54 protein-coding genes, 1 pseudogene and 2 other annotated features (1 of these 57 running past the window's edge) are annotated in these 54,554 nt (G+C 37.4%); of the genes and pseudogenes, 46 read left to right on the top strand and 9 right to left on the bottom strand.

All coding sequences use genetic code 11. The features are described 5' to 3' along the window. Window positions 1-373: pseudogene (locus B5P40_RS13375) on the top strand (spore coat protein); the annotation flags it as partial. A 180-nt stretch (window positions 374-553) separates the two neighbouring features. Continuing rightward, complete coding sequence (locus B5P40_RS13370; RefSeq protein WP_016100589.1) at window positions 554-1,198, top strand: YhcN/YlaJ family sporulation lipoprotein; 645 nt, start codon at window positions 554-556, stop codon at window positions 1,196-1,198. 32 nt (window positions 1,199-1,230) lie between these two features. Here the strand turns inward: B5P40_RS13370 and B5P40_RS13365 are convergent, their stop codons facing one another. Next, the gene (locus B5P40_RS13365; protein WP_016100590.1) at window positions 1,231-1,665 is read right to left on the bottom strand and encodes a hypothetical protein; all 435 of its coding nucleotides are present in this window, start codon (window positions 1,663-1,665) and stop codon (window positions 1,231-1,233) included. A 433-nt stretch (window positions 1,666-2,098) separates the two neighbouring features. Here B5P40_RS13365 and B5P40_RS13360 point away from each other — a divergent pair, with 433 nt between their 5' ends. Continuing rightward, window positions 2,099-2,614, top strand: a complete 516-nt coding sequence (locus tag B5P40_RS13360; protein WP_113709314.1) for a BofC C-terminal domain-containing protein — start codon at window positions 2,099-2,101, stop codon at window positions 2,612-2,614. Window positions 2,615-2,625: 11 nt separating this feature from the next. Here the strand turns inward: B5P40_RS13360 and B5P40_RS13355 are convergent, their stop codons facing one another. Then, a complete protein-coding gene (locus B5P40_RS13355; protein WP_002190759.1) occupies window positions 2,626-3,570 on the bottom strand; it encodes an iron-hydroxamate ABC transporter substrate-binding protein in 945 nt (314 codons plus the stop codon). A 189-nt stretch (window positions 3,571-3,759) separates the two neighbouring features. Between B5P40_RS13355 and ruvA the strand changes: the two genes are divergently transcribed. From ruvA to yajC, 6 genes are read left to right on the top strand one after another with little or no spacing between them, the layout of a single operon-like run. Then, window positions 3,760-4,377 (top strand): Holliday junction DNA helicase RuvA, encoded by a 618-nt coding sequence (gene ruvA, locus B5P40_RS13350; protein ID WP_002088786.1) that lies wholly within the window; start codon window positions 3,760-3,762, stop codon window positions 4,375-4,377. 5 nt (window positions 4,378-4,382) lie between these two features. Next, window positions 4,383-5,384: a Holliday junction branch migration DNA helicase RuvB gene (ruvB, locus tag B5P40_RS13345; RefSeq protein WP_000344470.1), complete on the top strand. Its 1,002-nt coding sequence runs from the start codon at window positions 4,383-4,385 to the stop codon at window positions 5,382-5,384. Further along, complete coding sequence (locus B5P40_RS13340; protein ID WP_000138161.1) at window positions 5,381-5,581, top strand: DUF2905 domain-containing protein; 201 nt, start codon at window positions 5,381-5,383, stop codon at window positions 5,579-5,581. Before ruvB ends, B5P40_RS13340 begins: the two co-directional genes overlap by 4 nt. Window positions 5,582-5,600: 19 nt before the next feature. Continuing rightward, window positions 5,601-6,653 carry a tRNA preQ1(34) S-adenosylmethionine ribosyltransferase-isomerase QueA gene (gene queA / locus B5P40_RS13335; RefSeq protein ID WP_002167633.1) on the top strand — a complete coding sequence of 351 codons (1,053 nt, stop codon included), beginning with the start codon at window positions 5,601-5,603 and terminating at the stop codon, window positions 6,651-6,653. Window positions 6,654-6,665: 12 nt separating this feature from the next. Next, window positions 6,666-7,805 carry a tRNA guanosine(34) transglycosylase Tgt gene (tgt, locus tag B5P40_RS13330; protein WP_002015319.1) on the top strand — a complete coding sequence of 380 codons (1,140 nt, stop codon included), beginning with the start codon at window positions 6,666-6,668 and terminating at the stop codon, window positions 7,803-7,805. A 27-nt stretch (window positions 7,806-7,832) separates the two neighbouring features. Next, the gene (yajC, locus tag B5P40_RS13325; RefSeq protein WP_002015317.1) at window positions 7,833-8,093 is read left to right on the top strand and encodes a preprotein translocase subunit YajC; all 261 of its coding nucleotides are present in this window, start codon (window positions 7,833-7,835) and stop codon (window positions 8,091-8,093) included. Between the two features lie 37 nt (window positions 8,094-8,130). Here the strand turns inward: yajC and B5P40_RS13320 are convergent, their stop codons facing one another. Continuing rightward, the gene (locus tag B5P40_RS13320) at window positions 8,131-8,514 is read right to left on the bottom strand and encodes a TIGR04086 family membrane protein (RefSeq protein WP_002015315.1); all 384 of its coding nucleotides are present in this window, start codon (window positions 8,512-8,514) and stop codon (window positions 8,131-8,133) included. Between the two features lie 103 nt (window positions 8,515-8,617). On the opposite strand from B5P40_RS13320, the gene B5P40_RS13315 reads away from it, so the two are divergent. Further along, complete coding sequence (locus B5P40_RS13315; RefSeq protein ID WP_002015314.1) at window positions 8,618-9,274, top strand: DUF421 domain-containing protein; 657 nt, start codon at window positions 8,618-8,620, stop codon at window positions 9,272-9,274. A 29-nt stretch (window positions 9,275-9,303) separates the two neighbouring features. Here the strand turns inward: B5P40_RS13315 and spoVB are convergent, their stop codons facing one another. After that, window positions 9,304-10,863: a stage V sporulation protein B gene (spoVB, locus tag B5P40_RS13310; RefSeq protein WP_002190753.1), complete on the bottom strand. Its 1,560-nt coding sequence runs from the start codon at window positions 10,861-10,863 to the stop codon at window positions 9,304-9,306. Window positions 10,864-11,049: 186 nt separating this feature from the next. Here spoVB and B5P40_RS13305 point away from each other — a divergent pair, with 186 nt between their 5' ends. The 11 genes from B5P40_RS13305 (at window position 11,050) to B5P40_RS13260 (ending at window position 25,761) form a co-directional block, all read left to right on the top strand. Then, window positions 11,050-11,334 (top strand): post-transcriptional regulator, encoded by a 285-nt coding sequence (locus B5P40_RS13305; protein WP_002112000.1) that lies wholly within the window; start codon window positions 11,050-11,052, stop codon window positions 11,332-11,334. A gap of 282 nt (window positions 11,335-11,616) precedes the next feature. Beyond that, window positions 11,617-13,884: a protein translocase subunit SecDF gene (secDF, locus tag B5P40_RS13300; protein ID WP_016120839.1), complete on the top strand. Its 2,268-nt coding sequence runs from the start codon at window positions 11,617-11,619 to the stop codon at window positions 13,882-13,884. Window positions 13,885-14,191: 307 nt separating this feature from the next. Continuing rightward, window positions 14,192-15,085 carry a cation diffusion facilitator family transporter gene (locus B5P40_RS13295; RefSeq protein WP_002190750.1) on the top strand — a complete coding sequence of 298 codons (894 nt, stop codon included), beginning with the start codon at window positions 14,192-14,194 and terminating at the stop codon, window positions 15,083-15,085. 101 nt (window positions 15,086-15,186) lie between these two features. After that, a complete protein-coding gene (gene recJ / locus B5P40_RS13290) occupies window positions 15,187-17,508 on the top strand; it encodes a single-stranded-DNA-specific exonuclease RecJ (protein ID WP_050000290.1) in 2,322 nt (773 codons plus the stop codon). A gap of 65 nt (window positions 17,509-17,573) precedes the next feature. Continuing rightward, window positions 17,574-18,086, top strand: a complete 513-nt coding sequence (locus tag B5P40_RS13285; protein WP_002015305.1) for an adenine phosphoribosyltransferase — start codon at window positions 17,574-17,576, stop codon at window positions 18,084-18,086. Between the two features lie 211 nt (window positions 18,087-18,297). After that, window positions 18,298-20,481: a GTP diphosphokinase gene (relA, locus tag B5P40_RS13280; RefSeq protein ID WP_002167636.1), complete on the top strand. Its 2,184-nt coding sequence runs from the start codon at window positions 18,298-18,300 to the stop codon at window positions 20,479-20,481. A gap of 17 nt (window positions 20,482-20,498) precedes the next feature. Beyond that, window positions 20,499-20,939 (top strand): D-tyrosyl-tRNA(Tyr) deacylase, encoded by a 441-nt coding sequence (locus tag B5P40_RS13275; protein ID WP_002015302.1) that lies wholly within the window; start codon window positions 20,499-20,501, stop codon window positions 20,937-20,939. Window positions 20,940-21,207: 268 nt separating this feature from the next. Next, the gene (locus tag B5P40_RS32765; protein ID WP_001242605.1) at window positions 21,208-21,384 is read left to right on the top strand and encodes a hypothetical protein; all 177 of its coding nucleotides are present in this window, start codon (window positions 21,208-21,210) and stop codon (window positions 21,382-21,384) included. Between the two features lie 54 nt (window positions 21,385-21,438). Further along, window positions 21,439-21,669 (top strand) — a binding site (T-box leader). Between the two features lie 69 nt (window positions 21,670-21,738). Continuing rightward, complete coding sequence (gene hisS / locus B5P40_RS13270; RefSeq protein ID WP_033728251.1) at window positions 21,739-23,010, top strand: histidine--tRNA ligase; 1,272 nt, start codon at window positions 21,739-21,741, stop codon at window positions 23,008-23,010. A gap of 12 nt (window positions 23,011-23,022) precedes the next feature. Continuing rightward, window positions 23,023-24,798 (top strand): aspartate--tRNA ligase, encoded by a 1,776-nt coding sequence (gene aspS / locus B5P40_RS13265; protein ID WP_002015297.1) that lies wholly within the window; start codon window positions 23,023-23,025, stop codon window positions 24,796-24,798. Between the two features lie 195 nt (window positions 24,799-24,993). Then, the gene (locus B5P40_RS13260; RefSeq protein ID WP_000903181.1) at window positions 24,994-25,761 is read left to right on the top strand and encodes a tRNA threonylcarbamoyladenosine dehydratase; all 768 of its coding nucleotides are present in this window, start codon (window positions 24,994-24,996) and stop codon (window positions 25,759-25,761) included. A 156-nt stretch (window positions 25,762-25,917) separates the two neighbouring features. Here B5P40_RS13260 and B5P40_RS13255 read toward each other — a convergent pair whose 3' ends face one another. Together B5P40_RS13255 and B5P40_RS13250 are read right to left on the bottom strand one after the other, a co-directional pair. After that, window positions 25,918-26,559, bottom strand: coding sequence for an RsfA family transcriptional regulator (locus B5P40_RS13255; protein WP_002034101.1), 642 nt, complete (start codon window positions 26,557-26,559; stop codon window positions 25,918-25,920). 37 nt (window positions 26,560-26,596) lie between these two features. Then, entirely contained in the window at window positions 26,597-27,883 is a 1,287-nt protein-coding gene (locus tag B5P40_RS13250) for a replication-associated recombination protein A (RefSeq protein WP_002167638.1), read from the bottom strand. A gap of 396 nt (window positions 27,884-28,279) precedes the next feature. On the opposite strand from B5P40_RS13250, the gene cymR reads away from it, so the two are divergent. From cymR to B5P40_RS13215, 7 genes are all read left to right on the top strand, one after another. After that, window positions 28,280-28,696 (top strand): cysteine metabolism transcriptional regulator CymR, encoded by a 417-nt coding sequence (gene cymR, locus B5P40_RS13245; RefSeq protein ID WP_000704117.1) that lies wholly within the window; start codon window positions 28,280-28,282, stop codon window positions 28,694-28,696. 35 nt (window positions 28,697-28,731) lie between these two features. After that, window positions 28,732-29,877, top strand: coding sequence for a cysteine desulfurase family protein (locus tag B5P40_RS13240; RefSeq protein WP_113709313.1), 1,146 nt, complete (start codon window positions 28,732-28,734; stop codon window positions 29,875-29,877). A gap of 16 nt (window positions 29,878-29,893) precedes the next feature. Continuing rightward, a complete protein-coding gene (gene mnmA / locus B5P40_RS13235) occupies window positions 29,894-31,009 on the top strand; it encodes a tRNA 2-thiouridine(34) synthase MnmA (RefSeq protein ID WP_002088752.1) in 1,116 nt (371 codons plus the stop codon). A 110-nt stretch (window positions 31,010-31,119) separates the two neighbouring features. Further along, window positions 31,120-31,779 carry a tetratricopeptide repeat protein gene (locus B5P40_RS13230; protein ID WP_113709312.1) on the top strand — a complete coding sequence of 220 codons (660 nt, stop codon included), beginning with the start codon at window positions 31,120-31,122 and terminating at the stop codon, window positions 31,777-31,779. A 107-nt stretch (window positions 31,780-31,886) separates the two neighbouring features. Next, on the top strand, window positions 31,887-34,223 hold the full coding sequence (recD2, locus tag B5P40_RS13225; RefSeq protein ID WP_002129218.1) for an SF1B family DNA helicase RecD2: 2,337 nt from the start codon (window positions 31,887-31,889) through the stop codon (window positions 34,221-34,223). A gap of 127 nt (window positions 34,224-34,350) precedes the next feature. Continuing rightward, the gene (locus B5P40_RS13220) at window positions 34,351-34,539 is read left to right on the top strand and encodes a hypothetical protein (protein WP_002015288.1); all 189 of its coding nucleotides are present in this window, start codon (window positions 34,351-34,353) and stop codon (window positions 34,537-34,539) included. Between the two features lie 18 nt (window positions 34,540-34,557). Next, window positions 34,558-34,686 carry a YrzQ family protein gene (locus tag B5P40_RS13215; protein WP_002015286.1) on the top strand — a complete coding sequence of 43 codons (129 nt, stop codon included), beginning with the start codon at window positions 34,558-34,560 and terminating at the stop codon, window positions 34,684-34,686. 36 nt (window positions 34,687-34,722) lie between these two features. Here the strand turns inward: B5P40_RS13215 and B5P40_RS13210 are convergent, their stop codons facing one another. Continuing rightward, window positions 34,723-34,935, bottom strand: a complete 213-nt coding sequence (locus B5P40_RS13210; RefSeq protein ID WP_002015285.1) for a hypothetical protein — start codon at window positions 34,933-34,935, stop codon at window positions 34,723-34,725. A 176-nt stretch (window positions 34,936-35,111) separates the two neighbouring features. On the opposite strand from B5P40_RS13210, the gene B5P40_RS13205 reads away from it, so the two are divergent. Continuing rightward, window positions 35,112-36,179 (top strand): AI-2E family transporter, encoded by a 1,068-nt coding sequence (locus B5P40_RS13205; RefSeq protein ID WP_002129216.1) that lies wholly within the window; start codon window positions 35,112-35,114, stop codon window positions 36,177-36,179. Window positions 36,180-36,217: 38 nt separating this feature from the next. Here the strand turns inward: B5P40_RS13205 and B5P40_RS13200 are convergent, their stop codons facing one another. Beyond that, entirely contained in the window at window positions 36,218-36,562 is a 345-nt protein-coding gene (locus B5P40_RS13200; RefSeq protein WP_002129215.1) for a PH domain-containing protein, read from the bottom strand. Window positions 36,563-36,799: 237 nt separating this feature from the next. Continuing rightward, window positions 36,800-37,018: a binding site (T-box leader), on the top strand. Between the two features lie 41 nt (window positions 37,019-37,059). Between B5P40_RS13200 and alaS the strand changes: the two genes are divergently transcribed. From alaS to B5P40_RS13140, 12 genes are all read left to right on the top strand, one after another. Beyond that, window positions 37,060-39,702 (top strand): alanine--tRNA ligase, encoded by a 2,643-nt coding sequence (gene alaS / locus B5P40_RS13195; protein ID WP_113709311.1) that lies wholly within the window; start codon window positions 37,060-37,062, stop codon window positions 39,700-39,702. A gap of 78 nt (window positions 39,703-39,780) precedes the next feature. Beyond that, the gene (locus B5P40_RS13190; protein WP_000348591.1) at window positions 39,781-40,047 is read left to right on the top strand and encodes an IreB family regulatory phosphoprotein; all 267 of its coding nucleotides are present in this window, start codon (window positions 39,781-39,783) and stop codon (window positions 40,045-40,047) included. A 3-nt stretch (window positions 40,048-40,050) separates the two neighbouring features. Then, window positions 40,051-40,464, top strand: coding sequence for a Holliday junction resolvase RuvX (ruvX, locus tag B5P40_RS13185; protein WP_001221204.1), 414 nt, complete (start codon window positions 40,051-40,053; stop codon window positions 40,462-40,464). A gap of 12 nt (window positions 40,465-40,476) precedes the next feature. Further along, window positions 40,477-40,755 carry a DUF1292 domain-containing protein gene (locus tag B5P40_RS13180; RefSeq protein WP_002034112.1) on the top strand — a complete coding sequence of 93 codons (279 nt, stop codon included), beginning with the start codon at window positions 40,477-40,479 and terminating at the stop codon, window positions 40,753-40,755. A gap of 241 nt (window positions 40,756-40,996) precedes the next feature. Beyond that, window positions 40,997-42,067 (top strand): endolytic transglycosylase MltG, encoded by a 1,071-nt coding sequence (gene mltG / locus B5P40_RS13175; RefSeq protein ID WP_002129212.1) that lies wholly within the window; start codon window positions 40,997-40,999, stop codon window positions 42,065-42,067. Between the two features lie 215 nt (window positions 42,068-42,282). Beyond that, entirely contained in the window at window positions 42,283-42,924 is a 642-nt protein-coding gene (locus B5P40_RS13170; RefSeq protein WP_002129210.1) for an O-methyltransferase, read from the top strand. A 7-nt stretch (window positions 42,925-42,931) separates the two neighbouring features. Beyond that, window positions 42,932-43,861, top strand: a complete 930-nt coding sequence (locus B5P40_RS13165) for a peptidase U32 family protein (RefSeq protein ID WP_002015276.1) — start codon at window positions 42,932-42,934, stop codon at window positions 43,859-43,861. 18 nt (window positions 43,862-43,879) lie between these two features. Continuing rightward, window positions 43,880-45,160 (top strand): peptidase U32 family protein, encoded by a 1,281-nt coding sequence (locus B5P40_RS13160; RefSeq protein ID WP_002015275.1) that lies wholly within the window; start codon window positions 43,880-43,882, stop codon window positions 45,158-45,160. Window positions 45,161-45,177: 17 nt separating this feature from the next. Continuing rightward, window positions 45,178-45,816 carry a uridine kinase gene (udk, locus tag B5P40_RS13155; RefSeq protein WP_002015274.1) on the top strand — a complete coding sequence of 213 codons (639 nt, stop codon included), beginning with the start codon at window positions 45,178-45,180 and terminating at the stop codon, window positions 45,814-45,816. Window positions 45,817-46,092: 276 nt separating this feature from the next. After that, the gene (gene greA, locus B5P40_RS13150) at window positions 46,093-46,569 is read left to right on the top strand and encodes a transcription elongation factor GreA (protein WP_078213491.1); all 477 of its coding nucleotides are present in this window, start codon (window positions 46,093-46,095) and stop codon (window positions 46,567-46,569) included. 92 nt (window positions 46,570-46,661) lie between these two features. Continuing rightward, window positions 46,662-48,416 carry a peptidoglycan D,D-transpeptidase FtsI family protein gene (locus B5P40_RS13145; RefSeq protein WP_113709310.1) on the top strand — a complete coding sequence of 585 codons (1,755 nt, stop codon included), beginning with the start codon at window positions 46,662-46,664 and terminating at the stop codon, window positions 48,414-48,416. A gap of 116 nt (window positions 48,417-48,532) precedes the next feature. Beyond that, on the top strand, window positions 48,533-49,183 hold the full coding sequence (locus B5P40_RS13140) for a YrrS family protein (RefSeq protein ID WP_002138429.1): 651 nt from the start codon (window positions 48,533-48,535) through the stop codon (window positions 49,181-49,183). A 36-nt stretch (window positions 49,184-49,219) separates the two neighbouring features. On the opposite strand, the gene B5P40_RS13135 is transcribed toward B5P40_RS13140, so the two are convergent. Further along, on the bottom strand, window positions 49,220-49,435 hold the full coding sequence (locus tag B5P40_RS13135) for a YrzA family protein (protein ID WP_002015268.1): 216 nt from the start codon (window positions 49,433-49,435) through the stop codon (window positions 49,220-49,222). A gap of 137 nt (window positions 49,436-49,572) precedes the next feature. Between B5P40_RS13135 and B5P40_RS13130 the strand changes: the two genes are divergently transcribed. The 5 genes from B5P40_RS13130 to adhE form a co-directional block, all read left to right on the top strand. Next, window positions 49,573-50,211 carry a class I SAM-dependent DNA methyltransferase gene (locus B5P40_RS13130; protein ID WP_002015267.1) on the top strand — a complete coding sequence of 213 codons (639 nt, stop codon included), beginning with the start codon at window positions 49,573-49,575 and terminating at the stop codon, window positions 50,209-50,211. Window positions 50,212-50,225: 14 nt separating this feature from the next. Then, on the top strand, window positions 50,226-50,921 hold the full coding sequence (gene mtnN / locus B5P40_RS13125) for a 5'-methylthioadenosine/S-adenosylhomocysteine nucleosidase (protein ID WP_002015266.1): 696 nt from the start codon (window positions 50,226-50,228) through the stop codon (window positions 50,919-50,921). Between the two features lie 82 nt (window positions 50,922-51,003). Continuing rightward, window positions 51,004-51,927 carry an O-acetylserine dependent cystathionine beta-synthase gene (locus B5P40_RS13120; RefSeq protein WP_113709309.1) on the top strand — a complete coding sequence of 308 codons (924 nt, stop codon included), beginning with the start codon at window positions 51,004-51,006 and terminating at the stop codon, window positions 51,925-51,927. 3 nt (window positions 51,928-51,930) lie between these two features. Next, window positions 51,931-53,064, top strand: a complete 1,134-nt coding sequence (locus tag B5P40_RS13115; RefSeq protein WP_002067265.1) for a bifunctional cystathionine gamma-lyase/homocysteine desulfhydrase — start codon at window positions 51,931-51,933, stop codon at window positions 53,062-53,064. Window positions 53,065-53,324: 260 nt separating this feature from the next. Next, window positions 53,325-54,554: the start of a bifunctional acetaldehyde-CoA/alcohol dehydrogenase gene (adhE, locus tag B5P40_RS13110; RefSeq protein ID WP_113709308.1), read on the top strand. It continues 1,374 nt past the right edge of the window; 1,230 of the gene's 2,604 nt are visible here — the first part of the coding sequence; its start codon is at window positions 53,325-53,327; the stop codon falls past the right edge of the window.

Raw genomic sequence — 54,554 nt, 5'->3', positions numbered from 1 at the left:
TCAAATGCCGAACATGATGCCATATCAACAGCCAATGATGCCGCCATATCCGCAGTATCAGCAACAAAATCCATACAATCAAATGCCGTATCAACAAATGGCACCGCAATATACTTCTATGCCAAATCCAAATATGATGCCAATGGATAATAATATGCCACCACTCGTACAAGGGGAAGAAGATTGTGGATGCGGAGGAGAGAGTAGGTTATATAGTCCGCAACCGGGTGGACCACAATACGCCAATCCTTTATATTATCAACCAACTCAGCCAGCATATGCACCACAGCCAGGAACGATGTATTATCAGCCGGACCCACCAAACGTATTTGGAGAACCAGTTTCAGAAGAAGAGGACGAAGAGGAAGTTTAAAAAAAGGTGGGGTTATTCCCACCTTTTTTGTATTCGTGATAGTCAGGAATATGGTGAATTTACATTAAGTGCTAGAAAATTCCTAGTGAAATATTAACAGTGTAAAAACCCTCTCTGTTACTCATCATAAGGGGGAGCTTTTCGAAAGAGAAGTTCATTCTAACAGAGGGGGTTTTTGTATTGAATACGAAAGTAAAAGTTATTGCTGCTTCTTTGTTAGTTACCAGTGCATTAGCTGCATGTGGTACACCAAAAGATAATAATGCGATGGATGGACGTAACTATAATTACGAGCGTACATCTTATAATGATACACACCGATATAATGATAATGTAACGCGTAACGATCGTTATACAGATTATGTAACATATAGAAACGGTCGTAATGACGCAGGATCCAACTATTATCGTGATGTAAATTACAATGGGCAAATTGCTAATCCACACCCAACTCGTAATATTACAATGAACAATTCATACATTAACAATGATGGTAAAACTGCGGAGAAAATTACGAATCGTGTGAAACGTATGAATAACGTAGATCGAGTTTCTACAGTTGTATATGGAAACGATGTAGCGATTGCGGTAAAACCACGTAATACAGCGACGAATGAAACAGCGATGGCGAACGAAATTCGTCAAGCTGTTGTGAATGAAGTTGGAAATAGAAACGTATATGTTTCTGTAAGAAATGACATGTTTACTCGTGTCGATGCAATGAGTACGCGTTTACGTAACGGCACAGCTACAAACGATTTTAATCGTGACATAACAAATATGTTCCGAGACATTCGTTACGGTCTGACTGGTACTATGCGATAACAAATTAAAGAGGAAGGGCTAGCCCTTCCTCTTTATTCATCGTCGTCTTGTAAACGGCGTTTTGTTATAAAATAACTAACGGAGTAAGACGCTAAAAAGCATATGAAGAGAATACCACCTGTTAAAATAGCTTCAAATAGAGGTCTTTCTGGACTGAAAATGATATAAATAATAGCCATGATAATTCCTACAATAAGAGAGCGTAAAATAATTTTGTAATAAGGAGTTAACTTTATTTCCTTTTCGCTTTCTTCTACATCGATAGAAACGCTTAACTGTAAATAACTAAGTACAATACTTGTAAGAATAAATAATAACCACAATGGAGATTTCGTAATTTGATCAATTCCTTCAGTAAATCCGATATAGCCTAAAATTCCGATTATACCAATTGATTGAAAAAGAAAGGCAATACGTATGTTTTTTAATGTTTGAAGAATGAGACGTTCATCTTTAATTTTTTTCAAGGCATTCATCCCCTGTTTATATTTATAGTATTAATTGTAACATATATATTACATTAATCAATTTATAATTTACATAAATTTCAATTGGTTGAAAGAGGAAGAAAAATATATTTAGAAATATATTGCGCTTCTACCTTGTTAATGTTATATTATCAAAGCGATGAGCTAATTTACGTAAGTCGAGAGATATGCTTAAGTGCTAAACACGCGAATGTGGTCGCCTGGTCTTTCGCCGTAAACGCATCAGACGCCTGCTTTGCAGGCGTCTTTCATTTTATATAAAAGTAAATGATACATGCAGATGAGGATTAACCCTTATCTGCATTTTTTATTTTCCTTAGAAATTTAATGCTATTGTTTATATGGATAAAACCCCCATTTCCGGAAAAGCTACAAATGAAAGTATGATTTTGCCTAGAAGAGGTGAACGGAAATGAAATGGATGCTAATTGCAGTGCAAGCTTTCGTTGTGATGTTTTGCTTAGCTTATGGATCCGATGTGAGGGCAGAAGTAGTAGAAAAAGAACCTGAAGTTACAATTTTATTAGAGCGCATGTATGTTGATGGAGAAGTAAGTGAGGAAATACTGACAGAAAAAGTAGCGGATTTAGAAAAGTTTTTGCAGCAATATAAAGAATGGCAACTTGTTGATCGTGATGATGTGCAAATCGTATTACAAAGGAAAATTGATGATATTTCTCCTTTACTGAAAACGAGCGGTTATTTTGGTGTTTCAGAGGAAGGGATATTGCAAATTTTTAAAGGGGTACCGAAAAGTGATAACGCGATCCATTCCTTCTTTCAAATTGATATGAAAAAGCTTGAGAGTTATGAGCGAGCAAAACTAAAACGTGGTATTCGTATTAAGTCAAAAGAAGGATTCGTGAAGACAATCGAAAAAATGAAGCAATACGCAGTGCAAAATAAGAAAAAAAGCAGCTCAGGGTGAGCTGCTTTTTCTTATTTATTCTTAGCTAAAATCTCTTTTGCGATTTCATCAATTAGCATATCTTTTCCGATTGGATTGAATGCTTTCGTATTGAAGACTTCATTCGATACTTCATATACGTGATTGTTTTTTACTGCTTTATTATCTTTCCAAACCGCACTGTTTTTATAGTCTTCGTACACTTTATCAGCTTCTCCGCCGAAGTTTACAATAAACATTTGATCAGGCTGGAATGCAACAAGGCCTTCTAGTGATACTTGTGCCATCGTTTGTTTTAAATCTGTGCCTTTTGTTGCTGGAAGTTTTAAGTCGTTAAAGATGATGTCACCATATCCGAAGCTACCGTATACACGGAAGTTTTGTGGTGTTACTGCAACGAACATAAAGTTCTCATCTTTTGTTTTCTCTTTAATTTTTTTAGATAAAGAGTCTGCTTTTTTATCGTAATCTGCAATCCATTTGTCTGCTTTCTTTTCTTCGTCAAATAGTTTACCTACTTCTTTAAACTTACCGCGCCAGTCTTCTAGATTTGTTTCCAGAACAACTGTCGGTGCCACTTTTTCTAGTTGATCATAAATTTTCAATTGACGATTGTTTAAAATAATTAAGTCTGGTTTTAAAGCAGTAACAGCCTCTAAATCAACTTTAGGTGCCCAATACCAGCCAACTGCTTTTACTCCGTCTAACTTTTCAGTTAAATGATTTTGGATTTTATCTTTATATGTGTTTGCTGTGCCAACAGGTTTATGTCCAAGGATTAATAATTCCTCTGTTGATCCAGATAAATCAACAATTCTCTTTGGATTAGCTGGAATTGTTGCTTCCCCTTTAGCATGTTTTACAACTTTTGTTTTCGGTTGTTCTTTTGTTTTTTCTTCTTCTTTTTGAGAAGAACAGCCAACGATAGAAAGAACAACTAGCATGATAGTAAATAAAATAAATAGCTTTTGTTTCATCCTGATGTAACCCCTTTAATTAATATTGATAATCATTATTGACTCCTGTATAGTAATGTTCTTTTTGTATTTATGTCAATAGAAAAAAACGGAAATTGTAAACGGGGAACATTTGTTGGGGCAGTCTCGCTTTTCTATTGTTAAATATGTTAAAATGGAATACATGATTTGAGAGGGAGAGATCGTATTTTGTTTGAATATGTTACAGGTTACGTGGAGTATGTAGGACCGGAATATGTCGTAATTGACCATAATGGAATTGGTTATCAAATTTTCACACCAAATCCGTATGTATTTCAAAGAAGTAAGCAAGAAATCCGTGTCTATACATATCATTATGTGAGAGAAGATATTATGGCACTTTACGGTTTTAAAACACGTGAAGAGCGTTTATTATTTACAAAATTGTTAGGTGTATCGGGGATTGGACCAAAAGGTGCTCTTGCAATTTTAGCTTCTGGTCAAACCGGACAGGTCGTTCAAGCGATTGAACATGAAGATGAGAAGTTCTTAGTGAAGTTCCCAGGCGTCGGAAAGAAAACAGCGCGCCAAATGATTTTAGATTTAAAAGGAAAACTAGCAGATGTTGTACCAGATGCGTTTGTTGATTTGTTCTCAGATACTGAAAGTTTTGATACGAAGAAAGGTTCATCAGTTGAACTTGATGAAGCACTGGAAGCACTGCGTGCACTTGGCTATGCAGAACGAGAAGTCTCTCGCGTTGTACCAGAGTTATTAAAAGAATCACTAACGACGGATCAATATATTAAAAAGGCACTTAGTCTTTTACTAAATGGTAAGAGGTGAGTATAATGGACGAACGTCTCCTTTCAGGGGAATCTGGATACGAAGATGCGGATTTAGAGTATTCATTACGGCCACAGACGCTCCGTCAGTACATTGGCCAAGATAAAGCGAAACATAATTTAGAAGTGTTTATTGAAGCGGCGAAAATGCGTGAAGAAACGTTAGATCACGTACTTTTATATGGCCCACCTGGACTTGGTAAAACGACGCTTGCGAATATTATTGCCAATGAAATGGGTGTTAACATTCGAACGACGTCAGGTCCCGCAATTGAAAGACCAGGAGATTTAGCAGCTGTATTAACAGCGCTTCAGCCAGGAGATGTATTATTTATTGATGAAATTCATCGTTTGCATAGATCTATTGAAGAAGTGCTATACCCAGCGATGGAAGACTTTTGCCTTGATATCGTTATTGGGAAAGGACCATCAGCTCGCTCTGTACGCCTAGATTTACCTCCATTTACGCTAGTTGGGGCAACGACGCGTGCAGGTGCATTATCAGCACCACTTCGTGACCGTTTCGGTGTACTTTCACGATTAGAGTACTATACAGTAGATCAGCTTTCTGCGATTGTAGAACGCACAGCAGAAGTGTTTGAAGTTGAAATAGATTCGTTAGCTGCATTAGAAATTGCAAGACGTGCCCGTGGTACACCTCGTATTGCGAATCGTCTATTACGACGTGTACGTGACTTCGCACAAGTTCGCAGTGACGGAACGATTGCGATGGAAATTACACAAATGGCGTTAGAACTATTACAAGTAGATAAATTAGGACTTGATCATATCGACCATAAATTACTGCTTGGTATTATTGAAAAGTTCCGCGGTGGTCCAGTTGGATTAGAAACTGTTTCAGCAACGATTGGGGAAGAATCTCATACGATTGAAGATGTGTATGAGCCGTATTTATTACAAATTGGCTTTTTACAAAGAACGCCAAGAGGCCGGATCGTAACACCGCTCGCATATGAGCATTTCGGAATGGAGATGCCCAAAGTATGACGGAGATGCCAAAGCTGCTTATTACAGCTGGTATTTTGCTCATTGTTGTTGGATTAGCTTGGAAGTTCATAGGAAGGCTTCCAGGCGATATTTTTGTGAAAAAAGGTAACGTTACCTTTTATTTTCCTATCATTACATGTATTGTGTTAAGTATTGCATTATCTTTCATTATGTATATAATAAATCGATTCAAATAAGAAATAGGTGGATACAGTTATGGATATTAATCTGTTTGATTTTCATTTACCAGAAGAACTCATTGCACAAATTCCGCTTGAAGAGCGTGAAACATCAAGATTGATGGTGTTAGACCGTGAAACAGGAGATATTGAGCATAAACATTTTACAGACATTCTTTCTTACTTACAAGAGGGGGATTGCTTAGTTTTAAATGAAACGAAAGTGATGCCAGCTCGCTTGCACGGTGTGAAAGAAGATACAGGTGCACACATTGAAGTGCTTCTTTTGAAACAAGAGGAAGGCGATAAGTGGGAAACGCTTATAAAGCCAGCGAAGCGTGTAAAAGAAGGAACTGTCATCTCTTTTGGTGAAGGAAAGTTAAAAGCAACTTGCATTGGAACAGCAGATCAAGGTGGGCGTCAACTTGAGTTTTCATATGACGGCATCTTTTATGAAATTTTAGACGAGCTTGGAGAAATGCCACTTCCTCCATATATTAAAGAGACGCTAGAAGATCGCGATCGTTATCAAACGGTATATGCGAAGGAAATCGGTTCAGCGGCAGCACCGACGGCTGGCCTTCACTTTACAGAAGAGTTACTTGAGAAATTGAAGCAAAAAGGCGTCGGGTTAGCATTCATTACACTCCATGTAGGACTTGGAACTTTTAGACCAGTTTCTGCAGATACTATTGAAGAGCATCATATGCACGCAGAGTATTACCATATGTCTGAAGAGACTGCGGCGTTATTAAACCGCGTGAAAGAGAATGGCGGCCGTATTATTACTGTAGGTACGACATCAACTCGTACGTTAGAAACGATTGCGACAGATAATAGTGGTAAGCTTTGCGCAGCTTCTGGCTGGACAGATATTTTTATGTACCCAGGATATGAATTTAAAGCAATTGATGGTTTAATTACAAACTTCCATTTGCCGAAATCAACATTAATTATGCTTGTAAGTGCATTTTCAAATAGAGATAATGTACTTCATGCTTATAATGAAGCAGTAAAAGAAAAATATCGTTTCTTTAGTTTCGGTGATGCGATGTTCGTTGCATCTCACGCTAAAATGAGAAACAAATAAAAGGAGTAAATTATGACAGCAATTCGTTATGAATTTATTAAAACTTGTAAACAAACGGGTGCGCGTTTAGGTCGAGTGCACACGCCACACGGCTCATTTGATACACCGACATTTATGCCAGTTGGTACACTTGCAACAGTTAAAACAATGTCACCAGAAGAATTAAAAGCAATGGATTCTGGCATTATTTTAAGCAATACGTATCATTTATGGCTACGTCCAGGCCACGAAATTATTCGTGAAGCAGGTGGCTTGCATAAGTTTATGAACTGGGATCGTGCAATCTTAACGGATTCAGGTGGATTCCAAGTATTTAGCTTAAGTGATTTCCGACGTATTGAAGAGGAAGGTGTTCATTTCCGCAATCACTTAAATGGCGATAAATTATTCTTATCTCCAGAAAAAGCGATGGAAATCCAAAATGCATTAGGTTCAGATATCATGATGGCATTTGATGAGTGTCCACCGTTCCCAGCTACTTTTGAATACATGAAAAAGTCGGTAGAGCGTACAAGCCGCTGGGCAGAGCGTTGCCTAAAGGCGCATGAACGTCCACAAGATCAAGGTTTATTCGGTATTGTACAGGGCGGGGAGTTTGAAGAACTTCGTCGTCAAAGTGCGAAAGATCTTGTTTCAATGGACTTCCCTGGCTATGCTATCGGCGGTCTATCTGTTGGTGAACCGAAGGATATTATGAATCGTGTTCTTGAGTTTACAACACCACTTCTTCCTGATGATAAACCACGTTACTTAATGGGTGTAGGTTCTCCTGACTCGTTAATTGATGGTGCGATTCGCGGTGTTGATATGTTTGACTGTGTACTTCCAACTCGTATCGCTCGAAATGGTACATGTATGACAAGTGAAGGCCGCTTAGTTGTGAAAAATGCGAAATTCGCTAGAGACTTCGGGCCGCTTGATCCGAACTGTGATTGCTACACATGTAAAAACTATTCTCGTGCGTACATTCGTCACTTAATGAAATGTGATGAAACGTTCGGAATTCGTTTAACGTCTTATCACAACCTTCATTTTCTGTTAAACTTAATGGAGCAGGTGAGACAAGCTATTCGTGAAGACCGTCTTGGCGATTTCCGCGAAGAGTTCTTTGAACAGTATGGCTTTAATAAACCGAATGCTAAAAACTTCTAATACATAATTTAAAAGGAGGAACACAAGATGAATGCAGGTATGATGAATATCGTTATGATTGTTGCGATGTTTGCGATTTTCTATTTCTTATTAATTCGCCCGCAACAAAAGCGTCAAAAAGCAGTTGCACAAATGCAAAATGAAATCAAAAAAGGTGATGCTATCGTAACAATCGGTGGTTTACACGCTACAATCGAATCAGTGGATGAAACAAAAATTGTTGTTAAATCTGGTGGTGCACACTTAACTTTCGATCGCAATGCGATTCGTGAAGTTGTGAAAAACTAATGATGAAGGCCCTGCATGAAATGTGCAGGGCCTTTTTTTAACTATTTTGTTTTGACATATTTACACCGAAAATACCTCCGAGTGTACTCGCACCCATCAATGCTAATTGGTAGAGTAACTGTGAGTTCGATAAAGTTTGAGAGAAGCCTAAATAGTTAACGAGAAAGACGAGAATAGCGAATGTAAGGCCTGTTGTGAAACCTACTAGCCATCCTTTTCCTTGTGCCTTTTTACCAGCAATAAATCCAGACATAAGCATAGATAGAAGGGCTATTATAAAAATAATAATTACTAATGTCCCTTCATTAATATTCGTAAATTTTAATAAAAGAGCCATGATCATACTTGTAATAGATGCGAGGATTAATAGGGTAATAATACCGAAGCCGATTGCGCTCGATAATTTTTTCGTTCCATCCATTATGCATTCCCCCTTTTTAATACAAGCATATTTTCATTTTGTTTAAGTTAGACTAGTTTCTTTTTTGTAGGGGAGCCTATAAGTAAAAAAAGGGGATGTAGAAATGGAATGGGTATCAATAATCGGACGAACAATGCTTTTGTATATAATCATTTTAATTATTTTTCGTCTTATGGGTAAACGTGAAATTGGAGAATTAAGTGTATTAGATTTAGTTGTATTCATTATGCTCGGTGAAATGGCTGTAGTGGCAATCGAAAATACAGATAAATCACTTTGGCATCAATTAGTTCCAATGACTTTTCTTATGTGTATACAAATCATTTTGTCGGTCATTTCTTTAAAGTTTCAGCGTTTTCGGCATTTAATAGAAGGGGAGCCTGCGATTCTTGTGAATGCAGGTAAAATTGATGAAAAAAAGATGCGGAAGCAGCGATATAACATAGATGATTTATTGATGCAACTACGTGAGCAAGGAATCGGAGATGTGCGTGATGTAGAATACGCTATTTTAGAACCATCTGGAAAGTTATCTGTCTTTCAAAAACAAAAAAGTAAAAAGAGCAAAAATGATACACCAATTTTTACACTCCCACTAATTATTGATGGAGAAATTCAATACAATCATTTGCAAATGATCGAACATACAGATGGGTGGCTCGTTGAGAAACTGAATAACTTAGGTTATAAAGATGTGAAACAGATTTTATATTGTAGTTTTCAAAATGGACAGTTTTTCGTTGATTTGAAAGAAAATTAGAGGCTTACCATTTTGAATGGCAAGCCTGCTTACTTCAAAAATGAAAGTTTCCGAATGATAGGGAGACGACTTAATTCTTCTTTTCGAATGAGTTTGAAAACGAAGAGGAGAACGATATAAACGATTGTTGTTAAAGTGATTTCCCATAATGTTTGTATGCCAAGTGAATGAGAAAAAACGATATACTTATGAAGATAAAAACCGAAGGTACCAGCAATCCCGATAGCAACTCCGCCGAAAATATAGTCTTTTGCATAAATGGTAAATGCAATTTTCTTTAAAACAGTGGCGTAGTGAAGGAATGTTACGGTTACTATATTTGCTGCGATGGCGAGGGCAACCCCCATCATTTGGAACTCTGGGCGTGAAGCGAGTACAAAGATAACGATTAATTTTACGATAGCGCCAATAAATGTGTTCATCATAGCAGCGCGTGCTAAGTTTAAAGCTTGCAACACAGATGTAAGGGGGCTTTGAAAATAATGAAATAAAAAGCAAGGTGCAAGAAGCTGGATGAATGCGGCCGCGTTGTCTGATCCGTACATGAGAGTTAAAACTGGAGAAGCAAATACATATAATATAACGACTGACCATCCGCCGGTTATTAAGGAAATTCGAAGTGCTTGTTGTAATCGGTGTTCTACTAATTTGTGTTGTCTCTTTGCCATTGCCTCACTAATTGATGGGACGAGTGCTGTAGAAAGAGCATATGTAATAAAGGCTGGCAGTGATAGAAGTGGGAACGCATATCCGTTTAATATACCGTATTGCTGAGTTGCGACAGAAGCAGCAACGCCGGCGATCGCTAAGCTTTGCATAACGACGATAGGTTCAAAGAAATAAGAAACGGAACCAATTAAACGGCTTCCTGTAGTTGGTAAAGCAATGTCCATAAGGGAATAAAACGTATTTTTGCTCTCCTTTACAGTAGTGAAAAATCCAGAGCGTATAGATAAATGTTTTTCGCGTTGGAATAAAGTAAGTAAAAATAATAAAGATGCAACTTCACCTAGAACAGCTGATAGCATAGCACCGGCTGCAGCATATTCTACGCCGTAAGGTAAAAATAACCGAATGCATACAGCGATAATTGTAATGCGGACAACTTGTTCTATGACTTGAGCGTAAGCGCTCGGCTTCATGTTTTGTTTCCCTTGGAAATAACCACGTAAAACGGAAGAAACTGCAATAACAGGGACGACAGGTAAAATAGCCATTAATGGATAGTAAGTTCTTTCATCTGTTAATAATGTTTTTGCTAAAATAGGTGTGAGTAGCATAATCCCAATTGTTAAAATGATGCTAATAATGGATGTAACGGCTAGCGAGACAGTTAATATTTTTTTAACTCTTTGCTTATCGTTCACTGCTTCCGCTTCTGCTACAAATTTTGCGATTGCAACAGGAAGGCCAATTTGTGTTAATGTAATTGCTAAAATGAAGGTGGGGACAGCCATCATATAAAGGCCAACGCCTTCTTCGCCTAAAATACGTGCCATTACAATGCGGTTAATAAATCCAAGGATTTTTGTAATAAAACCGGCTATCATTAAAATAAATGCGCCTTTTAAAAAGCTTTGTCTCGTCATACTCTTCTCCTACCTTCTCAAAATCAATGGAATGATTTACAATAATTTATATGCACGTATGAGACAAGAATGACAAGCATTTAAGAGAGTGAAGTATGAAGGGTACTCTTGAAAGAAGTTATTACTGTCCATTAGAGCGGGATTAAAAGCGACTTTTCGTGCTGAAATAAGAAGGAGATGTTATATATGTTGGATAAAGAGGCTTTGGTAGAATCATACCGCGGACAGTTACAAGTCGTTTTAGAAAGTAAAGTAGAAGAGTTTCAAATGTTCGGTTACGACCGAGTGACAGATAATGATATTTGGAAGTTTCTCAAGGCGAAAAAGTGGAAAAAGATAGATAGTGATGTTAGGTTATATGAATTAGTAAATGATGTATTAAGAGTAAGTACTAATGAATATATGAATTATTTAACTGTTGAAGCATATCAAGCGCCACTTTGGTCGTTTGATGAATATGAAAATAAATAACCGACTGTAATTGGTTTGTTCTTCCTTTTGCAGTATAATGATAGGTATTGATAAAGAGGAATTAATTATGTCTAAGATTATATATAAAGGAGGTAGTGAAGAGGAAAAATAAATAATGAATAGTGTAGGTATTGTGAAAAGCTTACCGACACAGCTAGTGATGAACTAGCGGAAATACATGTATTTTATAGAAAGTAAGTCTACTAACTAGGCGTATGCACACGTGCGAAAATGAATCGTAAGAGATTTATTGAAAGTGTTAGTAGCAGAAAGAGGGTACATATGGCAAAGCGTGGTACAAGAATTGCCGCCTTTTTCCTCATCGTTTTATTAATTGGTGGAGTAATTGGTGCGGCAGGAAAAGACATAGCAAAAGGAATTAGTCTAGGACTAGACCTTCGCGGTGGTTTTGAAATTCTGTATGAAGTAAAACCAGCCAAAAAAGGTGATAAAATCGATCGTGATGCACTTGTAAGTACAGTAGGTGCTCTTGAAAATCGTGTCAATGTTCTTGGTGTAAGTGAGCCGAACATTCAAATCGAAGGGGAAGATCGAATTCGTGTACAGCTTGCTGGTGTACAAGATCAGCAAAAAGCACGTGAAATGTTATCAACACAAGCGAAACTAACATTCCGTGATGTGGATGATAACCTGCTTATGGACGGAACGGATTTAAAAGGCGGCGGAGCGAAGCAAACATTTGATGAGCAAGGCCGTGCGAGCGTAGGTCTTACACTAAAAAGCGCTGAAAAATTCCGTGAAGTAACTGAAAAGATTTCAAAAATGCCACCACCAACGAATTTAATGGTAATTTGGCTTGATTTTGAAGAAGGAAAAGATTCATATAAAGCAGAATCTGCAAAAACGAATAATCAGAAGTTTTTATCAGCAGCAACAGTAAGCCAAGTATTTAACCAAGCTGAAGTATCTATCGTAGGTGGAAACTTTACAGTTGAAAGTGCGAAAGAACTTTCATCTTTATTAAATGCAGGTGCACTTCCTGTTGATTTAAAAGAAATGTATTCAACATCTGTTGGAGCGAAATTTGGTCAACAAGCATTAGAGCAAACGATTTTCGCTAGTGCGATTGGTATTGCTATTATCTTCTTATTCATGCTTGTATTCTACCGTTTACCAGGACTTGTAGCGGTTATTATGTTAGGTTTATACATTTTCGTTACATTACTTGTCTTTAACTGGATGCATGCAGTTCTTACGTTACCGGGTATTGCGGCATTAGTGCTCGGGGTTGGTATCGCAGTTGATGCGAATATCATTACGTACGAGAGATTGAAGGAAGAGCTTAAAATTGGTAAGTCGATGATGTCAGCATTCCGTGCTGGTAACCATCGTTCATTATCGACAATTTTAGATGCGAACATTACAACAATTGCAGCAGCTGGTGTATTATTCGCTTACGGTAATAGCTCTGTAAAAGGATTCGCAACAAGTTTAATCGTAAGTATTTTAGTTGGTTTCATTACGAATGTATTCGGTACTCGTTTCTTACTAGGTTTACTTGTAAAGAGCCGTTACTTTGATAAGAAACTATCTTACTTTGGTGTTAAGGAAAAGGATATTATTCCATTAACAAAAGGTGCAGTACATCCACCGACGAGATTTGATCGTATTAATTTCGTAAATATCGGTCATAAATTTTTCTTATTCTCAATTGTAGTTGTAATTGCTGGGGCAATTATATTACCGATTTTCAAAATGAATCTTGGTATTGACTTTGCAAGTGGTACACGTATTGACTTGCAATCAAAACAAGCAACTACTGTTTCTAATGTTCATAAAGATTTAAAAGAATTGAACATCGATGTGAAGGAAGAAGATATTGTACCGACCGGAGATGACAATAAAGGTTTCGCAGTTCGTACAGTAGGTGTTCTATCGAAAGATGAAATTGCGAAAACAAAAACATTCTTCCACGATAAATATGGTACAGATCCAAATGTAAGTACAGTTTCGCCGACAATCGGTAAAGAGATTGCACGAAATGCATTTATCGCAGTACTAATTGCTTCTGCAGTAATCGTTTTATACGTAAGTATTCGTTTCCGTCTTACGTACGCAGTATCTGCAGTAATCGCATTATTACATGATGCATTCGTTATGATTGTTATGTTTAGTCTTTTCCAGATAGAGGTAGACTTAACGTTTATCGCTGCGGTATTAACGATTATTGGTTACTCTATCAATGACTCAATCGTTACGTTTGATAGAAACCGTGAGTTATACAAACAGAAAAAACGAGTTCGCGACATAAAAGATTTAGAAGAAATCGTAAACTCAAGTATTCGTCAAACAATTGGTCGTTCAATTAATACAGTGTTAACAGTGTTATTCCCAGTAATCACACTACTTATTTTCGGTAGTGAATCACTGCGTAACTTCTCACTTGCATTATTAATTGGATTAGTTGTAGGTACGTACTCTTCTATTTTCGTTGCTTCTCAAATTTGGTTAATGCTTGAAAACCGTCGTTTGAAAAAGGGCAAAAACAAGAAGAAGGTTGAGAAAGAAGAACCTGAACCGCAAGTATAAAAAAGATGATGTCTCATTATGAGGCATCTCTTTTTTCGTTTGTGGATACAATAAGATAGCAACTTTTGAAAGAATGAAATGGAATAAAGTGGTGATGTTATCGCTGATTTTGTTAAAATAAAGTGAAACTTTAATAAGTGGGGGTTTTGTTCATCCCCACTTATTATTAGCCCTCACCAATCGGGCCTTTACGGGCAGTTGATCTCCCACCTAACTTCCTTGTATTTGCCGGATTTTGAGGTGGGGGGCTTACTGCCCGCAAATAGCGGGATAAAAAGATAGGTTAAGAAAAGAAGGGATTTCAATTATGGAAAAAGATGAACGTTTTAAACAGGCCGAGTTTGGTGCTATTGTCGGAATCGTTGGTAATATTATATTAGCGATTGTAAAAGCGGTAATTGGTTATATTGGAAACAGTAAGGCACTTTTAGCGGATGCAGTGCATTCTGGATCAGATGTAATTGGCTCGTTAGCTGTACTTTTTGGATTACGAGCGGCAAAGCAACCGCCTGATGAAGATCATCCGTATGGTCATGGTAAAGCGGAATCGATTTCAGCGATTATTGTTGCGGTATTATTATTTATTGTTGGAATAGAGATAGCGATTTCGTCTATAAAAGCTTTTTCACAAGATTTGGAACCACCAAAAGGAATTACGATTTTTGCAGTTATTCTTTCGATTGTAGTGAAAGAAGGGATGTTTCAGTATAAATATCGATTAGGGAAAAGGATAAATAGTGCTGCAATTATTGCAAATGCATATGAACATCGTTCGGATGTGTTTTCTTCAATTGCAGCTTTAATCGGCATTTGTGCAGCTATTATCGGCAGTAAGTTGGGTATAGATTGGCTTGTATATGCCGATCCAATTGCGGGATTATTTGTTTCAATTCTCGTTGCTAAGATGGCATGGAGTATTGGAGCAGAAGCTATTCATGCAACGCTCGATCATGTTCTGCATGAAGAAGATGTTGTTCCGCTTAGGGAGGCAGTTTTTCAAGTGGAAGGTGTGAAAAAAATCGGCTCTTTATATGCAAGAGAACATGGCCACTATGTTATTGTCGATATTAAAGTATCTGTAGATCCATATATCACTGTAGAAGAAGGTCACCGCATCGGAAAACATGTAAAAGAAAAACTTATGAAACAAGATAACGTACAAAACGTTTTTGTACATATTAATCCGTATTCTCCAAATTAAACATAACAGATATTTAATTATATAGATATCGAATCGTAGTTTGCATTATATTGTCACCCCTTAATCTGTCTTGTATAATGGATAGGTTAAGGGGTGATTTCGTGTTACAACCGAAGACGCGTTGGAAAGAAAAAGAATATAATGAGGAACTAGTGAGTGAATTAGCAAATAAATTGCAACTATCACCTCTTGTGACTTCATTATTTCTTGGCAGAGGCTTAAATACAGAAGATAAGATTGTAGACTTTTTAAATACAGCAGATCAAGAATTTCATGATCCATTTTTACTTGAAGGAATGGATCGGACTGTAGAACGTGTGAAAAAAGCTATTGAAAATGGAGAACAAATATTAATATTTGGCGATTACGATGCGGACGGAGTAAGTAGTACGACTGTGTTATATCTTGCTCTCAAAGAATTAGGTGCAGAAGTAGAGTTTTATATTCCAAATCGTTTTACTGAAGGCTATGGGCCAAATGAAGAAGCGTTTCGTTGGGCGCACAGTGCAGGGTTCTCACTAATTATTACTGTCGATACTGGTATCGCAGCGGTACATGAAGCGAAGGTAGCGAAGGAACTTGGAATAGATCTTATTATTACAGATCATCATGAGCCACCACCAGAATTACCAGAGGCACTTGCGATTATTCACCCGAAATTAGAAGGCGGTGTTTATCCGTTTCATTATTTAGCGGGTGTTGGTGTTGCATTTAAAGTTGCACATGCACTTTTGGGCCGTGTGCCAGAGCATTTGTTGGAAATTGCAGTAATCGGTACGGTAGCCGATTTAGTATCGCTTCATGGTGAAAATAGATTGTTAGTACAGCGTGGACTGAAGCATATGCGAATGACTCGGAATATCGGTTTAAAGGCGTTATTTAAAGTTGCTAACGTTTCGCAAAGCGAAATTACAGAAGAAAGCATCGGGTTCGCACTCGCACCTCGTATTAATGCAGTTGGTCGTTTGGAAGATGCAACACCTGCTGTACACCTTTTATTATCAGAAGATCCAGAGGAAGCGAAAGAGCTAGCTGAAGAAATTGATGAGCTGAACAAACTTCGAAAAGATATTGTAAAGCAAATTACTGAAGAAGCTATCGCTGAAGTCGAAAATAATTTCCCGCCAGAAGAAAATAAAGTATTAGTCCTTGCAAAAGAAGGTTGGAATCCAGGGGTAATTGGAATTGTCGCTTCTAAGTTAGTTGAACGTTTTTATCGTCCAACGATTGTATTAAGCATTGATCCTCATAAAGAAACAGCAAAGGGATCGGCTCGTAGTATTGCAGGATTTGATTTGTTTGCAAACCTTTCAGATTGCCGTGAATTGTTACCGCATTTCGGAGGTCATCCGATGGCAGCGGGAATGACGCTTAATATGAATGATGTGGATGAATTAAGACGCAGGTTAAATGAGCAAGCAGATGTAATTTTAACAGCAGAAGATTTTATTCCGATTACAGCAGTGGATGCATTTTGTAAAGTAGAGGATGTAACGCTTGCCGCGATTGAGGATATGCAAAAGTTAGCGCCATTTGGCGTAGGAAATCCGAAACCGCGTATTGCGGTGAAAGATGCCGAATTAGAAAGTATCCGTGCAATTGGATCTGATGGTTCGCATTTAAAAATGGCTCTTCGTGATGGACAAGCAACACTGGACACGATTGGATTTGGATTTGGTACTTATGCGAAAGAAATCTCTCCAGTTGCGAAGGTTTCTGTAGTAGGAGAAGTGTCCATTAATGAATGGAATAACTTTAAAAAGCCGCAATTAATGGTGCAAGATATTGCTGTAGAGGCATGGCAATTATTTGACTGGCGTAGTATGCGTAATGTAGAAGCAAATTTAGCAGAACTTCCGAAAGAAAAAATAACATTGGTGTATTTTTCTGAAGAGGTATTGAATAAATTTTCTTTAGAAGGCTATAAAGAACAGCTCGTGCATGCATCAGAGGTAGCTCATTTTGATGATCAATACATTGTGCTACTTGATTTGCCGAAAGGAACAGATGAATTAGGTGATGTATTTAAGGCTGGATTCCCAGCTCGAATTTACACGCTATTTTATCAAGAGAATAATCATTTATTTAGTACGGTCCCAACGAGGGAACATTTTAAATGGTACTATTCTTTCTTAAGCCAAAAAACACCATTTTCTTTAAGGCAATATGGGGAACAACTGTGTCGTCATAAAGGTTGGTCAAAAGATACAGTAAATTTCATGACACAGGTGTTTTTTGAGTTAGAATTTGTTACAATAAAAGACGGTGTCATTTTTATGGCAGACAAAAAACAAAAGCGTGATTTAATTGAATCGAACACATATCGTGAGAAAATGAACCACTTACAATTAGAGAAAGAATTGGTTTATAGCACATATCAGCAACTATATACATGGTTTGAAACGATTCGTGATCATAAATAAGTAGAACAGTTAGGGTAAAGGATTTGTATTTACAAACCTTTTATATCTGAGGAGGATTCAGAAATATGGATTTCAAGCAACATATCGCAATTGTACCAGATTATCCGAAAGAAGGTATTGTGTTTAAAGACATTACACCTTTAATGAACGACGGAAAAGCATATAAAGCAGCAACAGATGCAATCGTTGAGTATGCAAATAAAAGAGACATTGATGTTGTAGTAGGACCAGAAGCGCGTGGTTTTATTATTGGTTGCCCAGTTTCTTATGCATTAGAAGTAGGTTTCGCACCAGTTCGTAAATTAGGAAAATTACCACGTGAAGTAATTACAGTTGACTACGGTAAAGAATATGGAACGGATGTTTTAACAATCCATAAAGATGCAATTAAGCCCGGCCAACGTGTATTAATTACAGATGACTTATTAGCTACAGGTGGAACAATCGAAGCGACAATTAAACTAGTTGAAGAACTTGGTGGAGTTGTAGCAGGAATTGCATTTTTAGTAGAGCTTACTTACTTAGATGGTCGTAAAATGTTAGATGGTTACGATGTATTAGTATTAGAAAAATACTAATCATTATATAGGTGAAACTACGGTGATAAAAAAGTACCCGTGAATCTCTTGGAGAGGAGCGGGTACTTTTGTATAATTGCACAAAAAAACATGGTGAAATGTCAGTAAAATCTTTTCCTTTTCACAATTCACAATCATTGGGTTATAATGATAGAATATAATTTATTCTATTCAATAAAGATAAAGTCAATTTTCAATAAAAGGTGATTCGATGGCAAATGAGCAAGTACTAACAGCTGAACAGGTACTCGAGAAAGCAAGTCAATATTTAGCGGATGAAGATATTGAGCTAGTGGCACGTGCCTATGAATATGCGCGTGATGCACATAGCGAACAATATAGAAAATCGGGTGAACCATATATTATTCACCCAATTCAAGTTGCAGGTATTTTAGTTGATTTACACATGGATCCGGCTACAGTATCGGCAGGTTTCTTACATGATGTAGTGGAAGATACAGAAATTACATTAGAAGACATTGAACGGGAATTTAATAAAGAAATCGCTATGCTTGTCGATGGTGTTACAAAGCTTGGAAAGATTAAATACAAATCCCATGAGCAGCAACAAGCAGAAAACCATCGCAAAATGTTTATTGCAATGGCTCAAGATATTCGAGTTATTTTAATTAAACTAGCTGATCGTCTTCATAACATGCGTACATTGAAACATTTGCCTCAAGAGAAGCAGCGTCGCATTGCAAATGAAACGTTAGAAATCTTTGCACCTTTAGCACATAGACTCGGAATTAGTACTATTAAATGGGAGTTAGAGGATACGTCACTTCGCTATTTAAACCCGCAGCAATATTATCGTATTGTGAATTTAATGAAGCGTAAACGTGCAGAGCGTGAAGAATATTTAGATGAAGTAATGACTGGCATTCGCGAGAAATTAAAAGAGGTTTCAATTCAACCTGAGATTTCTGGAAGACCAAAACATATTTACAGTATTTATCGTAAAATGGCATTGCAAAATAAACAATTCAATGAAATTTACGATTTACTAGCTGTACGTGTCGTTGTGAATAGTATTAAAGATTGCTATGCGGTGCTTGGAATTATTCATACGTGCTGGAAACCAATGCCAGGTCGTTTTAAAGATTATATTGCAATGCCGAAAGCAAATTTATATCAATCTCTTCATACGACTGTAATTGGACCAAAAGGTGATCCGCTAGAAGTGCAAATTCGTACGAAAGAAATGCATGAGATTGCAGAATTCGGAATCGCGGCACATTGGGCGTATAAAGAAGGTAAAGCAGCAGAAACAACGGGTACATTAGAGAAGAAACTAACTTGGTTCCGTCAAATATTAGAATGGCAAAATGAAGCTTCTAATGCAGAAGAATTTATGGAGTCATTAAAAATTGATTTATTCTCTGACATGGTATTCGTCTTTACACCAAAAGGCGATGTAATGGAATTACCACTTGGCTCTGTTCCAATTGATTTTTCGTATCGTGTCCATTCGGAAATTGGAAACAAGACAATTGGTGCAAAAGTAAATGGGAAAATGGTGACGCTTGATTATAAGTTGAAAACTGGTGACATCATTGAAATTTTAACATCGAAACATTCGTATGGTCCAAGTCAAGATTGGGTAAAGCTTGCTCAAACATCTCATGCGAAAAATAAAATACGTCAATTCTTTAAGAAACAACGTAGAGATGAAAATATTGAAAAAGGCCGTGAACTTGTTGAAAAAGAAGTGCGTGGCTTAGAGTATGAGATGAAAGAAGTATTAGCGCTTGATAATTTAAAACGTGTCGCTGAGAAGTTTAACTTTGCAAATGAAGAAGATATGTTTGCAGCAGTTGGATATAACGGAATTACAGCAGCGCAAATTGTTACGCGACTAACGGACAAGTTCCGTAAACAACGTGAAGAAGAAGACATCGTTGAAGTTAAAGAAGTTCGTAAACCGATGAAAATTCGAAAATGGGATTCTGGTGTAAAGGTAAGTGGTGCAGATAATTTGTTAATTCGTTTATCAAAATGCTGTAACCCAGTTCCAGGCGATGATATCGTTGGGTATATTACGAAAGGTCGAGGCGTATCAATTCACCGTTGCGATTGCGTCAATGTGCATACAGAAGAAGCGGTGGAGCGTTTATTAGAAGTAGATTGGGAAGGTAGTCCTGAAAAAGAAATTGAGTACAATGTTGATATTGAAATTTCAGGCTATGATCGTCGTGGTTTATTGAATGAAGTATTACAAGCTGTTACAGAAACGAAGACGTATATCTCAGCTGTTTCTGGTAGAAGTGATCGTAATAAGATGGCAACGATTAACATGTCGATTTCTATTCGAAACTTACAACACTTGAAAAAAGTAGTAGAGCGCATTAAACGCGTTCCAGAAATTTATGCCGTACGACGCATGATGCATTAATAGGGAGTGTAGAAAAGATGAGAGTTGTTTTACAACGATCAAAGGAAGCGTCTGTCACAGTAGATGGCGAGATTGTAGGACAAATTCCATTCGGTTTAACATTACTAGTTGGCATTACGCATGAAGATACAGAAAAAGATGCAACTTATATCGCAGAAAAAATTGCAAACCTACGTATTTTTGAAGATGAGAGCGGAAAGATGAACCACTCTGTACTTGATATGAAGGGACAAGTTCTATCTATTTCGCAATTTACATTATACGGAGATTGCCGTAAAGGAAGACGTCCAAACTTTATGGATGCTGCGAAACCTGATTATGCAGAACATTTATATGATTTCTTTAATGAAGAAGTTCGTAAACAAGGACTGCATGTGGAGACAGGACAGTTCGGAGCAATGATGGACGTTTCTTTAATCAATGATGGTCCGGTGACCTTAATTGTAGAAAGTAAATAGTGTTGCCCAAGAAGAGAGGATTATAGGTCCTCTCTTTTTTCATACATTGTTGTATGTTTTGTTCATTTATCCCGCTATTTGTGGGAGATCCACTGCTCGTAAAAGCCTGATTAGTGAGGGCTAATAATGAGTGGCGATGGACAAAACCCCTATTCATTAAAGTTTCACTTTATTTGGAATCAATAGCTGTTTCGGTTATGTATAACTCTTTCATCAATATGGAACAATAAAAAGTAAAACATCTATATTGAATGTGAGGGATATACGTATGCGTATGAATGAAAAAGGGCATTCTGTTACAAATGGTGCAAATCAACTGTTTAACGTAAATTTTCATGATTTTATTTCAAAAGAGCAAAACAATACTTCAATGGAGCTCGCTTCTGAGTTTGGGATTTCTCTTCAAGATGTAAAGCGTCTAAAGAAGCAGATTGAGCGCTCTTAGAGTACTTGACAATCCTACTCAACAAACGTATAGTAATTTTATATTTACATATGAATATAACCGTTGATAGAGAAGAGTAAATGAGACACACATGGAAAGAGAAGAAATGTCTTAGGCTGAAAACATTTCTGCATGATGACTGATTGAATGACACTCTAGAGGTTTCAACTTGAACGGCATATATGCTTAGTAGAGATGAACGCAAATTTAAGCGTTATTAAAAAAGTGGAAGCATACGTGCTTCAATTAGGGTGGCACCACGGGTATAATACTCTCGTCCCTACTGTTCAAACAGTAGAGGCGGGAGTTTTTTTATTTTTATTAAGATTAAAACAATTTGAGGAGGAACTGAATATGTCTATTCAAATCCCACGCGGAACGCAAGATATTCTTCCAGGTAGCGTTGAGTTATGGCAGTATATCGAAGGGCAAGCACGCGAAATTTGCCGTCGTTACAATTATAAAGAAATTCGTACACCAATTTTTGAACACACTGAGCTATTTTTACGTGGTGTTGGTGATACGACAGATATCGTACAAAAAGAAATGTACTCATTCCAAGATCGTGGAGAGCGTAGTTTAACATTACGTCCAGAAGGTACTGCACCTGTTGTACGTTCTTACGTTGAAAACAAAATGTTCGGTGATGCAACACAACCAACGAAATTATACTATATTGGTCAAATGTTCCGTTACGAAAGACCACAAGCAGGTCGCTATCGTCAATTCGTACAATTCGGTATTGAAGCAATCGGTAGTAACGATCCTGCGATTGATGCAGAAGTAATTGCACTTGCTGTAGAGTTTTACCGCGGCATGGGCTTAAAAAATATTAAAGTTGTATTAAACAGCTTAGGTGATGCAGCGAGCCGTCAAGCGCACCGTGATGCGTTAATCGCACACTTCGAGCCACGTATCGGTGAGTTCTGTTCTGACTGCCAATCTCGTTTAGAAAAGAACCCTCTTCGTATTTTAGATTGTAAGAAGGACCGTAACCATGAATTAATGGGAACAGCACCATCTATTACAGAATACTTAAACGAAGATTCAGCAGTATACTACGACAAAGTACAAGAACTACTAACGATGATGGATGTTCCATTTGAGAAAGATCCGAATTTAGTACGTGGTTTAGACTACTACCAACACACTGTTTTTGAAATTATGAGTGAGGCAGAAGGTTTCGGTGCTATCACAACATTAAGTGGCGGTGGCCGTTATAACGGACTTGTACAAGAAATCGGTGGACCGGAAATGCCAGGTATCGGTTTTGCGATGAGTATTGAGCGTTTAATTATGGCGCTGAAGGCTGAAAATATTGAGTTACCAATTGAACATAGTATTGATTGTTACGTTGTAGCACTTGGTGAAAAAGCGAAAGACCGTGCTGCAAAAGTTGCGTTCGATCTTCGTAAAGCTGGATTATCAGTTGAAAAAGATTATTTAGATCGCAAAATGAAAGCACAATTTAAATCTGCAGATCGTTTAAATGCGAAATACGTAGCTGTATTAGGGGAAGATGAGCTAGATAAAGGCATCATTAACTTAAAAGATATGGCAACAGGCGGACAAGAAGAAGTAGCGTTAGATGTATTTGCTTCATATGTAGCAGAGAAATTAATATAGGGGGAACTTAAAGTGGCTGAAAGAACACATGCATGCGGAAAAGTAACAGTAGAAGCGGTTGGACAAACAGTTCAATTAAAAGGTTGGGTACAAAAACGCCGTGATTTAGGTGGATTAATCTTTATCGACTTACGTGACCGTACAGGTATCGTACAAGTTGTATTTAATCCAGAAACATCAAAAGAAGCGTTAGAAGTAGCAGAAACGATTCGTAGCGAATACGTATTGCACGTAGAAGGTACAGTTGTTGAACGTGGTGAAGGCGCAATTAATGATAATATGGCAACTGGTCGTATTGAAGTACAAGCATCGAAAGTAAATGTATTAAACGCAGCGAAAACAACGCCAATCATTATTGCTGATGATACAGATGCATCAGAAGATGTGCGTTTAAAATATCGTTACTTAGACTTACGTCGTCCTGCAATGTTCAACACATTCAAAATGCGTCATGACGTAACGAAAACAATTCGTAACTTCTTAGATACAGAAGAGTTCTTAGAAGTTGAAACACCAATTTTAACGAAGAGCACGCCAGAAGGAGCTCGCGACTATTTAGTACCAAGCCGTGTGCATGATGGTGAATTTTATGCATTACCTCAATCTCCGCAGCTATTTAAACAGCTTCTTATGGTCGGTGGATTTGAGCGTTACTATCAAGTAGCACGTTGTTTCCGTGACGAAGATTTACGTGCGGACCGTCAACCGGAATTCACGCAAATTGATATCGAGGCATCATTCTTAACACAAGATGAAATTTTAGAAATGATGGAGCGTATGATGACGAAAGTCATGAAGGATGCAAAAGGTGTAGAAGTTAGTGCACCATTCCCTCGTATGAAATATGCTGATGCAATGGCTCGCTTTGGTTCTGATAAGCCGGATACACGCTTTGAAATGGAACTAAAAGACCTATCTGAATTTGCAGTAGGTTGTGGATTTAAAGTATTTACAAGTGCTGTAGAAAACGGCGGACAAGTAAAAGCGATTAACGCAAAAGGTGCAGCGAGCAAATACTCTCGTAAAGACATCGATGCATTAACTGAATTCGCCAAAGTATACGGTGCAAAAGGTCTAGCTTGGCTTAAAGTTGAAGAAGACGGCTTAAAAGGACCGATTGCGAAATTCTTCGGTGAAGAAGAGGCAAACGTGTTAATGAGTACATTAGAAGCGGATGCTGGTGACTTATTACTATTCGTAGCAGATAAGAAAAGTGTTGTTGCAGATAGCTTAGGTGCACTTCGTTTACGTCTAGGTAAAGAACTTGAGTTAATTGACGAAAGTAAATTTAACTTCCTATGGGTAACTGATTGGCCACTTCTTGAGTACGATGAAGATGCAGATCGTTACTTCGCAGCTCACCACCCATTCACAATGCCATTCCGTGAAGACGTTGAGTTATTAGAAACAGCACCAGAAAAAGCACGTGCACAAGCATATGACCTTGTATTAAACGGTTATGAGCTTGGTGGTGGATCACTTCGTATTTACGAGCGTGACGTACAAGAAAAAATGTTCAAAGCACTTGGATTCTCACAAGAAGAAGCACAAGAACAATTCGGATTCTTATTAGAAGCATTCGAATACGGTACACCACCACACGGCGGAATCGCATTAGGTTTAGACCGTCTTGTTATGTTACTTGCAGGTCGTACGAACCTTCGTGATACAATTGCATTCCCGAAAACAGCAAGCGCAAGCTGCTTATTAACAGAAGCGCCAAGCCCAGTTGCAGAAGCTCAGCTTGAAGAGCTAAGCTTAAAATTGAGCTTGAAAGAAGAGAAGTAAGAATAGAGTCTAGATGGTTATACTAACCCCATCTAGGCTTTTTTTATAGAGGTTGTTTAAAAAGTCCGGTTTACATTATGTTTTCCTTGTTTGAAATATGTATTTTTAGGAATTCTATAACTTTTTCTATACAAATAGTCGGAAAAAGGCTAGAATACATGGTAGACCATTTTTGTAATAGGAGTGTAGAGCTGAATGTTACATCAATTTTCACGTAATGAATTAGCCTTTGGAAAAGAAGGCCTTGAAATATTAAAAAATAGTACAGTCGGTATTTTAGGTATTGGCGGCGTAGGATCATTTTCGGCAGAAGCGTTAGCACGTTCTGGCGTAGGACGTCTTGTATTAGTTGACAAAGATGTTGTAGATATTACAAACGTAAACCGTCAAATTCACGCGTTAGTATCTACTGTAGGACGTTCAAAAGTAGAATTAATGAAAGAGCGTATTGCAGATATTAATCCAGAGTGTGAAGTAATTGGACTAGAGATGTTTTATACAGATGAAACATATGAAGAGTTCTTTAAACACGGTTTAGATTTCGTAGTAGATGCATCTGATACGATTACGTTCAAAATTCATTTAATTAAACAATGTTTACGTCGTAAAATCAAAATTATCTCATGTATGGGTGCGGCAAATAAAATGGACCCAACTCGTTTCCGTATTGCGGACATTTCTAAAACACATACAGATCCAATTGCGAAAGTAATTCGTACGAAGCTTCGTAAAGATGGTATTAAAAAAGGTGTAAAAGTTGTCTTCTCTGACGAAAACCCAATCGTAATTCGTGAAGAAGTACGTAAAGAAATCGTACCAGACGAAAATGCAAAAATTCGTAAAGCGAAATTACCACCTTCTTCAAATGCGTTCGTACCATCTGTGGCTGGTTTAATTATGGCAAGTCACGTTGTACGTGAGCGTATTAAAAACGTAGAAGTGAAGCGTGTAGGGCAAGAATAAAAAGGAAGCATATATCGTTTAGGATATATGCTTTTTGTATGTTTTAAAGAAATGTCGATGTCGAATCGTTAATATAATTTCATTTACTGTGGTGCTTTTTCACTAGGGGAAAATAAACAGGGATGTCACTTAGTTGAAAAAGTGGCATCCCTGTTTTTAGTTTTCTGCAGAATATATAATATCTAAATTTCCATTTTGATCGGTTTTGAAAATCGGAGCAATTTGCTCTTCTTGTTCTTCGACCGAAACAAGTTTTCGAGCACGATCCATAATTCTAACAAGCATTGCATAATCTTCTTCGATTGCTTGTTGTTTTTTTGTGAGAACAGCTAATTTTGCTTCAAGTTCATTATTCATTTTTTGCAGGGAAGTGAGCTGATCTTGTAATACGTCATTTTCAGTTTGTAACTTTGCGAGTGAAGGGTTATTGTGCTCCAAGTTTTGCAAAAATGAGATGACATTTTGCATTGTAAGATCTTGTTTATTTGGGACAATATCTTCTGAAAACTCGGCATCGATTACGAGCTGCCGAGTTTGTGTGAACTGCTCTTTTTCTATTTTAGCTTCCGAACGCTTTAATTCTTTACGTTGTTTTTTTGCGATTTGCACCGCATCTTCATAATATGGTCTTACTTCAGCATTCCATCTAAAGCCACAAGCTGCTGAAGTTCGGTTTAATGTATCACCAACTTCATCGAATGCTTTTATTTGTGTACTTCCGCTGCGAATATGTCGTAAAACAGTTTCTGCTAAAAGGAGATCGTCTTCTTTTGTCCATGCATCTTGACGTGTTTTCATAAGCGAACCCTCCGTAATGGTGACGTTTTCGCTTATATTACCCTTTATTCTTCGTTTTATGCGAACTTTGTAATCTTTCATAAACAGTAGAAAGTACTTGTTCAAATTTTCCTGTCGTTTTCGGTTTATAATATTGCTTGTTTTTAATTTTATCAGGTAAGTATTGTTGTTGTACCCAACCGTTTGGGTGATCGTGTGGATATAAGTATCCGATGCCTCTTCCTAACGATTCGGCTCCTTTATAATGACTATCTTTTAAATGACTTGGAATATCGCCTGTTTGGCCATTACGTAAATCGTGTAGTGCGGCATCGAGTGCTTTATAGGCCGAGTTTGATTTCGGTGATAGACAAAGTTCAATAACAGCATTTGCAAGTGGTATGCGTGCCTCTGGGAAGCCGACCCGTTCAGCTGATTCAATCGCTGCAAGTGTACGTTGTCCAGCTTGTGGGCTAGCAAGTCCGATATCTTCATATGCCATAATAAGCAGACGTCTACCGATGCTTTGTAAGTCACCAGCTTCAATAAGACGTGCTAAATAATGAAGTGCGGCGTTCACATCACTTCCGCGTACTGATTTTTGAAAAGCAGATAAAACGTCATAGTGAGCATCGCCACCTTTGTCGTGAACGAAACTCTTTTTCTGTAAGCATTCTTCTGCGATTTCAAGTGTAATTTCCGCGGCTTTGTCGTCAGTTGTAAAGCTAGATAAAACAGCTAGTTCAAGTGCATTATAAGCTGAGCGCATATCTCCGCCTGACGCATTTGCAAAGTGATGTAATGCTTCATCCGTAACAGTTACATCATATTCCCCAAGCCCTTTTTCTTTATCTTCAAGCGCTCGTTTTAAGCCAATTAAAATATCATCTTCTGTTAATGCGTGTAATTCGAAGATTTGACAACGACTTCGAATAGCAGAATTAATAGCATGGAACGGATTGCTTGTCGTTGCACCAATTAAAGTAAGAAGTCCGCTTTCTAAATGGGGTAATAGAAAGTCTTGCTTCGCTTTATCTAGCCTATGAACTTCATCCAAAATTAAAACGAGGTGCCGATGCATCTTCGCTTCCTGTACGACAACTTCCATATCTTTTTTATTATGAGTAACAGCGTTTAAGAGGCGAAACAGGGTTCCAGTACTTCCTGCAATTGCGCTAGCGATTGATGTTTTTCCTGTGCCTGGAGGACCGTATAAAATCATTGATTGAAAATGATTTGCTTGGACCATACGCCATAAAATCTTGCCTTCACCAACTAAATGCTGTTGTCCGATAATTTCTTGAATATTTGTAGGGCGCATTCGATGTGCGAGTGGTTGTTTCATTTGACCCTCTCCCTTAATGTATAATCTCATTCTATCGTACCATTTTTTTTGATGAAATTTGAAATAGGATGCTGTTTTGTGGGGGGGGGATGAATATGAATATTCCTATTTTTCTTTCAATTGTAATAATTTCCGAGTTTTTCAATGTGATTTTATGTTATCATTTTGATACACAAGTTGAAATTTCTTATAATACTATATTATGCTATAATTTCATAGGATTTTAAATTGTGTTCTTTTATAAAGTGAAACTTTAATTAGTGGGGGTTTTGTTCATCCCCCACCTAACTTCTTTGCTCCAGCCGAATTTTGAGGTGGGAGTTTTACTGCCCGCAAATAGCGGGATAAATAAGATATAACCAATAGAAGTGAAAATTTGAAATGAGGTGCAAATAGATGAAGATTTCAACGAAAGGCCGCTACGGCTTAACAATTATGATCGACCTTGCAAAAAAATTTGGTGAAGGCCCAATTTCATTAAAATCAATTGCACAGGCACATGACCTATCTGAGCATTACTTAGAGCAATTAATTTCACCACTTCGTAACGCTCGTCTTGTAAAGAGTACGCGTGGTGCATATGGCGGATATGTATTATCTGATCAGCCAGTCAACATTACAGCTGGAGATGTAATACGTGTACTAGAGGGTCCAATTAGTGTTGTAGAAATGATAGAAGAAGAAGAACCAGCACAACGCCAATTATGGATGCGTGTTCGTGATGCAGTGCAAGAAGTATTAGATAGTACAACTTTAGAAGATTTAGTACGTTATGAGGAAGAAAATCACGGGGGCTATATGTTTTACATTTAATTCCTTGTGAAACGATTTGGAAAGAAGGAGATTTAATGGAACGCATTTACTTAGATCATGCTGCGACATCTCCGACTCACCCAGAAGTGGTCGAAAAGATGATTCCATATATGACAGAAACATTTGGAAACCCGTCTAGTATTCACTTTTATGGGCGTCAAACGCGCCATGCGGTAGATGAGGCGAGACGTGTGTGTGCACGTAGCATTCACGCGAGTCCAAATGAAATTATATTCACGAGCGGTGGTACAGAAGCTGATAATTTAGCACTTATAGGTGTAGCGCGTGCGAATCGTCATAAAGGTAACCACGTTATTACAACGCAAATTGAACATCATGCGATTTTGCATACGTGTGAATTGTTAGAGCGTGAAGGATTTGAAGTGACGTATTTACCTGTTGATGAAACAGGGCGTGTTCAAGTTTCTGACATACAAAAGGCACTAACGGAAGAGACGATTCTTGTATCTATTATGTTCGGGAATAATGAAGTAGGGACAATACAACCAATTGTGGAAATAGGTAAGCTGTTAAAAGAGCATCAAGCTTATTTCCACACAGATGCTGTACAAGCTTACGGTTTAATAGAAATAGATGTGAAAGAGTTTGGTATTGATTTATTATCGATTTCCGCTCACAAAATTAACGGCCCAAAAGGTGTAGGGTTCCTATATGCTGGTGCAAATGTGAAATTTGAACCGTTATTAATAGGCGGAGAGCAAGAAAGAAAACGTCGTGCTGGTACTGAAAATGTACCTAGTATTGTTGGACTTCAACATGCAGTTTCGCTAGCTGAAAAAACTCGTGAGCAAAAAAATGCCCAATATGAAGAGTTTAAAGATATAATGGTATCTGTCTTCAAAAATGAGGACATTCATTTCGAGGTAAACGGAGACTTGGAATATCGCTTACCACATGTGTTTAATATAAGTTTTACAGGAATGAATATTGAACCGTTTCTTGTAAACCTAGACTTAGCTGGTATTGCAGTATCAAGTGGTTCTGCTTGTACAGCTGGTTCGATTGATCCATCATATGTATTAGTGGCGATGTTCGGAAAAGAATCCGATCAAATACGTTCATCCGTACGCTTTAGTTTCGGACTTGGAAATACGAAAGAGCAAATTGAAAAAGCGGCGTACGAAACAGTGAAAATCGTGAAGCGATTAACACAAAATTAGCATGGGAGGTGACATGATGAACAAACTACCTCAAGAAACACGCGTTGTCATCGGGATGTCCGGTGGCGTCGATTCATCTGTAGCAGCTCTTTTATTAAAAGAGCAGGGTTATGATGTAATCGGAATTTTTATGAAAAACTGGGATGATACAGATGCAAATGGTGTCTGCACAGCAACAGAAGATTACAATGATGTAATTGAAGTGTGTAACCAAATCGGCATTCCGTATTATGCAGTAAACTTTGAAAAACAATACTGGGATAAAGTATTCACGTACTTTTTAGATGAGTACCGAGCTGGTCGTACACCAAACCCAGATGTAATGTGTAACAAAGAAATTAAATTTAAAGCATTTTTAGAGCATGCAATTGCACTTGGTGCTGATTATGTAGCAACAGGTCATTATGCACGCGTTGCTTATATGGACGGCGAATATAAAATGCTTCGCGGCGTTGATGACAATAAAGATCAAACATATTTCTTAAATCAATTAAGCCAAGAGCAACTATCAAAAACAATGTTCCCATTAGGTGAATTAAAGAAACCACAAATTCGCGAAATGGCGACAGAAGCTGGTTTAGCGACAGCGGCGAAGAAAGATAGTACTGGTATTTGTTTCATCGGTGAGCGTAACTTTAAAGATTTCTTAAGTAACTATTTACCGGCGCAACCAGGTGTGATGCAAACATTATCTGGTGAAGTGAAAGGGAAACATGATGGTTTAATGTATTATACAATTGGACAACGTCATGGCCTTGGTATTGGTGGTAATGGTGATCCGTGGTTTGCTGTGGGGAAAAACTTGAAAGAAAACATTTTATATGTTGATCAAGGATTCCATAACGAACTTCTATATGGTGATGAAGTTATTGCTACGAATGTAGGCTGGGTAAGTAATAAAGCGAAGGAAAAAGAATTTACGTGTACAGCGAAATTCCGTTATCGTCAAGCAGACAATAAAGTAACGGTTCAAATCGTTGATGAAAATACAGTTCGTATTCTTTGTGATGAGCCAATTCGTGCGATTACGCCAGGCCAAGCAGTTGTTTTCTATGATGGAGATGAGTGCTTAGGCGGCGCTACAATTGATGAAGTATATCATAGTGGTAAGAAATTAGATTATTTAGGATAACACGAGAAGCCTCTGCCGATTAGCGGTTAGAGGTTTCTTTTACATAAAGCGAATTTTTGTTCGCTTGGAAAATACATTCTTTGTTATAATTTGTTGTAGAGGTGAAGGATATGTCAAACAAACTTGAAACAGGTATTAAATATATGCAAGAAGGAAACTGGGAAGAAGCAGCTGAAAATTTCACAGAAGCAATCGAAGAAAACCCGAAAGATGCGCTTGGATACATTAACTTTGCGAATTTATTAGATGTATTAGGTGATAGTGAGCGAGCAATTTTATTTTATAAACGTGCATTAGAATTAGATGATAAATCTGCGGCTGCTTATTATGGCTTAGGAAACGTATATTACGGTCAAGAGCAATTTGCAGAGGCGAAGGCTGTATTTGAACAAGCGATGCAAGTGGGATTACAATCAGCTGACGTAACATTTATGTTAGGTATCACACATGTGCAACTTGGAAATGATCGTCTTGCACTTCCATTTTTACAAAGAGCGACGGAATTAGATGAAGGCGATGTAGAAGCTGTTTTCCAATGCGGACTTTGCTTCGCACGACTAGAACATATTCAAGAGGCAAAACCTTATTTTGAAAAGGTGTTAGAAATGGATGAAGAGCATGCAGATGCGTATTATAATTTAGGTGTTGCGTACGTATTCGAGGAGAATAACGAGAAAGCTCTTACTTTATTTAAGAAAGCGACTGAAATTCAAGCAGACCACTTTTTAGCTGGTAATGGTATTCGTTTATTAGAGCAAGAAGCTGAATAAAGTGAAATTATAGTTTAATGCGCAGTTACCCCTCATCTAAAGATTGTGAAAGAGGTGGGGGATGTACTGCTCATTAAAGTGAAAAGAACTCGGAAAGGAGAGGAAATATGGGAAATCAACATGCAATGGATTTGTTTGAGGAAGAAAAAAAATTTATAAAAGCGCAAGTTCTTCATACCATTTTCCACAACGAAGAAAACCTCTATTCCGTTGTCAGTATGAAAGTCATTGAAACGAATGAAACATACGACGAAAAAAAAGTAATGATAAACGGTCATTTTCCCCGTATGCATGAAGATGAAGTGTTTACATTAACAGGTCATTTTAAAGACCACCCAAAGTATGGAAAACAATATTTAGTTGAAACGTTTAAAAAAGAATTGCCACAAACAAAAGCAGGTATGGTGCAATATTTAGCGAGCGATTTATTTAAAGGGATTGGAAAGCGTACAGCCGAAAAAATCGTGGACCATCTTGGTGAGCATGCGATTTCTAAAATTATGGATGATCCGGATGCGTTAAGTGGTGTTGTAAACAAGCAAAAAGCGCAGGAAATATATGAGACGATTATTGAGCATCAAGGGCTCGAGAAAGTGATGAGTTTTTTAAATGGTTACGGTTTTGGAACAAAACTTTCTATTAAAATTTATCAGCAATATAAAGAGATGACATTAGAAGTGATTCGTAATAATCCGTATAAACTTATTGAAGAAGTGGACGGAATTGGATTTGGAAGAGCAGATGATATAGGGCGTGCAATCGGAATAACGGGCAATCACGACGACCGTGTACGTGCAGGGTGTTTTTATACGTTAGAGAATATTTCATTACAACTCGGTCACGTGTATATGGAAAAAGGTCAGCTTGTAAGAGAAACGATGTCACTTTTAAATAATCAAGAAGGCGGAGTGACTGAGGAAGATATTGTAGGCTGCGTTGAAATGATGCAAAGTGAAGGGAAAGTCATCATAGAAGAAGAGCGTGTGTATTTAGCTTCGTTATTTTACTCTGAAAAAGGCGTTGTAAAGTCCATTCGCAGGCTTATGAATCAAGAGGAAACCCCTGCATTTCCTGAAGCAGAAGTGTTAAAGACATTAGGTGAAATTGAAGAACAGCTAAAGGTACAGTATGCACCGCTTCAGCAAGAAGCAGTTCAAACTGCACTTCATAAGCCGATGATGTTATTAACAGGTGGACCAGGAACGGGGAAAACTACAGTTATTAAAGGAATTGTTGAAATGTATGCGTCGCTTCACGGGCTATCACTAAATCTAAATGAATATAGTGATGACAATCCATTTCCAATACTATTAACGGCTCCAACAGGAAGAGCAGCGAAGCGAATGAGTGAATCGACGGGGCTTCCGGCGTGCACAATTCATCGCCTGCTTGGATGGACGCCAGAAGGGTCTTTCCAGCGCAATGAAACAGACCCTGTTCAAGGGAAGCTCCTTATTATTGATGAGTTTTCGATGGTAGATATTTGGCTGGCAAATCAATTGTTTAAATCCTTGCCGACGAACATCCAAGTAATCGTTGTAGGTGATGAAGACCAATTACCATCGGTAGGACCTGGACAAGTGTTGAAAGATTTATTAAATGCAGGTGCCATTCCAACGGTAAAACTCACAGAAATTTATCGTCAGGCAGAAGGTTCGTCTGTTATTCAGCTTGCCCATGCGATAAAAGACGGGACGCTCCCGCCAGATTTAGCACAAAATAAAAAAGATCGTTCATTTATCAGCTGTGCAGGTGCTCAAATTGTTGAGGTTGTTAAAAAGGTTTGTGAAAATGCTAAGACAAAAGGCTTTAGTGCAAGAGATGTACAAGTATTGGCACCAATGTATCGCGGACCAGCAGGTATTAATGTGTTAAATGAAGCTCTTCAAGAAGTGTTTAATCCGAAAAAAGAAAAGAGTAAAGAAATTGCCTACGGTGACGTTGTATACCGCAGAGGTGATAAAGTACTTCAATTAGTCAATCAGCCGGAAAGCCAAGTGTTTAATGGTGATATTGGAGAAATTGTTTCAGTATTTTATGCGAAAGAAAATGTCGAGCAACAAGATATGATTATCGTTTCATTTGATGGAATTGAAGTAACATATACAAAGCCGGATTTAAATCAAATTACGCATGCCTATTGCTGCTCGATTCATAAATCGCAAGGTAGTGAATTCCCAATAGTTATTATGCCGATTGTAAAGAGCTACTACCGTATGTTACGTCGTAATTTAATTTACACGGGTATTACAAGGAGTAAGAAATTCCTTATTATTTGTGGGGAGGAAGCAGCGTTTCAATCCGGTGTAAATCGCCTTGATGATGCAATGCGTCAAACGACTTTAGCTGGCCGATTGCAAGAATCACAAGGAGAAGTGCAGATGGTGACGGTTAATGGTGAAGAAATGGACGTGGAAAACATTTCACCGTATGATTTCATGTAACAAGGTGAAATTATATAGTGAAACTTTCAAACGTATAACGTTGAAAGGCTCTAGCAATGTATAAATGAATGCAGTTTGGACATAATGGCGAATAGAATCTGGGAGACTGTAAGGAGATGAAAGCCATATGTTCAGTTGTCCAAATTGCAAAGGGAAAGACATCGGAAAAATAGGTGTCAACCAATTTTATTGCTGGAATTGTTATATCGAATTATCGGTTTCAAAGGGGAAAATCCATACACATCAAGTAGAGGAAGATGGTTCATTAAGCTCTCTTGATGATTTATTTGATGATAATGAAAGAACGATCGGATAACGAAAAGGGGGATTTACTTTGAATCTACGCAATTCATTAATCGCATTAGGTGTTGGAGCTGCAGCATATCAATATGCTCGCAAACAAGATGTATTCTCAAAACGCAATGTGAAAAAAGCACGTAAGATGATTAAGTCTTATTTATAAGGCGTAAAAAACTCCCTTCATGATAAGGGAGTTTTTTTATGCGCTTGTATGCAAATATAAAAGTCCGATTTCAGAGAAGAGATAAGATAAACCGTAGCATCCAACGCCAAGCATTCCATAATGCCATAAGTGCTTAGCTCTTTCCTTTCGCGAGGAACGAATAAAGAAGCCTTTCCAAATACCAAACCCGATACAAATCCATTCAAGAAGCATAAAAAGTGCGGATAATGCAAGCATAAATAAGATCATTATGAGCCCTCCTGATTATATTTTGACATTTTGTATTTTCAGGGGTGGTTGTCCTTATTATGTTAAATATATGTACGTCTTTAAAAAACAGTATGGTCTGTATAAAAAGATTTTAAAACTTTTGCACATAACCTAACCTATTTATTTTCAAAATAAAGGTGGAGGAGGTTTTTCGTGTGAAGAATCTTAAAATCATTTGGATATATCGTTTAGGATTATTGTTACTCGTTTTTCTTTGTTTGCTCGTCTTTTTAAAAATCAAGCCACTATGGGCGCCGATTATTTTTGTATTTAAAGTGGCGATCACACCGTTCTTTATTGCTTGTTTTATTGCTTATTTATTACACCCTTTAATTGAAAAAATCCATAAGGAAGGAATGCCACGCACACTTGCTATTTTGCTCATTTATATTCTTTTCTTTGGCGGAATTGGCTATGGAATTTATAAAGGAACGCCAGTTGTTATTAAACAGTTACAAGAAATTAATGAACAATTTCCGCAGTTTACAAAAATGTACGATTCTTGGATGGATGGAGTTACAGAACAAACAGCGAATTTCCCATCATTTATTCATGAAAAGGTGAAACAAATTTTTGGTGGTGTAGAAACGAAGATTCAAGCGCTTTTAAATAAAGTCATGAGCACAGCTCGTGGTGTACTGGATTCATTGCTCATTATTTTCTTAATTCCGTTCATTGTATTTTACATATTAAAAGATTACGGTGAGTTTTATCATATTTTTTGGAAACTAGTTCCGAGTAAGTGGCGTAGTACGGGTCAAATGCTTGCGAAAGAAATTGATAAGTCACTCGGAAGTTATATTCGAGGACAGTTATTTGTTTGCTTAGTATTAGGAGGAGTATCTGTTCTTTCTTTTTGGTTTATCGGTATGAAATATCCGTTATTACTCGGTATTATTATTGGGGTAACGGATATAATCCCGTACTTTGGTCCTATTTTAGGGGCGATTCCGACGTTGATGATTGCAGCAACGGTATCAACGAGTTTACTCATTAAGGCGGGAATTACGATTGCTATTTTGCAATTTTTGGAAAGTAACATTTTATCGCCTTACATCGTTGGTAAGTCGCTTCGTATGCATCCTGTGATTATTATGTTTGCATTACTAGTAGGGGGAGAAGTTGCGGGGATTGTAGGATTACTAATATCGGTTCCTATTTTAGCGGTCATTCGGACAGTGGTCGTTCATGTGAGGCCTCTTTGGAAAAAAGAAGATGTGTAATATGATAGCCCTCTACTTATAAAAGTAGAGGGCTATCATTATTTAGAGAGTTGCTCGTGTATTTGTTGAACGAGAGAGCTTATATCATTTGTTTGAATATGTTTTATTTTTTTCCATTCATTATCGTACATAAATATAATTTGATTGCTGAAAAGACGCTTTTGCTCTTTTAGATTAGAAATGTTTGCAAAAGAGTACTCTTCAAATATTGGGTTCTTACTTACATCTGGTCCATAAAAGAAGAGCCGTTTGTTCGTTAAAATTAACAGTCCTGGTCTTGCGACGGAACGATATATAAATATATTTAATGAGCATGCTGCATAAAAAAGGATTTTTTCATCAGTTGTTAACATTTCTTTAGCTTGATTCAATAAGGTTGTCATTGTAATCGCTCCTTTATTGTTAATAATTTAATTATAACAAATAATGTAATATTTAGAAATTTTCATAAAGTATTTTTTGAGAGGAGATTCCTATTTAGTAATAAATGCATAATATATTTAAAGGCTGTTAAGAATGAATAGTAGAATAACTATGATTAATAAGCAATTGATACAATATAAATGATTATCTACATTGACAAACTTAAGAGAATTCTATTATATTTAGTCATATAATACATTAAATCAATGACGGAACAAGTACGTTACAGTCCATTTGTAGAGAGAAGCTTCCACTGGCTGAAAGGAGCTTTAAATGAAGGGTAACAGAAAGCTAATCCTGAGAGCAGCTAATCACTGCCGTCTTGCCACGTTACGGCACCATGAGGTGATGAATTGATTGTTATAATAATCAATTCATAATTAGGGTGGTATCGCGAGTTAACTCTCGTCCCTTTTATTAGGGGCGGGAGTTTTTTATATTTAAGGAGGAAAATACAATGAAACAACTAACAGGCGCACAAATTCGTCAAATGTTTTTAGACTTTTTCCAAGAAAAAGGACATGCAGTAGAACCAAGTGCATCACTAGTTCCTCATGAAGATCCATCTCTGTTATGGATTAATAGTGGTGTAGCGACATTAAAGAAATATTTTGATGGTCGTGTAATCCCACAAAATCCACGTATTACAAATGCACAAAAATCAATTCGTACAAACGATATTGAAAACGTTGGGAAAACGGCTCGTCACCATACATTCTTTGAAATGTTAGGGAACTTCTCAATCGGTGATTACTTCAAAGAAGAAGCAATTACTTGGGCTTGGGAATTTCTAACGAGCGACAAATGGATCGGATTCGATAAAGAATTACTATCTGTTACAATTCATCCGGAAGATGAAGAAGCATTCACAATTTGGAATGAGAAAATGGGTGTTCCAAAAGAACGCATCATCCGTTTAGAAGAAAACTTCTGGGATATCGGTGAAGGACCAAGTGGACCGAATACAGAAATTTTCTATGACCGCGGTGAATCTTACGGTAATGACTTTAGTGACCCAGAATTATATCCGGGCGGAGAAAACGAGCGTTACTTAGAAGTATGGAACCTTGTATTCTCTCAATTTAACCATAATCCAGACGGTTCATATACGCCACTTCCTAAGAAAAACATCGATACAGGAATGGGGCTAGAGCGTATGACATCTATCGTTCAAGATGTACCTACGAACTTTGATACAGACCTATTCATGCCGATGATTGGTGCAACAGAATCAATTTCTGGTGAGAAATATCGTAATGGCGATTTAGAAAAAGATATGGCGTTTAAAGTAATTGCTGACCATATCCGTACAGTAACATTCGCTGTTGGTGACGGTGCTCTTCCATCTAACGAAGGCCGTGGTTATGTATTACGTCGTTTATTACGCCGTGCTGTTCGTTATTCTAAGAAATTAAACATCAACCGTCCGTTCATGTTTGAATTAGTACCGGTTGTTGGAGAAGTAATGAAAGACTTCTATCCAGAAGTACTTGAAAAGAAAGATTTCATCGCAAAAGTTGTGAAGAATGAAGAAGAGCGTTTCCATGAAACACTTCATGATGGTGAATCAATTTTAGCTGAAGTAATTGCAAAAGCGAAAGAAGAAAAAACAACTGTTATTTCTGGCGTAGATGCGTTCCGCCTATACGACACGTACGGTTTCCCAATTGAATTAACAGAAGAATATGCAGAAGAAGCTGGTATGACAGTTGATCAAGCGGGCTTTGAAAATGAAATGGAGAAACAACGTGAGCGTGCACGTGCTGCTCGTCAAGACGTTGATTCTATGCAAGTTCAAGGCGGTGTACTTGGTGAAGTTAAAGTAGCGAGCGAATTCGTTGGTTACGGTACAGTTGCAACAGAAAGTAACGTTGTTGCCCTTGTGAAAAATGGTGAGTATACAGATAGCTTACAAGCAGGTGAAGAAGGACAATTAATGCTTGATGTAACGCCATTCTACGCTGAGAGCGGTGGGCAAATTGCAGACCGTGGTTACCTTCTTGCTGACGGCGTGAAAGTTGTTGTAAAAGACGTACAAAAAGCACCAAATGGTCAAAACTTACACAAAGTAGTTGTGGAAGAAGGTACATTAACGAAAGAAGCGGCTGTAAAAGCTCTTATCGATACGAAAAACCGTAGTAGCGCTGTGAAAAACCATACAGCAACTCACTTACTGCACCAAGCATTAAAAGATATACTTGGAACGCATGTTAACCAAGCTGGTTCTCTTGTAACATCTGAACGTTTACGTTTTGACTTCTCTCACTTCGGTCAAGTACAAGCTGATGAATTAGAAAAAATTGAGCGTATCGTAAACGAAAAAATTTGGGAAAGTATTGATGTTGCGATTTCTCAAAAAGCAATCGAAGAAGCGAAAGAAATGGGCGCAATGGCATTATTCGGTGAAAAATACGGTGATGTTGTACGCGTTGTGCAAGTAGGCGATTACAGCTTAGAGCTTTGCGGTGGTTGTCACGTTGATAACACAGCTTCTATCGGTATTTTCAAAATCGTTGCTGAGTCTGGTATCGGTGCAGGAACTCGTCGTATTGAGGCGGTAACTGGTAAGTCTGCATACGAATTAATGAACGATCAAGTAGGTTTATTAAAAGAAGCCGCAGGAAAAATGAAAACAAATCCAAAAGATATTTTAACAAGAGTTGATGGTTTATTTACTGAAGTAAAACAACTTCAAAAAGAAAACGAATCTCTTGCTGCGAAATTAAGCAATATCGAAGCTGGAAACTTAACTGATTCAGTAATGACAGTTGATGGCGTGAACGTATTAGCGGCGAAAGTAAATGTTGCAGATATGAACAACTTACGTACAATGATGGATGACCTTAAAAATAAATTAGAGTCTGCAGTTGTTGTATTAGCGTCTGTAAATGACGATAAGGTAAACATTTTAGCTGGCGTAACGAAAGATTTAATTAGTCAAGGTTACCATGCGGGTAAACTTGTGAAAGAAGTAGCTTCTCGTTGTGGAGGCGGCGGTGGTGGCCGTCCTGATATGGCACAAGCAGGCGGTAAAAACCCAGCGCAAGTAGAGGAAGCTTTAGCGTTTGTACAAGAGTACGTTAAATCTGTTTCAAAATAAAGAGATAGTAGTGTACAATGGTAGGGAGAGGAGAAGTTCTTCTCCCTATACTTACTACTTACAAGTGAGGTGCTTGAAATGGACGGTTTTGATAAGACAATGAAGTTTAGCATTCAAGATGAAAAACAGAGTGTCCATGTAAATGATGTACTTTTAACTGTGTATGATGCACTTCAAGAAAAAGGTTATAATCCGATTAACCAAATCGTCGGTTATTTATTAAGTGGAGATCCAGCATACATACCTCGCCATAAAGATGCACGAAGCATCGTTCGCAAGCTTGAACGTGATGAGATAATTGAAGAGCTTGTGAAGTCTTACTTGAAACATCATCGTGAGGAGTAGTTTATGCGGATATTAGGTTTAGATGTTGGTACTAAAACAGTCGGTGTTGCAATGAGCGATGAAATGGGCTGGACAGCACAAGGGCTGGAAACAATCAGGATTAACGAAGAACGAGGCCACTTTGGTTTTGACCGTATTTCTGAGTTGGTAAAACAGTACAATGTGGACAAAATAGTAGTAGGTTTACCTAAAAATATGAATGGTACAATCGGCCCTCGTGGTGAAGCGTGCCAGCAATTTGCAGAAAACCTGCGAAATCTGTTACAATTAGAAGTTGTAATGTGGGACGAGCGTTTGTCGACGATGGCAGCGGAACGTCTGCTCATTTCAGCTGATGTGAGCCGTAAGAAGCGAAAACAGGTAATCGATAAGATGGCTGCAGTCGTGATCTTACAAGGATTTTTAGATAGTAAATAAGAGGTGACCAAAATGGAAGAAAATCAAATTACAATTGTAGACGAAAAAGGAAACGAACATTTATGTGAAATTATTTTCACTTTTGATGCTGAAAAATTCGGCAAAAAATCTTACGTAGTCTTCTCTCCAATCGGTGAAGTAGACGAAGATGGAGACCAAATCTTCGATGCAATGGCATATGAGCAAAGTGAAGAAGAGGGTGGAACATTACTTTCAATTGAATCTGAAGAAGAGTGGGAAATGGTACAAGAAATGTTTAACACTCTTGCTGATGAGCAAGAAGAAGAATAGTAATGGATAAAAAGGCGAACTGTGTACACAGTTCGCCTTTTTTGTATTCATATGCAAAATGACAGATTTTTTGTCGAAACTACTTAATTGTTTATAGTATAATAAGACGGGTTGTATGAAAAAAGGCTTTAAATAAGTAGCTGTCACCGATTATTTAGAAATGATTGGTTTTGCTTTATGTTTGTAGGGCATTGTATAGAGGAAGTGTATACGGTCTACAATTGAATAAGGAGGAAGAATTTTGGTAGAGAATCAAGTGAAGAAGAAGCGTAGACGCATTTTTTTAATTTCGATTATCGCACTGCTTTTAGTTTGTGGATCAGTCTATGCGTATATTTCATCTGCATTAGGGCCAGTTGATAGTGGAAATAAAAAAGAGATTGAGGTAGAGATTCCAAAGGGGTCATCTACAAGTAAAATCGGTGAGATTTTAGAAGAAAAAGGTGCTGTGAAAAGCAGTACAGTTTTTAGTTTTTATACGAAATTTAAGTCGAAAAGCTTACAAGCAGGTACATATTTATTAAATCCTTCGATGAGCGCCAACGATGTCATTGAACAAATGTCATCTGGCAACGTACATCGTCCGGCTCTTTATAAAGTGACGATTAAAGAAGGGGCGCAAGTAACTGAAATTGCTGAAGTGATTGCGGCAGAATTAAAGTGGAATAAAGATGAGGTTGTGCGTCAATTAAACGATAAAGCATTTATCCAAAAAATGCAGCAAAAGTATCCGAAGCTATTAACGGATAAAATTTTTGATAGTAACATTAAATATCCACTAGAAGGATACTTATATCCAGCAACGTATTCTTTCTATAAAAAGGATACAAAATTAGAAGAAATTGTAATCCCGATGCTTGAGAAAACAAATGCAATTATTGTTCAAAATGAGGCGAAAATGAAAGCGAAGAACTGGGATGTTCATCAACTTCTCACGTTGTCTTCACTTATTGAAGAAGAGGCTACTGGCTTTACTGATCGCCAAAAAATCTCTAGTGTTTTCTATAATCGTTTAGCGAAAGGTATGCCGCTTCAAACGGATCCGACGGTATTATACGCGCTTGGAAAGCATAAACAACGTGTATTATACGAAGACTTGAAAGTAAACTCACCGTACAATACGTATGTTGTGAAAGGGTTGCCGGTTGGACCGATTGCAAACTCTGGTAAACATTCAGTGGAAGCAGCGTTAGATCCTGCGCAAACAGATTATTATTATTTCTTAGCTGCACCAAGTGGTGAAGTGTATTATGCGAAAACATTAGAAGAACATAATGCATTAAAGCAAAAATACATTACGAAAAAACAGTGAAATGGGGAGGGATAGCGAAAAGGGTCGCATATCCCTCTTTTTTGTGGTAAAATATATCGGGTTAAAAACTGGCAGAAGAATCGTTTTTAATATCAAAACGGGACGTACAAGCTAAGGGTGAAACTGGCTTGTATTTTTATTGCATTCTATGTGTGAAAAGACAAAGGTTGACGCGTCATAGAGGCACTTCTCCATGTAAATAAGGAGGACCAATTATGGAGGATACAGTTAACGAGTACCTATTATCATTTATTGATCCAAAAGATAAATTAATTCTTGAAATGGAAGAGTATGCAACTGAAAACCATGTGCCGATTATGGATCGACTTGGAATGGAATTTATGCTGCAATTTTTACGTTTAATTGGACCGGAAAGTATTTTAGAACTTGGAACAGCAATCGGTTATTCTAGTATTCGTATGATGCAAGCTATTCCGAACTCTCGCATTGTGACAGTAGAGCGCAATCGTGAACGATATGAAAAGGCACTTGAATATATAGAATGTTCCTCGGTAACAGACCGTATTTCTGTTATTTACGGTGATGCTTTAGAAACGGGCGAACAAGTGAAAGAACATGGAACATTTGATGTTATTTTTATTGATGCAGCGAAAGGGCAGTATCGTCGCTTTTTTGACTTATACGAACCGTTATTAAATCCTGGTGGCGTTATTATTTCAGATAACGTTATGTACCATGGTCTTGTGACGACAAAAGAGAAAATTGAAAATAGACGTACCCGTGGTTTGATTCGTCGTATTAAGACGTACAATGAATGGCTTATGAATCATGAAGGATATGATACAACGATTTTCCCAATTGGCGATGGAGTGGCTGTAAGTAAAAAGAGAGGGTGACAAAAGTATGAAGAAACCTGAATTGTTAGTAACGCCTAGAGCGGTGGCGGATATTGAACCTCTTGCGAAAGCAGGGGCAGATGCAGTAATGGTTGGTGAACAAAAGTTTGGTTTACGTTTGGCAGGAGAGTTTTCACGTGAAGATGTGAAACAAGCTGTAAACATTGCGCATGAAAATGGTGTGAAAGTATACGTTGCAATGAATGCGATGTTCCACAATGATAAAGTAGAAGAATTAACGGACTATGTTGCCTTTTTAAATGAGGTAAATGTAGATGCGATTGTTTTCGGAGATCCAGCGGTATTAATGGCTGTTCGTGAAGTTGCACCAAATATGCAACTTCACTGGAATACAGAAACGACAGCAACAAACTGGTTTACTTGTAACTATTGGGGGCAAAGAGGAGCGAAACGCGCTGTATTAGCTCGTGAGCTTAGCTTAGATGAAATTGCTGAATTAAAAGAAAATGCTGAAGTGGAACTTGAAGTACAAATTCACGGTATGACTTGCATGTTCCAATCGAAGCGTTCACTAGTAGGAAACTACTTTGAGTATCAAGGGCGTAATCTCGACATCGAAAAGAAAAAGTATGAAGAGAATATGTTCTTATACGACCCGGAACGTAATAACAAATATCCAATTTATGAAGATGAAAATGGTACTCACATTATGAGTCCGAATGATATTTGTTTCATCGATGAGTTAGAGGAACTAATCGATGCTGAAGTCGATAGCTTAAAAATTGATGGTGTCCTAAAAAGTTCTGAGTACATTATTGAGGTAACGAAGAAATATCGTAAGGCGATTGATTTATGTGTAGAAGATCGTGATGCGTATTATGACGTGAAAGATGATTTATTTAAAGAGATAGAAGAAATACAACCGGTAAATCGTCCGTTAGATACAGGATTCTTCTTTAAAGAAACGGTTTACTAAACGAGGAGGGTGTAGGAAATGACTGTACAAGAAATTTCACGAGTGATCGATGGCAAACGCGTTATTGTGAAAAAACCTGAACTGTTAATCCCTGCGGGTAACTTAGAAAAATTAAAAGTAGCTATCCATTATGGGGCAGATGCTGTATATTTAGGTGGACAAGAATTTGGTCTTCGTTCTAATGCAGGTAACTTTACGCTGGAAGACATGGCAGAAGGCGTTGAATTTGCAAAGAAATATGGAGCAAAAATATACGTAACAACAAATATTTTTGCACATAATGAAAATATGGATGGGCTAGAGGAATATTTAAAAGGGATTGAAAAAGCTGGCGTAACGGGAATTATCGTTGCCGATCCGCTTATTATTGAGACATGTAAACGTGTGGCGCCTTCTGTTGAGGTGCATTTAAGTACACAACAATCACTATCCAACTGGAAAGCAGCACAGTATTGGAAAGAAGAAGGTTTACATCGTCTTGTATTAGCTCGTGAAGCAAGCTATGAAGAAATGAAAGAAATTAAAGAAAAAGTTGATGTTGAAATTGAAGCATTCGTCCATGGTGCAATGTGTATCGCGTATTCAGGGAGATGTACATTAAGTAACCATATGACAGCGCGTGACTCTAACCGTGGTGGTTGTTGTCAATCTTGCCGCTGGGATTATGATTTAGTTCAAACGGTATCACAACATAAAGATGCAAAAGAGCTTCCTCTATTCCAAGAAGAAGATGCTCACTTTGCGATGAGCCCAAAAGATTTAAATTTAATCTTATCAATTCCGAAAATGATTGAAATTGGAATTGATAGCTTAAAAGTTGAAGGACGTATGAAATCTATCCATTACGTAGCGACTGTAGCAACTGTATATCGTAAAGTAATTGATGCGTATTGTGCGGATCCGGATAACTTTGAGTTTAAACAAGAATGGTTAGATGAACTTGATAAATGTGCAAATCGTGATACAGCTCCTGCATTCTTTGAAGGGGTTCCAGGACATCAAGAGCAAATGTTTGGAAATCATAGTAAGAAAACAACGTATGATTTTGCTGGTTTAGTGTTAGATTATAATGAAGAAACGGGCATCGTAACGCTTGAGCAACGTAATCACTTCAAACCAGGACATGAAGTGGAGTTCTTTGGGCCAGAAATAGAAAACTTTACGCAGACGGTGGAGAAAATTTGGGATGAGGATGGAAACGAATTAGATGCAGCGAGACATCCGTTGCAAATCGTGAAATTCAAAGTGGATCAACCAGTGTATGTGAATAATATGATGCGCAAAAACATACTTCAATAAGAAAGAGTGGTAGTCGAATGGGGACGAATAAGCCTGTTGTAATTGGAATCGCTGGTGGTTCAGGATCAGGAAAAACAAGTGTAACGAAAGCGATTTTTGACCATTTTAAAGGTCATTCCATTTTAATCTTGGAGCAAGATTATTATTACAAAGATCAAAGCCATTTACCAATGGAAGAACGTTTAAAAACAAATTACGATCATCCGTTAGCGTTTGATAATGATTTGTTAATTGACCATTTGCAGCAGTTGCTTGCATATGAGCAAGTGGAAAAGCCTATATATGACTATACATTGCATACGCGTTCAGAAAAAATTATTCCAGTTGAGCCGAAAGATGTAATCATTTTAGAAGGAATTCTTATTTTAGAAGACCCACGTCTTTGTGAGTTAATGGATATTAAGGTGTTCGTTGATACAGATGCAGACCTTCGTATTTTACGCCGCATGCAGCGCGATATTGAAGAGCGCGGTCGTACAATGGATTCAGTTATCGACCAATACGTAAACGTTGTACGTCCAATGCATAATCAATTTATTGAGCCTTCTAAGAAATTCGCGGATATTATTATCCCTGAAGGTGGACAAAACCATGTTGCAATTGATATTATGGTTACAAAAATTGCAACAATTCTTGAACAAAAAGTAAATTTGTAATAGCATAGTAAAAGATATACGATAGGAAGGGATTTTTTCCCTTCTTATCGAATACAATGAAACATGAAACCTCACCTACCAATAGGTGAGGGCATATTTATATCAACTTTCCATACATACCTTCTTTATATAAGGAAGAATTGGAGAATAAGGGGTTGTATGTGACAACTCCACTAGTGCTACGTGTGCTAGAAACCTCCGCTATATAAGCGGAGGAGTTTTCATATGGAACTCCTCTTTTTTTCGGGGGATTGGTATATAAAAGGAGTGGAAAACATGGCAACAGAAAAAACATACCCTATGACGCAAGAGGGTAAGCAAAAACTAGAGAACGAAGTTGAACAATTAAAAACAGTAAGACGTAAAGAAGTTGTAGAGCGTATTAAGATCGCACGTAGCTTCGGAGATCTTTCTGAGAACTCTGAGTACGATGCAGCGAAAGATGAGCAAGCATTCGTAGAAGGACGTATTACACAACTTGAAAACATGATTCGTAATGCGGTTATCATTGAAGACAATGGTGAAGAGTCTACAGTTGTAACATTAGGTAAAACAGTAATATTTAAAGAGTTACCAGGTGGAGACGAAGAAGCGTACATAATCGTAGGTAGCGCAGAAGCCGATCCATTTGAAGGGAGAATTTCTAACGATTCTCCAATCGCAAAAAGCTTATTAGGTAAGCAAATTGGTGAGAAGGTAGCAATCCAAACACCAGGTGGAGAAATGCAAGTAGAGATTATCTCTGTAAAATAACGTAAAAAATCACTCGTGTAAAAACGAGTGATTTTTTATTTGTATAAAAGGTGAAACACCTCGTCTAAACTACAATAGACGAGGTGTTTTTTATGAAAATGAAACGGAGAATTATAATTGTTTTAATTTGTTTTATGGGTGTGATTTTTTTATTACTTTGTCGTTTAATCCAAATACAGATTATAGATACGGAATCATTTACTGACCGAAATATCAATCTGATTGAAAAAAGTGTTACGCAACGAACACAATCACTTACAGTAGATAATGGAAGAGGGCATTTTACAGATCGAAATGGTAAGGAAATTGGTGAAGAGAAATATCCAGTCTTAATTGTTTTTCCATTTTTACAAATAAAAAATGACATGTTAGAGAAAATTGCGCATATCATTGGTGTGTCGAGACAAGAGATAAGACTGCAAATGAAAAATAAGAATCAAGCATTTATATTACGAAGGGAGAATACCCCATTTCAATTAACGCTCGAGCAGATGAAGAAGGTAAATGAATTAGATATTTTAGGTATTGTAGCAGCAGAAGTTCGACTGAAGCAAATGGGAGAGGCAGATCATTTAATTGGTGATGTGGGAGAGAATGAACAGGAATTTCAAAAGCGTTATGGAGAAATGAAAAAAACTTCGAAACAAACGCCAATTGGTATTTCTGGATTACAACAATCATTTGATGAATTTTTACTGACTGATGGAGAAGCGAAAGTACTATATCAAGTGGATCGACAAGGAGAACCGATTTTTGGGAAGCAGGCGAAATACACTTCACCAGGAAATCCATTTTATCCAGTTACTATTCAAACAACAATACATAAAACGTTGCAACGACGAGCAGAGAAGATTATAGATGAAAACGGAATAAAAAAAGGTGGGTTAGTATTACTAGACATAAAGAATAGTGAAGTTGTAGCAATGGTAAGTAGGCCTTCTTTACAGATGAATGATAGGAGGATATATAAAGCTACACTTGAAAATCAAATGTTAATTCCTCATTTTCCGGGGTCTGTTTTTAAAACAGTAGTTGCAGCAGCAGGAATTGATGAGAATTTGGTGCGGTTTAATCGTACATTTAACTGTAATACGGATTTATACGGTGAAAATCTTCCACAAGTTATGATGGGGTCATTAAACTTTAAGGAAAGCTTTGCTAGAAGCTGTAATCGAACGTTTGCCGTATTAGGTGGTGAACTAATGCAAAAGGATAGGGAAGTGTTAGAAACGTATTTAGAGGCCTTAGGAGCACGTGAGAAGGTAGGTTGGAAAGGTTCGGTATTTCATACACCAGAATTTGAGCAATTGCCAGAAGAAAAGAGTGCTATTATTTGGGGAAGCGAAGAAAATAAAGATAGTAGAAAAGCGATTGCTCAAACGATGGTCGGACAAAAAGATGTACGTGTGTCACCTCTAGCTATAGCGAATATGATGGCGACAATTGCTAGAGGTGGAGAGAAGATGGAAGTGAAAGTCGTTAAAAAAATAGTGTATAAAAATGGAACCGACTTTTTTACATTTGAAAATCATAAATTAAATGGGAAACAGCTTTCTTATGAAACGATGAAAAAATTACAACAGTTGTTAAGAGCCGTTGTAACGATGGAGAAAGGAACGGGAACCGCATTCCGTTCGTTGCCACTAACTGTCGCTGGAAAATCTGGGACGGCACAAACAGGAAAAGGAGAGAGGGTGAATCGCTGGTTTGCAGGTTATTTTCCATATGAAAACCCAAGATATGCTTTAGTTGTAGTTGATATAGAAACAGATAGTAATGAAAATGTAGTCACACCAGTTTTTGCAGAAATGGTAGAGGCAATTCATCAATTAGAAATTGAAAAGTAATCTTGCAATTATTTATGAAATGTTTTCATTTCGTGAAAATATTATTGTAAATGTTCAACCTTTCTAGATTTAATGTTACAATAGCAAGTATGAAAAACTGCATGGAGGTTTGAAGAATGGCAGGAGGATCTAGATTCCAACAGAAACAACAAAAACGTCGTCAAAACGGTGTTTTAAATATTGCAATCGCTATTGTATTAGTAGCAGTAGCTATTGTAGCATATCAATTGTTTGTTCCTGACACAAAAGAGCAAGCGTCTTCTAATGATAAAAAGGTAGCTCAGCAAACAACAAAAGAGAATAAAGCTGAGAAAGCTAAAGGTAAAGAAGAGCCGAAGAAGAATGAGCAAGATAAGACAGAGGCTAAGAAGAAGGAAGAAGAAGAGAAGCAAAAGGCTGAGGAAGAAAAGAAAAAAGCTGAAGAAGAAGCGAAAGCTAACGAGAAAGCACCAGCTGAAAAAACACAGTCACAGGCAACAGATGCTTATACGAAATCTTCTTGGAAGCCAGTAGGTACAGAGCAAGGTGCAACACCTGCGATGACGTTTAAAAAAGGTACAGCAGATTGGAATGAGATGAATCAAGCGATTTCAGCTGCAATTGACGTTCCAGTAAATCAATTAGTTATCCATAGAATTGGAAATAACGGTAAGAATAAAGCTTACGGTAACGTACAAGATAAACAATCAGGTAAAAAATATTATGTGAATATTGATTGGGTAGACAATGAGGGCTGGAAACCAGTACTCGTTCAAACTCTAAACTAAAAAAAGAGAGGCTCTTAAGAGCCTCTCTTTTTTTAGTTAGCGTAATTTCTTTAATTTAAAATGAACAACCGCACTATAATAAGGTCTTTTGCTTTCAGGATCCATAATCATTTGGTGAGAAATATGATGAACTTCGAGCATAAGTGCTTTATTATTATCAATTTGTTCGTTAATTTTTTTTTCTAGAGAAACTAAGTTTGCAGCCTCGAAAAATTCTACTTTATCTTCTAACATTTCAAAGGTAAATGACACGAAGATGCCCCCTCTCCTATGATAATCACCTATAGTGTAACAAAGAAAAGAAGGAAATACTACGTACATTTCAATTGACATTTTTAGAAAGAGAGAATATCATACTGATAAAACCGATAAGAAAAAGGGGAATTTTTATGGGAACAGAATTTAATGGTTTATTTGATGAATGGGCTCATACGTACGACTCATTTGTACAAGGCGAAGATATACAATATAAAGAAGTTTTCGCCCATTATGAGGACATTTTAGAGGATGTAGTTAACAAGTCATTTGGCAACGTATTAGAATTTGGTGTTGGTACTGGCAATTTAACAAATAAATTATTACTTGCTGGTCGCACAGTTTACGGTATAGAACCGTCACGCGAAATGCGTACTATTGCAAAAGAGAAATTACCAAAAGAATTTTCAATTACAGAGGGTGATTTTCTTTCATTTGAAGTCCCAAATTCAATCGATACTATTGTGAGCACTTACGCATTTCATCATTTAATAGATGAAGAAAAAGACGTAGCAATTGCGAAGTATAGTCAATTGCTAAACAAAGGTGGTAAAATAGTGTTTGCTGATACGATATTTGCAGATCAAGATGCATATGATAAAACTGTCGAAGTAGCAAAACAAAGAGGTTTTCATCAGTTAGCAAACGATTTGCAAACAGAATACTATACACGTATTCCGATCATGCAATCTATTTTTGAAAACAATGGCTTCCACGTAACGTTTACGAGATTAAATCATTTCGTTTGGGTAATGGAGGCAACTAAGCAATAGAAAGAGGGATTAGATTGAGAATTGCTGTAATTGGAGCAATGGAAGAAGAAGTACGTATTTTACGTGACAAACTAGAACAAGCAGAAACAGAAACTGTTGCAGGTTGTGAATTTACGAAAGGGCTATTGGCAGGACATGAAGTAATCTTGCTAAAGTCTGGTATTGGTAAAGTAAATGCAGCGATGTCAACGACAATTTTATTAGAAAAATATAAGCCTGAAAAAGTAATTAATACTGGTTCAGCTGGTGGATTCCATCACTCTCTAAATGTTGGTGATGTAGTTATTTCAACAGAAGTTCGTCACCATGACGTAGATGTAACAGCATTTAACTACGAATATGGTCAAGTGCCAGGAATGCCACCTGGATTTAAAGCTGATGAGGCATTAGTTGCATTAGCTGAGAAATGTATGCAGGCAGAAGAAAATATTCAAGTCGTAAAAGGTATGATTGCAACAGGTGATTCATTTATGAGTGATCCGAACCGCGTTGCAGCAATTCGTGATAAATTTGAAGATCTTTATGCAGTAGAAATGGAAGCAGCAGCTGTTGCGCAAGTATGCCACCAATATGAAGTTCCGTTTGTTATTATTCGTGCACTTTCTGATATTGCTGGTAAAGAATCAAATGTTTCATTTGATCAATTTTTAGATCAAGCAGCTCTTCATTCTACAAACTTTATCGTAAAAGTACTAGAAGAGTTAAAGTAATGTAACAAAAAGGCAACTGTCTCATATAAAGAAAATACATACAGTTGCCTTTTCTTTATTGGCAAATAAGGGGGAGAACACGATGAATGTATATCGTGGAGTTCATGAGTTGATTGGTCATACACCAATCGTGGAAATTACTCGTTTTTCACTTCCGAAAGGAGTCCGTTTATTTGCAAAGCTTGAATTTTACAACCCAGGCGGAAGCGTTAAGGATCGTTTAGGAAGAGAATTAATTGAAGATGCGCTAGAAAAAGGGCTTGTTGCAGAGGGCGGAACAATTATTGAACCGACGGCTGGGAATACTGGCATTGGACTGGCACTTGCAGCGTTAGAACATGATTTACGCGTTATTGTTTGTGTACCAGAGAAATTTAGTATTGAAAAACAAGAATTAATGAAAGCGCTAGGTGCAACGGTCGTGCATACACCGACTGAGCAAGGAATGACCGGCGCAATTGCAAAGGCAAAAGAATTAGTAAAGGAAATACCAAATTCATACTCTCCAAGTCAGTTTGATAATGAAGCAAACCCTCGTGCTTATTTCAAAACACTAGGTCCTGAACTTTGGGATGCATTGAATGGAGAAATTAACATATTTGTTGCAGGGGCAGGAACTGGCGGTACGTTTATGGGAACTGCGTCTTATTTAAAAGAGAAAAACATTGATATTAAGACGGTTATTGTAGAACCAGAAGGATCTATTTTAAATGGTGGTAAAGCTGGTTCACATGAAACAGAAGGGATTGGTCTTGAATTCATCCCGCCATTTTTAAAAACATCTTATTTTGATGAAATTCATACAATTTCTGATCGACATGCATTTTTACGAGTGAAAGAGTTAGCGCAAAAAGAAGGCCTTCTCGTTGGGAGCTCTTCAGGAGCAGCGTTTCATGCAAGCTTACTTGAGGCAGAGAAAGCAGCACCAGGTACGAATATTGTAACGATTTTTCCTGATAGTAGTGAGCGCTATTTAAGTAAAGACATATACAAAGGATGGGAATAAAAAATGAGAGCAAAGACAAAATTAATTCATGGTATTCGCATAGGAGAACCTTCAACTGGATCTGTAAACGTACCGATTTATCAAACAAGTACGTATAAACAAGAAGCAGTTGGTAAGCATCAAGGATATGAATATTCACGTACAGGCAACCCAACACGTGCAGCTTTAGAAGAAATGATTGCAGTCTTAGAAAATGGTCATGCTGGATTTGCATTTGGTTCAGGGATGGCAGCTATTACAGCAACTATTATGCTATTCTCAAAAGGAGATCACGTCATTTTAACAGATGATGTTTATGGCGGAACGTACCGTGTTATTACAAAAGTATTAAACCGCTTCGGCATTGAGCATACATTTGTAGATACAACAAACCTAGAGGAAGTTGTAGAAGCGATTCGTCCAAATACGAAAGCGATTTATGTAGAAACACCAACGAACCCATTACTAAAAATTACTGATATTAAGAAAATATCTGCTCTTGCTAAAGAGAAAGATTTATTAACAATTATTGATAACACATTCATGACGCCATATTGGCAGTCGCCAATTTCTTTAGGAGCAGACATTGTGCTTCATAGTGCAACGAAATATTTAGGAGGACATAGTGACGTAGTTGCAGGCCTAGTAGTTGTAAATAGCCCGCAATTAGCAGAAGACCTTCACTTTGTACAAAACTCAACAGGAGGTATTCTTGGCCCACAAGATAGCTTCTTACTACTTCGTGGTTTAAAAACATTAGGAATTCGTATGGAAGAACATGAAACGAATTCACGTGCGATTGCCGAGTTTTTAAATAACCATCCAAAAGTAAATAAAGTATATTATCCAGGTCTTGAATCCCATCAAAACCATGAACTAGCAACAGAACAAGCAAATGGATTTGGTGCTATCATCTCATTTGATGTAGATAGTGCGGAAACGTTGAATAAAGTACTTGAGAAACTGCAATACTTTACACTTGCTGAAAGCTTAGGAGCAGTAGAAAGTTTAATTTCTATCCCATCTCAAATGACACATGCATCAATCCCAGCAGATCGCCGTAAAGAATTAGGAATTACAGATACATTAATTCGTATCTCTGTCGGAATTGAAGATGGTGAAGATTTAATTGAAGATTTAGCACAAGCGCTAGCATAATAAAAATGCACTGCTAATGTAGAGCAGTGCATTTTTATTATATTAATTTGTGAAACATTTCACAAATTAGACATACACAAATGAAATGATTTCATGTATATTGAATTCATGAAATGTTATTCACGAATAAACTTGTGAAATATTTCACAAACAATGAGATTCATGTAGGACGGTAACTCTATTTTTTTTCGCTAATCGGGACTTGTTATGACCTATAGGGACTTATAAAGACCGTGATAACAGAATAGGAGGAAATTTACATGGTAGTCAAAGAGAAAGTTGTAAATGAAATGCAAGAGGTAAAAGAGATGATTGATACGTTAGTAAATAACGGTCAAGAAGCTTTACAAGCATTAGAAAGTTTTACACAAGAGCAAATTGACAACATTGTTCATGAAATGGCGCTTGCGGGTGTCGATCAACATATGCCGCTTGCGAAGTTGGCTGTTGAAGAAACGGGCCGTGGCGTATATGAAGATAAATGCATTAAAAATATTTTTGCCACTGAATATATTTGGCATAGTATAAAGAAAGATAAAACGGTAGGAATTATTCATGAAGATCCTCATGAAGAAATAATAGAAATCGCAGAACCTGTCGGTGTAGTAGCTGGGGTAACGCCAGTAACGAACCCAACATCGACAACAATGTTTAAAGCATTAATCGCGATAAAAACGAGAAATCCAATTATTTTCGCATTTCATCCTTCTGCACAAAACTGTTCCGTTGCAGCGGCAAAAACAGTATATGATGCAGCAGTGAAAGCTGGTGCACCAAAGCATTGTATTCAATGGATTGAAAGACCTTCTGTGGAAGCAACGAAACAATTAATGAACCATGATGGTGTCGCACTCGTTCTAGCAACTGGAGGGGCTGGTATGGTGAAATCGGCTTATTCTACTGGTAAACCGGCGCTAGGTGTAGGGCCAGGTAATGTACCATGTTATATAGAGAAATCGGCACATGTAAAACGTGCTGTTAATGATTTGATTTTATCGAAAACATTTGATAACGGTATGATTTGTGCGTCAGAACAAGCCATCATTGTAGATAAGGAAATCTATAATGATGTTAAAGCAGAAATGATTGCAAATAATTGTTATTTTGTAACAGAGGAAGAGAGAAAGAAATTAGAAAAGCTTGTTATTAATGAAAATACATGTGCAGTAAATAGTGATATTGTTGGGAAATCAGCACAGTATATTGCTGAATTAGTAGGAATTACTGTACCTGAACATACAAAAATGCTTGTAGCTGAAATTAAAGGCATCGGAGCAGCGTATCCACTATCTCGTGAGAAACTGAGCCCAGTGTTAGCTTGTGTAAAAGCAAATTCATTAGAAGAAGGATTTACATATTGCGAAGAAATGTTAGAGCTTGGTGGCCTAGGGCATTCAGCGGTTATCCATTCTACAAATAAAGAAGTACAAAAACAATTTGGGTTACGTATGAAAGCCTGCCGTCTCATTGTAAATGCACCTTCATCACAA

The organism is Bacillus sp. SRB_8, assembly GCF_003264205.1.
Taxonomy (GTDB): Bacteria; Bacillota; Bacilli; order Bacillales; family Bacillaceae_G; genus Bacillus_A; species Bacillus_A mycoides.
Note: the sequence above shows the minus strand (reverse complement) of the source record. Positions and strands in the feature narration are given on the sequence as shown.

Excerpts from the sequence above, each read along its gene's own strand:
- queA (WP_002167633.1), top strand. The coding sequence starts at position 5,601 with ATGGATATTAATCTGTTTGATTTTCATTTACCAGAAGAACTCATTGCA.
- B5P40_RS13255 (WP_002034101.1), bottom strand. The coding sequence starts at position 26,559 with ATGAAAACACGTCAAGATGCATGGACAAAAGAAGACGATCTCCTTTTA.
- B5P40_RS13170 (WP_002129210.1), top strand. The coding sequence starts at position 42,283 with ATGGAGGATACAGTTAACGAGTACCTATTATCATTTATTGATCCAAAA.
- B5P40_RS13275 (WP_002015302.1), top strand. The coding sequence starts at position 20,499 with ATGAGAGTTGTTTTACAACGATCAAAGGAAGCGTCTGTCACAGTAGAT.
- B5P40_RS13240 (WP_113709313.1), top strand. The coding sequence starts at position 28,732 with ATGGAACGCATTTACTTAGATCATGCTGCGACATCTCCGACTCACCCA.
- tgt (WP_002015319.1), top strand. The coding sequence starts at position 6,666 with ATGACAGCAATTCGTTATGAATTTATTAAAACTTGTAAACAAACGGGT.
- cymR (WP_000704117.1), top strand. The coding sequence starts at position 28,280 with ATGAAGATTTCAACGAAAGGCCGCTACGGCTTAACAATTATGATCGAC.
- B5P40_RS32765 (WP_001242605.1), top strand. The coding sequence starts at position 21,208 with ATGCGTATGAATGAAAAAGGGCATTCTGTTACAAATGGTGCAAATCAA.
- ruvX (WP_001221204.1), top strand. The coding sequence starts at position 40,051 with ATGCGGATATTAGGTTTAGATGTTGGTACTAAAACAGTCGGTGTTGCA.
- B5P40_RS13160 (WP_002015275.1), top strand. The coding sequence starts at position 43,880 with ATGACTGTACAAGAAATTTCACGAGTGATCGATGGCAAACGCGTTATT.
- mnmA (WP_002088752.1), top strand. The coding sequence starts at position 29,894 with ATGAACAAACTACCTCAAGAAACACGCGTTGTCATCGGGATGTCCGGT.
- B5P40_RS13305 (WP_002112000.1), top strand. The coding sequence starts at position 11,050 with ATGTTGGATAAAGAGGCTTTGGTAGAATCATACCGCGGACAGTTACAA.
- B5P40_RS13120 (WP_113709309.1), top strand. The coding sequence starts at position 51,004 with ATGAATGTATATCGTGGAGTTCATGAGTTGATTGGTCATACACCAATC.
- udk (WP_002015274.1), top strand. The coding sequence starts at position 45,178 with ATGGGGACGAATAAGCCTGTTGTAATTGGAATCGCTGGTGGTTCAGGA.
- secDF (WP_016120839.1), top strand. The coding sequence starts at position 11,617 with ATGGCAAAGCGTGGTACAAGAATTGCCGCCTTTTTCCTCATCGTTTTA.
- B5P40_RS13140 (WP_002138429.1), top strand. The coding sequence starts at position 48,533 with ATGGCAGGAGGATCTAGATTCCAACAGAAACAACAAAAACGTCGTCAA.
- B5P40_RS13115 (WP_002067265.1), top strand. The coding sequence starts at position 51,931 with ATGAGAGCAAAGACAAAATTAATTCATGGTATTCGCATAGGAGAACCT.
- B5P40_RS13260 (WP_000903181.1), top strand. The coding sequence starts at position 24,994 with ATGTTACATCAATTTTCACGTAATGAATTAGCCTTTGGAAAAGAAGGC.
- B5P40_RS13165 (WP_002015276.1), top strand. The coding sequence starts at position 42,932 with ATGAAGAAACCTGAATTGTTAGTAACGCCTAGAGCGGTGGCGGATATT.
- alaS (WP_113709311.1), top strand. The coding sequence starts at position 37,060 with ATGAAACAACTAACAGGCGCACAAATTCGTCAAATGTTTTTAGACTTT.
- ruvB (WP_000344470.1), top strand. The coding sequence starts at position 4,383 with ATGGACGAACGTCTCCTTTCAGGGGAATCTGGATACGAAGATGCGGAT.
- recD2 (WP_002129218.1), top strand. The coding sequence starts at position 31,887 with ATGGGAAATCAACATGCAATGGATTTGTTTGAGGAAGAAAAAAAATTT.
- relA (WP_002167636.1), top strand. The coding sequence starts at position 18,298 with ATGGCAAATGAGCAAGTACTAACAGCTGAACAGGTACTCGAGAAAGCA.
- B5P40_RS13220 (WP_002015288.1), top strand. The coding sequence starts at position 34,351 with ATGTTCAGTTGTCCAAATTGCAAAGGGAAAGACATCGGAAAAATAGGT.
- B5P40_RS13230 (WP_113709312.1), top strand. The coding sequence starts at position 31,120 with ATGTCAAACAAACTTGAAACAGGTATTAAATATATGCAAGAAGGAAAC.
- spoVB (WP_002190753.1), bottom strand. The coding sequence starts at position 10,863 with ATGACGAGACAAAGCTTTTTAAAAGGCGCATTTATTTTAATGATAGCC.
- B5P40_RS13200 (WP_002129215.1), bottom strand. The coding sequence starts at position 36,562 with ATGACAACCTTATTGAATCAAGCTAAAGAAATGTTAACAACTGATGAA.
- B5P40_RS13360 (WP_113709314.1), top strand. The coding sequence starts at position 2,099 with ATGAAATGGATGCTAATTGCAGTGCAAGCTTTCGTTGTGATGTTTTGC.
- B5P40_RS13320 (WP_002015315.1), bottom strand. The coding sequence starts at position 8,514 with ATGGATGGAACGAAAAAATTATCGAGCGCAATCGGCTTCGGTATTATT.
- B5P40_RS13250 (WP_002167638.1), bottom strand. The coding sequence starts at position 27,883 with ATGAAACAACCACTCGCACATCGAATGCGCCCTACAAATATTCAAGAA.
- B5P40_RS13180 (WP_002034112.1), top strand. The coding sequence starts at position 40,477 with ATGGAAGAAAATCAAATTACAATTGTAGACGAAAAAGGAAACGAACAT.
- B5P40_RS13145 (WP_113709310.1), top strand. The coding sequence starts at position 46,662 with ATGAAAATGAAACGGAGAATTATAATTGTTTTAATTTGTTTTATGGGT.
- B5P40_RS13285 (WP_002015305.1), top strand. The coding sequence starts at position 17,574 with ATGGATTTCAAGCAACATATCGCAATTGTACCAGATTATCCGAAAGAA.
- B5P40_RS13315 (WP_002015314.1), top strand. The coding sequence starts at position 8,618 with ATGGAATGGGTATCAATAATCGGACGAACAATGCTTTTGTATATAATC.
- B5P40_RS13190 (WP_000348591.1), top strand. The coding sequence starts at position 39,781 with ATGGACGGTTTTGATAAGACAATGAAGTTTAGCATTCAAGATGAAAAA.
- B5P40_RS13210 (WP_002015285.1), bottom strand. The coding sequence starts at position 34,935 with ATGATCTTATTTATGCTTGCATTATCCGCACTTTTTATGCTTCTTGAA.
- greA (WP_078213491.1), top strand. The coding sequence starts at position 46,093 with ATGGCAACAGAAAAAACATACCCTATGACGCAAGAGGGTAAGCAAAAA.
- B5P40_RS13295 (WP_002190750.1), top strand. The coding sequence starts at position 14,192 with ATGGAAAAAGATGAACGTTTTAAACAGGCCGAGTTTGGTGCTATTGTC.
- hisS (WP_033728251.1), top strand. The coding sequence starts at position 21,739 with ATGTCTATTCAAATCCCACGCGGAACGCAAGATATTCTTCCAGGTAGC.
- B5P40_RS13355 (WP_002190759.1), bottom strand. The coding sequence starts at position 3,570 with ATGAAACAAAAGCTATTTATTTTATTTACTATCATGCTAGTTGTTCTT.
- yajC (WP_002015317.1), top strand. The coding sequence starts at position 7,833 with ATGAATGCAGGTATGATGAATATCGTTATGATTGTTGCGATGTTTGCG.
- B5P40_RS13340 (WP_000138161.1), top strand. The coding sequence starts at position 5,381 with ATGACGGAGATGCCAAAGCTGCTTATTACAGCTGGTATTTTGCTCATT.
- B5P40_RS13130 (WP_002015267.1), top strand. The coding sequence starts at position 49,573 with ATGGGAACAGAATTTAATGGTTTATTTGATGAATGGGCTCATACGTAC.